52 protein-coding genes (2 of these 52 only partly in view) are annotated in these 56,331 nt (G+C 62.4%); 22 read left to right on the forward strand and 30 right to left on the reverse strand.

The genetic code is table 11. The annotated features are described in order from the left end of the window. From ACZ5BO_RS25535 to mtnA, 6 genes are all read right to left on the reverse strand, one after another. Positions 1–333: the start of a bifunctional prephenate dehydrogenase/3-phosphoshikimate 1-carboxyvinyltransferase gene (locus tag ACZ5BO_RS25535; RefSeq protein ID WP_464701375.1), read on the reverse strand. The gene continues 1,875 nt to the left of window position 1, outside the view; only the first 333 of its 2,208 coding nucleotides appear in the window; the start codon lies at positions 331–333; its stop codon lies beyond the left edge, outside the window. A gap of 28 nt (positions 334–361) precedes the next feature. Beyond that, positions 362–1,474 (reverse strand): histidinol-phosphate transaminase, encoded by a 1,113-nt coding sequence (gene hisC, locus ACZ5BO_RS25540; protein ID WP_025127126.1) that lies wholly within the window; start codon positions 1,472–1,474, stop codon positions 362–364. Between the two features lie 10 nt (positions 1,475–1,484). Beyond that, entirely contained in the window at positions 1,485–2,579 is a 1,095-nt protein-coding gene (gene pheA / locus ACZ5BO_RS25545; RefSeq protein ID WP_025127125.1) for a prephenate dehydratase, read from the reverse strand. Continuing rightward, positions 2,579–3,664: a 3-phosphoserine/phosphohydroxythreonine transaminase gene (gene serC, locus ACZ5BO_RS25550; RefSeq protein ID WP_025127124.1), complete on the reverse strand. Its 1,086-nt coding sequence runs from the start codon at positions 3,662–3,664 to the stop codon at positions 2,579–2,581. The genes pheA and serC overlap by 1 nt, the downstream gene beginning before the upstream one ends. 64 nt (positions 3,665–3,728) lie before the next feature. After that, positions 3,729–6,398 (reverse strand): DNA gyrase subunit A, encoded by a 2,670-nt coding sequence (gyrA, locus tag ACZ5BO_RS25555; protein WP_025127123.1) that lies wholly within the window; start codon positions 6,396–6,398, stop codon positions 3,729–3,731. 354 nt (positions 6,399–6,752) lie between these two features. After that, the gene (gene mtnA, locus ACZ5BO_RS25560; RefSeq protein ID WP_464696898.1) at positions 6,753–7,829 is read right to left on the reverse strand and encodes an S-methyl-5-thioribose-1-phosphate isomerase; all 1,077 of its coding nucleotides are present in this window, start codon (positions 7,827–7,829) and stop codon (positions 6,753–6,755) included. 108 nt (positions 7,830–7,937) lie between these two features. Here mtnA and ACZ5BO_RS25565 point away from each other — a divergent pair, with 108 nt between their 5' ends. From ACZ5BO_RS25565 to ACZ5BO_RS25585, 5 genes are all read left to right on the forward strand, one after another. Beyond that, positions 7,938–9,269, forward strand: a complete 1,332-nt coding sequence (locus ACZ5BO_RS25565; protein ID WP_464696899.1) for a TRZ/ATZ family hydrolase — start codon at positions 7,938–7,940, stop codon at positions 9,267–9,269. A 62-nt stretch (positions 9,270–9,331) separates the two neighbouring features. Next, on the forward strand, positions 9,332–10,030 hold the full coding sequence (gene ubiG / locus ACZ5BO_RS25570; protein WP_464696900.1) for a bifunctional 2-polyprenyl-6-hydroxyphenol methylase/3-demethylubiquinol 3-O-methyltransferase UbiG: 699 nt from the start codon (positions 9,332–9,334) through the stop codon (positions 10,028–10,030). A gap of 3 nt (positions 10,031–10,033) precedes the next feature. Further along, positions 10,034–10,705, forward strand: a complete 672-nt coding sequence (gene mupP / locus ACZ5BO_RS25575; protein WP_025127119.1) for an N-acetylmuramic acid 6-phosphate phosphatase MupP — start codon at positions 10,034–10,036, stop codon at positions 10,703–10,705. 56 nt (positions 10,706–10,761) lie between these two features. Further along, positions 10,762–11,502 (forward strand): YciK family oxidoreductase, encoded by a 741-nt coding sequence (locus ACZ5BO_RS25580; RefSeq protein WP_025127118.1) that lies wholly within the window; start codon positions 10,762–10,764, stop codon positions 11,500–11,502. A gap of 370 nt (positions 11,503–11,872) precedes the next feature. Further along, on the forward strand, positions 11,873–12,799 hold the full coding sequence (locus ACZ5BO_RS25585) for a GGDEF domain-containing protein (RefSeq protein ID WP_025127117.1): 927 nt from the start codon (positions 11,873–11,875) through the stop codon (positions 12,797–12,799). 94 nt (positions 12,800–12,893) lie between these two features. Here ACZ5BO_RS25585 and ACZ5BO_RS25590 read toward each other — a convergent pair whose 3' ends face one another. From ACZ5BO_RS25590 to ACZ5BO_RS25620, 7 genes are all read right to left on the reverse strand, one after another. After that, positions 12,894–13,646 (reverse strand): TenA family transcriptional regulator, encoded by a 753-nt coding sequence (locus ACZ5BO_RS25590; protein WP_371261283.1) that lies wholly within the window; start codon positions 13,644–13,646, stop codon positions 12,894–12,896. Between the two features lie 77 nt (positions 13,647–13,723). Then, positions 13,724–16,183, reverse strand: a complete 2,460-nt coding sequence (locus tag ACZ5BO_RS25595; RefSeq protein ID WP_025127115.1) for an EAL domain-containing protein — start codon at positions 16,181–16,183, stop codon at positions 13,724–13,726. A 207-nt stretch (positions 16,184–16,390) separates the two neighbouring features. Next, on the reverse strand, positions 16,391–18,256 hold the full coding sequence (locus tag ACZ5BO_RS25600; RefSeq protein WP_464696901.1) for an ABC transporter ATP-binding protein: 1,866 nt from the start codon (positions 18,254–18,256) through the stop codon (positions 16,391–16,393). Beyond that, on the reverse strand, positions 18,204–18,806 hold the full coding sequence (locus ACZ5BO_RS25605; RefSeq protein ID WP_177330238.1) for a DsbA family protein: 603 nt from the start codon (positions 18,804–18,806) through the stop codon (positions 18,204–18,206). The genes ACZ5BO_RS25600 and ACZ5BO_RS25605 overlap by 53 nt, the downstream gene beginning before the upstream one ends. Before the next feature lie 36 nt (positions 18,807–18,842). After that, positions 18,843–19,784 (reverse strand): oxygen-dependent tRNA uridine(34) hydroxylase TrhO, encoded by a 942-nt coding sequence (gene trhO, locus ACZ5BO_RS25610; RefSeq protein ID WP_464696902.1) that lies wholly within the window; start codon positions 19,782–19,784, stop codon positions 18,843–18,845. A gap of 165 nt (positions 19,785–19,949) precedes the next feature. Beyond that, a complete protein-coding gene (locus tag ACZ5BO_RS25615) occupies positions 19,950–20,246 on the reverse strand; it encodes a BolA family protein (RefSeq protein WP_025127111.1) in 297 nt (98 codons plus the stop codon). 12 nt (positions 20,247–20,258) lie between these two features. Next, a complete protein-coding gene (locus ACZ5BO_RS25620; RefSeq protein WP_025127110.1) occupies positions 20,259–20,774 on the reverse strand; it encodes a DUF2059 domain-containing protein in 516 nt (171 codons plus the stop codon). A gap of 193 nt (positions 20,775–20,967) precedes the next feature. On the opposite strand from ACZ5BO_RS25620, the gene ACZ5BO_RS25625 reads away from it, so the two are divergent. Next, positions 20,968–22,362 carry a class II fumarate hydratase gene (locus ACZ5BO_RS25625; protein ID WP_025127109.1) on the forward strand — a complete coding sequence of 465 codons (1,395 nt, stop codon included), beginning with the start codon at positions 20,968–20,970 and terminating at the stop codon, positions 22,360–22,362. A gap of 75 nt (positions 22,363–22,437) precedes the next feature. On the opposite strand, the gene ACZ5BO_RS25630 is transcribed toward ACZ5BO_RS25625, so the two are convergent. The 3 genes from ACZ5BO_RS25630 to pap form a co-directional block, all read right to left on the reverse strand. Then, entirely contained in the window at positions 22,438–23,397 is a 960-nt protein-coding gene (locus tag ACZ5BO_RS25630; protein ID WP_464696903.1) for a DMT family transporter, read from the reverse strand. A gap of 159 nt (positions 23,398–23,556) precedes the next feature. Continuing rightward, a complete protein-coding gene (locus ACZ5BO_RS25635; protein WP_464696904.1) occupies positions 23,557–24,741 on the reverse strand; it encodes a thiolase family protein in 1,185 nt (394 codons plus the stop codon). 102 nt (positions 24,742–24,843) lie between these two features. Continuing rightward, positions 24,844–26,358 carry a polyphosphate:AMP phosphotransferase gene (gene pap, locus ACZ5BO_RS25640; protein WP_025127106.1) on the reverse strand — a complete coding sequence of 505 codons (1,515 nt, stop codon included), beginning with the start codon at positions 26,356–26,358 and terminating at the stop codon, positions 24,844–24,846. Between the two features lie 148 nt (positions 26,359–26,506). Here pap and mnmC point away from each other — a divergent pair, with 148 nt between their 5' ends. From mnmC to ACZ5BO_RS25665, 5 genes are all read left to right on the forward strand, one after another. Continuing rightward, positions 26,507–28,483 carry a bifunctional tRNA (5-methylaminomethyl-2-thiouridine)(34)-methyltransferase MnmC2/FAD-dependent 5-carboxymethylaminomethyl-2-thiouridine(34) oxidoreductase MnmC1 gene (gene mnmC / locus ACZ5BO_RS25645; RefSeq protein WP_464696905.1) on the forward strand — a complete coding sequence of 659 codons (1,977 nt, stop codon included), beginning with the start codon at positions 26,507–26,509 and terminating at the stop codon, positions 28,481–28,483. A 204-nt stretch (positions 28,484–28,687) separates the two neighbouring features. Beyond that, on the forward strand, positions 28,688–30,460 hold the full coding sequence (locus tag ACZ5BO_RS25650; RefSeq protein WP_464696906.1) for an N-acetylglutaminylglutamine amidotransferase: 1,773 nt from the start codon (positions 28,688–28,690) through the stop codon (positions 30,458–30,460). A 3-nt stretch (positions 30,461–30,463) separates the two neighbouring features. Next, a complete protein-coding gene (ngg, locus tag ACZ5BO_RS25655; RefSeq protein WP_025127103.1) occupies positions 30,464–32,209 on the forward strand; it encodes an N-acetylglutaminylglutamine synthetase in 1,746 nt (581 codons plus the stop codon). A gap of 121 nt (positions 32,210–32,330) precedes the next feature. Then, positions 32,331–33,515, forward strand: a complete 1,185-nt coding sequence (locus ACZ5BO_RS25660) for an osmoprotectant NAGGN system M42 family peptidase (RefSeq protein ID WP_025127102.1) — start codon at positions 32,331–32,333, stop codon at positions 33,513–33,515. 86 nt (positions 33,516–33,601) lie between these two features. Further along, a complete protein-coding gene (locus ACZ5BO_RS25665) occupies positions 33,602–33,829 on the forward strand; it encodes a YheU family protein (RefSeq protein ID WP_025127101.1) in 228 nt (75 codons plus the stop codon). Positions 33,830–33,865: 36 nt separating this feature from the next. Here ACZ5BO_RS25665 and ACZ5BO_RS25670 read toward each other — a convergent pair whose 3' ends face one another. Together ACZ5BO_RS25670 and ACZ5BO_RS25675 are read right to left on the reverse strand one after the other, a co-directional pair. Further along, complete coding sequence (locus ACZ5BO_RS25670; protein ID WP_464696907.1) at positions 33,866–34,198, reverse strand: YnfA family protein; 333 nt, start codon at positions 34,196–34,198, stop codon at positions 33,866–33,868. Positions 34,199–34,262: 64 nt separating this feature from the next. Continuing rightward, entirely contained in the window at positions 34,263–35,078 is an 816-nt protein-coding gene (locus ACZ5BO_RS25675) for an SDR family oxidoreductase (protein WP_464696908.1), read from the reverse strand. Between the two features lie 307 nt (positions 35,079–35,385). Between ACZ5BO_RS25675 and ACZ5BO_RS25680 the strand changes: the two genes are divergently transcribed. Beyond that, complete coding sequence (locus ACZ5BO_RS25680; RefSeq protein ID WP_003226960.1) at positions 35,386–35,538, forward strand: DUF3309 family protein; 153 nt, start codon at positions 35,386–35,388, stop codon at positions 35,536–35,538. A 118-nt stretch (positions 35,539–35,656) separates the two neighbouring features. Here the strand turns inward: ACZ5BO_RS25680 and ACZ5BO_RS25685 are convergent, their stop codons facing one another. From ACZ5BO_RS25685 to ACZ5BO_RS25705, 5 genes are all read right to left on the reverse strand, one after another. Next, positions 35,657–37,744 carry an LTA synthase family protein gene (locus ACZ5BO_RS25685; RefSeq protein WP_025127098.1) on the reverse strand — a complete coding sequence of 696 codons (2,088 nt, stop codon included), beginning with the start codon at positions 37,742–37,744 and terminating at the stop codon, positions 35,657–35,659. Between the two features lie 468 nt (positions 37,745–38,212). Continuing rightward, positions 38,213–38,404, reverse strand: a complete 192-nt coding sequence (locus ACZ5BO_RS25690) for a PLDc N-terminal domain-containing protein (protein WP_025127097.1) — start codon at positions 38,402–38,404, stop codon at positions 38,213–38,215. Between the two features lie 79 nt (positions 38,405–38,483). Beyond that, positions 38,484–39,014, reverse strand: a complete 531-nt coding sequence (locus ACZ5BO_RS25695) for a hypothetical protein (protein ID WP_464696909.1) — start codon at positions 39,012–39,014, stop codon at positions 38,484–38,486. A gap of 115 nt (positions 39,015–39,129) precedes the next feature. After that, positions 39,130–39,648, reverse strand: coding sequence for an ankyrin repeat domain-containing protein (locus ACZ5BO_RS25700; RefSeq protein WP_025127095.1), 519 nt, complete (start codon positions 39,646–39,648; stop codon positions 39,130–39,132). 97 nt (positions 39,649–39,745) lie between these two features. Next, positions 39,746–41,584 carry a long-chain-acyl-CoA synthetase gene (locus ACZ5BO_RS25705; RefSeq protein WP_464696910.1) on the reverse strand — a complete coding sequence of 613 codons (1,839 nt, stop codon included), beginning with the start codon at positions 41,582–41,584 and terminating at the stop codon, positions 39,746–39,748. 681 nt (positions 41,585–42,265) lie between these two features. On the opposite strand from ACZ5BO_RS25705, the gene ACZ5BO_RS25710 reads away from it, so the two are divergent. Beyond that, the gene (locus ACZ5BO_RS25710; RefSeq protein ID WP_025127093.1) at positions 42,266–42,544 is read left to right on the forward strand and encodes a DUF3509 domain-containing protein; all 279 of its coding nucleotides are present in this window, start codon (positions 42,266–42,268) and stop codon (positions 42,542–42,544) included. 136 nt (positions 42,545–42,680) lie between these two features. Here ACZ5BO_RS25710 and ACZ5BO_RS25715 read toward each other — a convergent pair whose 3' ends face one another. The 3 genes from ACZ5BO_RS25715 to aroC form a co-directional block, all read right to left on the reverse strand. After that, positions 42,681–43,226, reverse strand: a complete 546-nt coding sequence (locus ACZ5BO_RS25715; RefSeq protein ID WP_464696911.1) for a 1,2-dihydroxy-3-keto-5-methylthiopentene dioxygenase — start codon at positions 43,224–43,226, stop codon at positions 42,681–42,683. A gap of 157 nt (positions 43,227–43,383) precedes the next feature. Beyond that, positions 43,384–44,538, reverse strand: coding sequence for an MFS transporter (locus tag ACZ5BO_RS25720; protein ID WP_464696912.1), 1,155 nt, complete (start codon positions 44,536–44,538; stop codon positions 43,384–43,386). A 28-nt stretch (positions 44,539–44,566) separates the two neighbouring features. Then, positions 44,567–45,658, reverse strand: coding sequence for a chorismate synthase (aroC, locus tag ACZ5BO_RS25725; RefSeq protein ID WP_464696913.1), 1,092 nt, complete (start codon positions 45,656–45,658; stop codon positions 44,567–44,569). 143 nt (positions 45,659–45,801) lie between these two features. Here aroC and ACZ5BO_RS25730 point away from each other — a divergent pair, with 143 nt between their 5' ends. Together ACZ5BO_RS25730 and ACZ5BO_RS25735 are read left to right on the forward strand one after the other, a co-directional pair. Beyond that, positions 45,802–46,755: an alpha/beta hydrolase gene (locus ACZ5BO_RS25730; protein ID WP_025127089.1), complete on the forward strand. Its 954-nt coding sequence runs from the start codon at positions 45,802–45,804 to the stop codon at positions 46,753–46,755. A 99-nt stretch (positions 46,756–46,854) separates the two neighbouring features. Then, positions 46,855–47,646 carry a hypothetical protein gene (locus ACZ5BO_RS25735; protein ID WP_464696914.1) on the forward strand — a complete coding sequence of 264 codons (792 nt, stop codon included), beginning with the start codon at positions 46,855–46,857 and terminating at the stop codon, positions 47,644–47,646. A gap of 50 nt (positions 47,647–47,696) precedes the next feature. Here the strand turns inward: ACZ5BO_RS25735 and prmB are convergent, their stop codons facing one another. Beyond that, on the reverse strand, positions 47,697–48,605 hold the full coding sequence (gene prmB, locus ACZ5BO_RS25740) for a 50S ribosomal protein L3 N(5)-glutamine methyltransferase (RefSeq protein WP_025127087.1): 909 nt from the start codon (positions 48,603–48,605) through the stop codon (positions 47,697–47,699). Positions 48,606–48,845: 240 nt separating this feature from the next. Between prmB and ACZ5BO_RS25745 the strand changes: the two genes are divergently transcribed. From ACZ5BO_RS25745 to ACZ5BO_RS25765, 5 genes are all read left to right on the forward strand, one after another. Next, a complete protein-coding gene (locus ACZ5BO_RS25745) occupies positions 48,846–49,436 on the forward strand; it encodes a cysteine hydrolase family protein (RefSeq protein WP_025127086.1) in 591 nt (196 codons plus the stop codon). A 129-nt stretch (positions 49,437–49,565) separates the two neighbouring features. Further along, positions 49,566–49,886, forward strand: coding sequence for a hypothetical protein (locus tag ACZ5BO_RS25750; RefSeq protein ID WP_464696915.1), 321 nt, complete (start codon positions 49,566–49,568; stop codon positions 49,884–49,886). Between the two features lie 74 nt (positions 49,887–49,960). Further along, on the forward strand, positions 49,961–50,518 hold the full coding sequence (locus tag ACZ5BO_RS25755; protein ID WP_025127084.1) for a Smr/MutS family protein: 558 nt from the start codon (positions 49,961–49,963) through the stop codon (positions 50,516–50,518). Between the two features lie 77 nt (positions 50,519–50,595). Then, the gene (gene folE / locus ACZ5BO_RS25760) at positions 50,596–51,141 is read left to right on the forward strand and encodes a GTP cyclohydrolase I FolE (protein ID WP_011062625.1); all 546 of its coding nucleotides are present in this window, start codon (positions 50,596–50,598) and stop codon (positions 51,139–51,141) included. Positions 51,142–51,243: 102 nt separating this feature from the next. Beyond that, positions 51,244–51,615: a glutathione S-transferase N-terminal domain-containing protein gene (locus tag ACZ5BO_RS25765; RefSeq protein WP_464696916.1), complete on the forward strand. Its 372-nt coding sequence runs from the start codon at positions 51,244–51,246 to the stop codon at positions 51,613–51,615. A gap of 296 nt (positions 51,616–51,911) precedes the next feature. On the opposite strand, the gene ACZ5BO_RS25770 is transcribed toward ACZ5BO_RS25765, so the two are convergent. Together ACZ5BO_RS25770 and ACZ5BO_RS25775 are read right to left on the reverse strand one after the other, a co-directional pair. Next, on the reverse strand, positions 51,912–52,514 hold the full coding sequence (locus ACZ5BO_RS25770; RefSeq protein WP_464696917.1) for a glutathione S-transferase family protein: 603 nt from the start codon (positions 52,512–52,514) through the stop codon (positions 51,912–51,914). A 10-nt stretch (positions 52,515–52,524) separates the two neighbouring features. Further along, positions 52,525–53,691 (reverse strand): aminotransferase-like domain-containing protein, encoded by a 1,167-nt coding sequence (locus ACZ5BO_RS25775; protein WP_464696918.1) that lies wholly within the window; start codon positions 53,689–53,691, stop codon positions 52,525–52,527. Positions 53,692–53,773: 82 nt separating this feature from the next. Here ACZ5BO_RS25775 and ACZ5BO_RS25780 point away from each other — a divergent pair, with 82 nt between their 5' ends. Then, on the forward strand, positions 53,774–54,217 hold the full coding sequence (locus ACZ5BO_RS25780) for a MarR family transcriptional regulator (protein WP_025127080.1): 444 nt from the start codon (positions 53,774–53,776) through the stop codon (positions 54,215–54,217). Between the two features lie 289 nt (positions 54,218–54,506). Further along, positions 54,507–55,856 carry an NCS2 family permease gene (locus tag ACZ5BO_RS25785; protein WP_025127079.1) on the forward strand — a complete coding sequence of 450 codons (1,350 nt, stop codon included), beginning with the start codon at positions 54,507–54,509 and terminating at the stop codon, positions 55,854–55,856. Positions 55,857–56,179: 323 nt separating this feature from the next. Here the strand turns inward: ACZ5BO_RS25785 and uraH are convergent, their stop codons facing one another. Then, positions 56,180–56,331 carry the 3' end of a hydroxyisourate hydrolase gene (gene uraH, locus ACZ5BO_RS25790; protein WP_011062635.1) on the reverse strand. It continues 202 nt past the right edge of the window, so only the last 152 of its 354 coding nucleotides appear in the window; its start codon lies off the right edge, out of view; the stop codon is at positions 56,180–56,182.

Genomic DNA, 56,331 nt, shown 5'->3' on the forward strand with positions numbered 1-56,331 from the left:
GCCAAAAGCCTCTTTAGCCGCCCGCACCACATTGCCCTTGGCGCTGCCAACATCCGTCAGCACCGCTCGCCCCAGATCCATCCCGGCCAACAACGCCAGCAATTTCTCCATGGCCAGAATAGGCACCGCCAGCTGAATCACATCCGCGCCCTGGCAGGCCAGGCGCAGATCCTCTTCACACCGATCCACTACCCCCAAATCAACGGCCAACTGACGCGACTGGGGATCCAGATCGACGCCCACCACTTCACCGCACACACCGCTTTCACGCAGCCCCTTGGCAAAGGAGCCACCAATCAATCCCAGGCCGATCACCACCAGGCGACCGATCATAGGCACAGCAGGTTGCATTGGAATGACATCAACCACGGGCCAGGACCTTGGCCAAAGCCTCAAGGAAACGAGTGTTTTCCGCCGGCAAGCCGATGGTGATGCGCAAATGGTTAGGCATGCCGTAATTCGCCACCGGACGCACGATCACCCCTTCACGCAACAACCCCTGGAACACCGGTGCAGCCTCGCGCCCCAGATCAACGGCAATGAAATTGCCCTTGGATGGAATCCAGCTCAGACCCAAATCGCGAAAACCTGCCTCCAACTGCTGCATGCCCGCCTCGTTCAAGCGACGGCTTTCAGCCAGGTAGTCAAGATCCTGTACAGCAGCGCAGGCGGCAGCCAGGGCCAGGCTGTTGACGTTAAAGGGCTGGCGCACCCTATTCAGCACATCCGCCACCACCGGAGTCGAAAGGCCGTAACCCACTCGCAAAGCGGCCAGGCCATAGGCCTTGGAGAAGGTCCGCGACACCAGCAGGTTCGGGTAGGCGGCAAGGAAATCCAGGCCGTCCGGCAGATCGCTGCCCTCGGCGTACTCGATATAGGCCTCGTCCAGCACCACCAGCACATGGGCCGGTACGTCCTGAAGAAACTCGTCCAACTCTTCGGCACCGAACCAGGTTCCGGTCGGATTGTTCGGGTTGGCGATGAACACTACGCGGGTTTGCCCATCAATGGCCTTGAGCATCGCCGGCAGATCGTGCCCCCAATTCTTGGCAGGAACCACACGCGCCTGAGCACCAACCGCCTGAGTGACGATAGGGTAGACGGCGAAAGCGTGCTCACTGAACACCGCATTCAAGCCGGGTGCCAGATAGGCACGCGCCACCAGCTCCAGGATATCGTTGGAGCCATTGCCCAGGGTTACCTGGCCGATCTCCACGCCACAGCGTTCGGCTAACAGGGTCTTGAGGGCAAAACCGTTGCCGTCGGGGTAACGGGTCAGCTCGGCCAGCTCATCGCGAATCGCCGCCAACGCCTTGGGGCTGGCGCCCAGCGGGTTTTCGTTGCTCGCCAGCTTGACGATGGTGGCCGGATCGAGGTCCAGCTCACGGGCCAGTTCGTCCACGGGCTTGCCCGGAACGTAAGGCGAAAGTTGTTGCACGCCTGGTTGCGCCAGTGCGAGGAAGTCGCCACTCATTGTTTAAGCCTCAGAGAACCGCTTTTGGGTAGGACCCCAGCACCTTGAGTGCTACGGCTTCCTGACTGATCTTTTCCAGCACACCCTTGACCAATGGATCACGGTGGTGGCCAACGAAGTCGATGAAGAACACATAGGTCCATTTGCCACTGCGCGAAGGCCGGGTTTCGATCCGCGTCAGGTCAATACCGTTATCGTGGAACGGCACCAGCAATTCGTGCAGCGCACCCGGCTTGTTGCTCATCGAGACGATGATCGAAGTCTTGTCGTCGCCGGTCGGCGGCACTTCCTGGCTGCCGATCATCAGGAAGCGCGTGGAGTTGTCCGGACGGTCTTCGATCTTCTCGGCCAGACGGGTCAGGCCATACAGGCCCGCAGCCATGTCGCCAGCGATCGCCGCCGAGTTCCATTCGCCCTTGACCCGCTTGGCCGCCTCCGCATTGCTGGACACCGCAACGCGCTCGACATTCGGATAATGCGCATCCAGCCACTTGCGGCACTGGGCCAGGGACTGGGCATGGGAATAGATCCGGCTGATGCTGTCGGTCTTGGTGTTCTCGCCCACCAGCAGGTGATGGTGAATGCGCAGCTCGACTTCGCCACAGATCACCATGTCGTGCTCGAGGAAACTGTCGAGGGTGTGGTTGACCGCACCCTCGGTGGAGTTTTCCACCGGCACCACACCGAAGTTCACGGCACCAGCCGCCACTTCGCGGAACACTTCGTCAATCGCCGCCATCGGCTTGCTGATCACGGCGTGGCCGAAGTGTTTCATGGCCGCGGCCTGGGTGAAGGTGCCTTCAGGACCGAGGTAGGCCACTTTCAGCGGTTGCTCCAGGGCCAGGCACGAAGACATGATTTCGCGGAACAGACGCGCCATCTCTTCATTGCCCAGCGGCCCCTGGTTACGCTCCATCACCCGCTTGAGCACCTGGGCTTCACGCTCGGGACGGTAGAACACCGGCACTTCGCCTTCGGCCAGGGAGCCCATCTTGACTCGGGCGACTTCCTGGGCACATCGCGCACGCTCACTGATCAGTTCCAGAACCTTCTCGTCCAGAGCGTCAATGCGCAGGCGCAGGGCCTTGAGTTCTTGCTCAGACATCAGCCGTGTTCCTTCTCGAACTCCGCCATGTAGGCCACCAGCGCATTGACTGCGTTGATGTCCACGGCGTTATAGATGGAGGCGCGCATGCCGCCCACCGAACGGTGGCCCTTGAGGTTCAACAGGCCGCGAGCCTCGGCGCCCACCAGGAACGGCTTGTCCAGACGATCATCGGCCAGACGGAACGGCACGTTCATCCAGGAGCGATCGGTCTTGTTGATCGGGTTGCTGTACAGGCCGCTGGCGTCGATGAAGTCATAGAGCGTGCGCTGCTTGGCGTCATTGAGCTTGGCGATGGCTTGCACCCCACCCTGCTCCTTGAGCCATTCGAACACCAGGCCGGACAGGTACCAGGCCAGGGTCGGCGGGGTGTTGTACATCGAGCCGTTGTCTGCCGCGACCTTGTAGTCGAGCATGGTCGGGCACAGTGAACGGGCGCGCCCCAGCAGGTCTTCACGAATGATGTTGACCAGGATGCCGCTAGGGCCGATGTTCTTCTGCGCACCGGCGTAGATCATGCCGAAACGGGAGATATCCACAGGGCGCGAGAGGATGTCGGAAGACATGTCGGCTACCAGGGGAACGTCGCCGGTTTCCGGGATCCAGCTGAATTCCAGGCCGCCGATGGTTTCGTTCGGCGCGTAGTGCACGTAGGCCGCGTCTTGCGACAGTTGCCATTCGTTCTGACCGGGAATTGCGAAATAGTCGTAAGGCTTGGCAGTTGCCGCCACATTCACCTGCCCATAGCGGGAGGCTTCTTCAATGGCCTTCTGCGACCAGATACCGGTGTCGATATAGTCGGCCTGGCCGCCTTCTGGCAGCAGGTTCAGTGGTATCTGGGCAAATTGCTGGCTGGCGCCGCCTTGCAGAAACAGCACTTTATAGTTCGAGGGGATATTCAGCAGATCACGCAGATCCTGCTCGGCCTTGGTGGCAATGGAGACGAACTCATCGCTGCGATGACTCATCTCCATGACCGACAGGCCCTTGCCATGCCAATCCAGCAATTCGGCCTGGGCACGCAACAGGACAGCTTCAGGTAGCGCAGCGGGACCTGCGCAGAAGTTATAGGCTCGTTTGCTCACATCCACTCTCGCTATGCATTCACGGTAGCGGACAGAGCAAACACTCTGCCCTGCTACGATTTATTTAGTCTTGCGACTCTTCTTCGCCTGCGGCGTCTGCCTGTTGGCCATCGGCTGCTTCATCCGGATCGGCGGCCGCATCCAGCACGGTGCCTTCGAACTCAGCGCCCTCTTCATCGTCGAACTCGTCGCCCTCGATTTCCGATGGTTCCTGCACCCGCTCCAGGCCCACCAGGGTTTCATCGCTGGCCAGCTTGATCAGGGTTACGCCCTGAGTGTTGCGGCCCAGGCTGGAAACCTCATCGACACGGGTACGAACCAGGGTGCCCTGGTCGGAAATCAGCATGATTTCCTCGCCATCCAGCACCTGAACCGCGCCGACCAGACGACCGTTACGCTCGTTGCTGACCATGGCGATAACGCCCTGACCGCCACGCTTGTACTCGGGGAATTCGCCGATAGCAGTACGCTTGCCGAAACCACGCTCGGAAGCGGTAAGGATCTGGCTGCCTTCTTCCGGAATCAGCATGGAGATCAGCTTCTGGCCTTCGGCCAGACGCATGCCGCGCACGCCGCGGGCGGTACGGCCCATGGCACGAACGTCGGACTCCTTGAAGCGAGTGACCTTGCCACCGTCAGAGAACAGCATGACTTCGCGCTCGCCATCGGTGATAGCAGCACTGATCAGCACGTCGCCTTCGTCCAGTTCCAGAGCGATCAAACCAACGCTGCGCTGACGGCTGAAGGATTCCAGCGGGGTCTTCTTCACGGTGCCGTTGGCGGTGGCCATGAAGATGTAGTGACCCTGAGTGTATTCCTCTACCGGCAGCATGGTGGTGATGTACTCGCCATCATCCAGCGGCAGCAGGTTGACCAGCGGACGACCGCGGGCAGCACGGGAAGCTTCCGGGATTTCGTAGGTTTTCAGCCAGTACACCTTGCCCTTGCTGGAGAACAGCAGCAGCGTGGTGTGGCTGTTGGCGACCAGCAAGTGAGCGATGTAGTCCTCATCCTTGACACCAGTGGCCGACTTGCCTTTACCGCCACGACGCTGGGCCTGGTACGCAGCCAGCGGTTGGGTCTTGGCATAGCCGCCGTGGGAAATGGTCACTACCCGCTCTTCTTCCGGGATCATGTCGCCCAGGGTCAGGTCGAGGCGGGCATCGAGAATCTCGGTGCGGCGCACGTCGCCGTATTCGGCACGGATCACTTCCAACTCTTCGCGGATCACTTCCATCAGGCGCGTGGCGCTGTTGAGGATGCGGATCAGCTCGCCGATCTGGTTGAGAATCTCCTGGTACTCGGCCAGCAGTTTTTCGTGTTCCAGGCCGGTCAGGCGGTGCAGGCGCAGCTCCAGAATGGCTTGTGCCTGCTCCGGCGACAGGAAGTACTTGCCTTCACGCAGGCCGTACTGCGGATCGAGGTTTTCCGGACGGCAGGAATCTGCACCGGCGCGCTCGACCATGGTCATCACCGCGCTGGACTCCCAAGGGGTGCTGATCAGCGCTTCCTTGGCTTCCGATGGCGTTGGCGAGGCCTTGATCAGGGCAATGACCGGATCGATGTTGGACAGGGCAACCGCCTGGCCTTCGAGGATATGGCCACGCTCACGCGCCTTGCGCAGCTCGAACACGGTACGCCGGGTAACGACTTCACGGCGGTGGCGAACGAAGGCTTCCAGCAGATCCTTGAGGTTGAGGATCCGCGGACGGCCGTCGATCAGCGCCACGATGTTGATGCCGAACACCGCCTGCAACTGGGTCTGGGCGTAGAGGTTGTTGAGGATCACCTCCGGCACTTCGCCACGGCGCAGCTCGATGACCACGCGCATGCCGTCCTTGTCGGACTCGTCGCGCAGCTCGGTGATGCCTTCGAGCTTCTTCTCTTTCACCAGCTCGGCGATCTTCTCGATCAGACGGGCCTTGTTCAGCTGATAAGGCAGCTCGGTGATGACGATCTGCTGGCGGCCACCGACCTTGTCGATGTCTTCGATGATCGAGCGGGCGCGCATATAGATGCGGCCACGGCCGGTGCGATAGGCCTCGATGATGCCTTCGCGACCGTTGATGATCGCCGCGGTCGGGAAGTCCGGGCCGGGGATGTACTGCATCAGCTCGTCGACAGTCAGCTCGGGATTGTCGATCAGCGCCAGGCAACCGTCGATGACTTCACCGAGGTTGTGCGGCGGAATGTTGGTCGCCATGCCCACGGCGATACCGCTGGAACCGTTGACCAGCAGGTTGGGGATCTTGGTCGGCATGACCGCCGGGATCATCTCGGTGCCGTCGTAGTTCGGCACCCAGTCCACGGTTTCCTTGTGCAGGTCGGCCAGCAGCTCGTGCGCCAGCTTGGTCATGCGCACTTCGGTGTATCGCATGGCCGCCGCGTTGTCGCCGTCGACCGAACCGAAGTTACCCTGGCCGTCTACCAGCAGGTAGCGCAGGGAGAATGGCTGGGCCATACGAACGATGGTGTCGTACACCGCGGTATCACCGTGGGGGTGATACTTACCGATCACGTCACCGACAACACGGGCAGATTTCTTGTACGGCTTGTTCCAGTCGTTACCGAGCTCGCTCATCGCGTACAGCACACGCCGGTGCACGGGCTTCAAGCCATCGCGCGCATCAGGCAGTGCCCGCCCGACAATCACGCTCATCGCGTAGTCGAGGTAGGACTGTTTCAGCTCGTCTTCGATATTGACCGGGAGGATTTCTTTGGCCAGTTCGCCCATGAGAAGCCTGATTCCTTTTTCTGGTGAAACTTCGTCACATCCATATGGGACGAACGAAGCTCGCCGCTGCAGGCCTAGTGCCATGCACCGACTTACGACAAATCAACAAGTTATGCCATGGATTTGCGCAGTAAAGGCAGCCGCATCGGACCGCCTTGGAAACCGCCGGATGTTATCACAATCGCCGCCACGCACCTATCCCCCTGATGGGCATGGAGCATAGTTAGTTGACCGGTGACAGCCTGATAAGGCACCTGAGAAGCTCAGAGGCCAAATTCGTACCCGTGCAGGTGGTTTTTACTGACTTGGCCGCCGCCCAGGGAAGCAATAATCGAGCGCTTCCCTGCCACCACATCAATGCAAGCGCTTGCGGCACATCAATTGCGCCATCTTGGCGCTGTCCGGACGCTCCACAATGCCCTTTTCCGTGACGATGGCATCGATCAGATCGGCCGGCGTGACATCGAACACCGGATTGAAGGCCTCGACCTGCGCCCCGACAGGCGTGCCGCCGAGCTCCAGCAGTTCGCTTGCCTCACGCTCTTCAAGGGTGATGTCCTCGCCACTGGCCAGGCTCATGTCGATGCTCGAGCTGGCGGCCACCACCATGAAGCGCACACCGTGGTGCATGGCATTGACCGCCAGCTGGTAGGTGCCGATCTTGCTCGCTATATCGCCATTGGCGGTGATTCGGTCGGCGCCGACGACCACCCAGGTCACGCCCTTGGTCTTCATGATGTGCGCGGCAGCGGCGTCGGCATTCAGGATCACCGGAATGCCTTCGTTGGCCAGCTCCCAGGCAGTCAGCCGCGAACCCTGCAACCAGGGCCGGGTTTCATCGACATACACACGCTCCACCATGCCTTCCAGCCAGGCGCCGCGAACCACTCCCAGCGCCGTGCCGAAACCGCCAGTGGCCAGGGCACCGGTATTGCAATGAGTCAACAGCGCCTGCGGATTGCCCTGATGCCGACGGATCAGGTCCACGCCCAGTTGCGCCATGGTCAGGTTGGCCTCGCGATCGCTCTCATGGATCGCCAGCGCCTCGGCTTCCAGGGCAGCCAGCGGATCGGCATGCTCCTTGACCCGCTCCAGGCGCTCGCGCATGCGATTCAGGGCCCAGAACAGATTGACCGCCGTAGGACGCGAGCCCACCAGCAAGGCAAAGTCCTCCTCCAGGGCTGCGACCCAGTCGCCACCAGCGGCGAAACGCATCCGCGCCGCCAGGACCACGGCATAGGCGGCGCTGATGCCAATGGCTGGGGCTCCGCGCACCACCATCGAACGAATGGCCTCGGCCACCTCGGCAGCACTGTGATGGGCGATCCAGGTTTCCTCGAAGGGCAGAGCCCGCTGATCGAGCAGATACAGAGCGCTATCTCGCCAATCAATGGCCTTGACCTTCTCCGCAGCCAACAGACGATCGCGCATCCCTCACCCCGCACTCATGAACAAAAGCCGCCGATTATAGCGATCCCCCTGCCAGGACGCTCGGGTATACTTCGCCATCCTTTATATAAAGCTCTGGACCGATATTCGATGCCGAACCATCACGCTGCGCTTGACCTGCTGCTGCTACCGACCTGGTTGGTACCGGTGGAGCCAGCCGGCGTTGTCCTCAAGGATCATGGCCTGGGGATCCGCGATGGCCGCATCGTCTTCATCGGCCCGCGGGCCGACGCCCTGAAGTACCCGGCCAGCGAAATCCGCGAGTTGCCCGACATGTTGCTGGGCCCGGGCCTGATCAACGCCCACGGGCATGCGGCCATGACCCTGTTTCGCGGGCTGGCCGATGACCTGCCGCTGATGACCTGGCTGGAGAACCACATCTGGCCCGCCGAAGCCAAGTGGGTGGACGAGGCCTTTGTCCGGGACGGCACGGACCTGGCCATCGCCGAACAGATCAAGGGCGGCATCACTTGCTTCTCCGACATGTATTTCTTCCCCAAGGTGGCCAGCGAGCGGGTCCACAACAGCGGCATCCGCGCGCAGATCGCCCTGCCGATCCTCGATTTCCCGATCCCCGGCGCCCACGACGCCGACGAGGCCATCCGCCAGGGCGTGGAGCTGTTCGGTGAACTCAAGCATCACCCACGGATCAAGATCACCTTCGGCCCTCATGCACCCTACACCGTCGGCGACGAGAACCTGGAAAAAATTCGGATGATCGCCGAAGAGCTCGACGCCTCGATCCATATGCATGTGCATGAAACAGCCTTCGAGGTGCAGCAGTCCCTGGAGCAGCGCGGCGAACGGCCGCTGGCTCGCCTGGCCAGGCTGGGCCTGCTGGGCCCGCGCTTCCAGGCCGTTCATATGACCCAAATCAGCGATGACGACCTGGCTTTACTGGTAGAAACCAACACCAGCGTCATTCACTGTCCGGAATCCAACCTGAAACTGGCCAGCGGCTTCTGTCCGGTGGAGCGACTTTGGCAGGCCGGGATCAATGTTGCCGTGGGCACCGATGGCGCGGCCAGCAACAACGATCTGGACCTGCTGGGCGAAACCCGCACCGCGGCCCTGCTGGCCAAGGCCGTGGCCGGCTCGGCAACCGCGCTGGACGCCCACCGCGCCTTGCGCATGGCCACCCTCAATGGCGCCAGGGCCATGGGCCTGGAGAATGAAGTGGGCTCCCTGGAAATCGGCAAGGCCGCGGACCTGGCGGCCTTCGACCTTTCCGGGTTGGCCCAGCAACCGATTTACGATCCAGTGTCGCAATTGATCTATGCCAGCGGCCGGGACTGTGTGAAGCACCTGTGGGTTGCCGGCAAGCAGTTGCTCGATGACCGCCGCCTGACCCGCATGGATGAACAGCAGCTTGGCGAAACCGCCCGCGGCTGGGGCCGGCGCATCAGCGGCCACACCCAATAACCCGGGCCTTGAGCAGCAGCTTGAGGCCCTACAGAGAATTCTTTAGCTTTGGAGCATTACCCATGAGCAACGTCGACCACGCTGAAATCGCCAAGTTCGAAGCCCTGGCCCACCGCTGGTGGGACCGCGAAAGCGAGTTCAAGCCCCTGCACGACATCAACCCGCTGCGGGTCAACTGGATCGACGAGCGCGTCGGCCTGGCAGGCAAGAAGGTACTCGACGTTGGCTGTGGCGGCGGCATCCTCAGCGAGGCCATGGCTCAACGTGGCGCCACCGTGACCGGCATCGACATGGGTGAAGCCCCCCTGGCCGTGGCGCAGTTGCACCAGCTGGAGTCGGGCGTCAACGTCGAGTACCGGCAGATCACCGCCGAGGCCCTGGCCGAGGAAATGCCCGAGCAGTTCGACGTCGTCACCTGCCTGGAAATGCTCGAGCACGTTCCGGATCCTTCGTCGGTGATTCGCGCCTGCTTCCGCATGGTCAAGCCCGGCGGCCAGGTGTTCTTCTCTACCATCAACCGCAACCCGAAGGCCTATCTGTTCGCCATCATCGGCGCGGAATACATCATGAAGCTGCTGCCTCGCGGCACCCATGACTTCAAGAAGTTCATCCGCCCTTCGGAGCTCGGCGCCTGGAGCCGTTCCGCCGGCCTGACCGTCAAGGACATCATCGGCCTGACCTACAACCCGCTGACCAAGCACTACAAGCTGGCATCGGACGTGGACGTCAACTACATGATCCAGACCATGCGAGAGGAGTGAGACATGGCCATCAGAGCCGTTCTTTTCGATATGGATGGCACCCTGCTCGACACCGCACCGGACTTTATCGCGGTCTGCCAGGGAATGCGCCGTGACCGCGGCCTGCCACCGATCGCCGACCAGCACATTCGCGACGAAATCTCCGGCGGTGCCCGAGCCATGGTGGCCGTGACCTTTTCCATGGACCCCGAGTCCCCGGGCTTCGAGGAATTGCGCCTGGAGTTTCTCGAGCGCTACCTGGCGCACTGCGCAGTGCACAGCCGGCTCTTCGACGGCATGGCCGAGTTGCTGGCCGATATCGAGAAAGCCAACCTGGTCTGGGGCGTGGTGACCAACAAGCCGCTGCGCTTCGCCGAGCCGATCATGCAGCAGTTGGGGCTGGCCGAGCGCTCGGCGCTGCTGATCTGCCCCGACCACGTGAAGCGCAGCAAGCCCGATCCCGAGCCGTTGATCCTGGCATGCAAGATGCTCGACCTGGATCCGTCCACCGTGCTGTTCGTCGGTGATGACCTGCGAGACATCGAATCCGGCCGCGATGCCGGCACCAAGACCGCCGCCGTGACCTATGGCTACATCCATCCGGATGACAACCCCCGCCATTGGGGCGCCGACGTAGTGGTCAGCCATCCGCTGGAACTGCGCCAAGTGCTGGATAACGCATTGTGCAGCTGCTGAGCCGCGGGATTTCCGGCTGACTGCCGGGAACGATCCAATTTCTGTTGAGGCCTTTTATGTTTGATTACTCCGCTCGCCCTGAATTGCTCAAGGACCGGGTCATCCTGGTCACCGGCGCTGGCCGCGGCATTGGTGCCGCCGCCGCCAAGACCTTCGCCGCCCATGGCGCCACCGTGCTCCTGCTGGGCAAGACCGAAGCCAACCTGAGCGAGGTGTACGACGCCATCGAGGCCGCCGGACACCCGCAGCCCGCAGTGATCCCGTTCAACCTGGAAACTGCCCTGCCGCACCAGTACGACGAGCTGGCAGCGATGATCGAAACCGAATTCGGCCACCTCGACGGCCTGCTGCACAATGCCTCGATCATTGGCCCCCGCACACCGCTGGAGCAGCTGTCCGGGGAAAACTTCATGCGGGTGATGCAAGTCAACGTCAACGCCATGTTCATGCTGACCAGCACCCTGCTGCCGCTGCTCAAACTGTCCCAGGACGCCTCGGTGGTCTTCACCTCCAGCAGCGTCGGACGCAAGGGCCGCGCCTATTGGGGGGCCTATGGCGTGTCCAAGTTCGCCACCGAAGGCCTGATGCAAACCCTGGCCGACGAACTGGACAGCGTGGCCCCGGTTCGCGCCAACAGCATCAACCCCGGCGCCACCCGCACCAGCATGCGAGCCCAGGCCTACCCGGGTGAGAACCCCAGCAACAACCCGGCACCGGAAGACATCATGCCGGTCTATCTGTACCTGATGGGCCCGGACAGTGCTGGAATCAACGGCCAGGCCTTCGACGCTCAATAAACAGCCTCCCGTTCGTCGCGACGGAATACCGTCGCGACACCTCCCCGCCCTTCGCCACTCCTGGATTTGCTGCCAAACAAATGTCATTGGTCGGCAGAAGAGTTTCTGTAAAAAATCCAACCAATTGAATTAGAACAACTTTTATCGTGATGAACCGAATGGCACGAGTTTCGCTCTAAGAACACTCAATACACAGTGCATTGACACTGTGAAAAACGGCATGCGCCGAGGGCTTTAAGGCCAAAGGCGAAGCGGCATAAAATAGGCGCGAAAGTCCTAAGGGGCTGATGGAACAGTACGACGCGCAGCTCTGAGCCGCTCTCACCCAGGCAGTAAGTCCGTACACAGTGCCCAGGGGGCTCACGCTCAGATGAAAACACCGACCCAGACCAACGCAATTGACTTTGACAGCGCCAAATTGCAACGCCTGGGCTTTGGCCAGCAGTCACCGCTGATCAGGCAGCCCGTCAGCCTCGGACAATTGCGTCAGCAACTGGGGCTGCAGTTGCAGACCAGCCTCGAGCCGCAACGTATCCTCGGCCTGTTCTTTCGTGAAGTGCAGCGCCTGGTCCCCCTCGACGCCCTGCATTACCGCCATGCCCCCAGCGACCTGCGCCTGGAATTCGGCCAGCGCGGCCATCACTCCATCAGCTACAGCCTCAGCCATGAAGGCGAACCCATGGGCGAGCTGATTTTCCGCCGCAACCAACGCTTCAGCGACACCGAACAGGGTTACCTGGAATCACTGCTGTCGACCTTGCTGTACCCGATGCGCAATGCCCTGCTGTACCGCGCCGCGACCCGCAGCGCCCTGCGGGACCCGCTGACCGATACTGGCAATCGCATTGCCATGGACCAGACCCTGCAGCGGGAAATCGAAATGGCTCGCCGCCACTTGTTGCCGTTGTCGCTGCTGATGCTGGACATCGATCACTTCAAGCGCATCAACGATAGCCACGGCCACAGCACCGGCGATGAAGTGCTCAAGGCCGTTGCTGCCGCGATCAAGGGGCAACTGCGCAATGTGGACATGGTGTTTCGCTATGGCGGGGAAGAGTTCCTGATCCTGCTCTCCAATACCGGACGCGACGCTGCGGCAATGGTGGGGGAGCGCCTGCGCCATGCTGCCCAGGCAAACGAGTACTGGGCCGATGGCGACCTGATCGAACTCACCGTAAGCCTGGGATGCTCGACCTTGTTGCCGGGAGAGTCGGCTGAGAGCCTGTTGCGGCGCGCTGACAGTGCGCTCTACGTGGCCAAGCGCGAAGGACGCAATCGTCTGGCAATGGCGGGCTGAGCACAGAACCGCGCCCACCATGCCCGTCACTCACGGGCCATCCCATCACCACAAGCGCTTGCCGCTTGTGGCAATCCCCCCGTACAACCCCGGCCTAGCCCTCTGCCAGCGCCAGGCGCTCGCGGGTAACCGTGGTTTTTTCCTGCTGCATGCAACGCTCAAGGAACAGGTACATGTAGTCATAGCTCTTGCAGATGGCCTGGCGCAGCTCAACCTGCAGGGCTTTGCTCGGGTTCAACCCCGCCAGGGTGACGATGATTTCCAGCGCTTCCCAGGGATGGGCATCATCGTACTGGGCGTGCATCTTCAGCCATTTCATGGCGCGCTTGCGGTCTTCCTCTGGGAACGCCGCAGCATAGATCCCGTTGGAGCAGACCAGGGCCGACCATTCGCCCGTCGCCCCTTCGATGGCGTAGTTGGTGGCAGCAATGGCCACGATCAGCGAATCCGCTGAACTGGTGTGCCAGCACCAGTGGCTCAGTGCATGCAGCTCGGGCGGCACTTGCTGGGCTTGCAGGTCCTCCAGGGTCACGCCGTGGGCCCGACTCCAATGCACCCAGTAATCGGCGTGATTGAGCTCGACGCGGATATTGCGCATCAGCCAACGGCGCGCCATGTCTTCGCCTGGGTGGCGGGCAAAACGGGTCTTGGTCAGGTTCTGTGCCATGTACAGGGCAAACTGCTCAACCACCGGCCAGCCGCCGATCAGGTACTGGCGCATGACTTTGGCGCTGAGCTTGTTATCACGCATGCGCTGGTACAGCTCATGCTCCACCACACGGCGCTTGCTCTCGCTGCAGTCCTGAATCAATTGCTGGGTCCAGGCGGGATAGCTGGCAGCTTCCATGAGCGGGCCGGTTCGGCTGAATGTGTCGATCACTGTCGGGCTCCTTTTGATTGTGATGTGCGGATCCAAAAGAGGTTTCAACGGAACGTGCCGGGCGCCTTGAACAGCAGGGGCTGTGGCCGTACAGGTCGACACTGCAAGCTGTCACAGGTGAACAATTGCGGGCGTTCAATTATGTAGCCTTGAGCATAATCCACGCCGATTTCGAGCAATGCCTGCTCGATCTGCGGTGTTTCAACAAACTCGGCAATCGTGCGCTTACCCATGACATGCCCGATGTGGTTGATGACCTCGACCATGGCGCGGTTAATCGGGTCGTCCAGCATATCCTTTACGAAACTTCCATCGATCTTGAGGAAGTCTACAGGCAAATGTTTGAGATAAGCGAACGACGACATTCCCGCGCAAAAGTCGTCCAGAGAGAAGTGACAACCTAAACCCTTGAGTTCATTTATAAAACGGATCGCGCTGCCCAAATTGGCAATTGCACTGGTTTCAGTAATTTCAAAACAGATCATCTTCGGCGGCACGCCATAGGCGACAAACTGCTCCCGCAGGAAGTCGAGAAACTCATCATCACCGATGGTGATGCCGGACAGGTTGATCGCGCACATGGCCATTGGCCCTTCGCGGCCTTCGGCGATGCACTGGGCAACGATCTTGAATACGTTCTGCACCACCCAGCGATCCAGGGAGGTCATCAGGCCATAACGCTCCGCCGCCGGAATGAAACTGTCCGGCAAGATCATCCGACCGGCCTCGTCATGCAGGCGCAGAAGGATCTCTACATGCCCGCCGTCACGCTCGACATGCCCCAGGGCGGTGATTTCCTGGGAATACAGGCAGAAACGATTCTCCTCCAGGGCCATGTGCAGGCGCTGGACCCAGGCCATTTCGCCGAAACGCAGGGAAAGCTCAGAGTCGTCGGCATGGTAGACCTGAACCCGGTTGCGCCCCTTCTCCTTGGCCATGTAGCAGGCCATATCCGCTGCCCGCAGCGACGCTTCGAGGGTGGTCGGGGTATGGGCTATGTGTACCAGGCCAATACTCACGGTGGTCACGAAGGGCCGCCCCTTCCAGACAAAATGCAGGTTCTGCACGGTCTGGCGCAGCCCCTCGGCAATCTTCTCCGCAGCCTCGGGCGAGCAGTTCTCCAGGAGAATGCCGAACTCGTCCCCGCCCAGTCGGGCCAGTGTGTCGCTTTCGCGCAGGCCCGATTGCAGCAGCGCACAGATATGGCGCAGCAATTCATCACCGGCAGCATGCCCGCAGGTGTCGTTGACCAGCTTGAACTGATCGAGATCGAGGAACATCAGTGCATGCCTGGCCGGCTGCCGAGCCAGCCCATTCAGGGCCTGCTCAAGGCGGAACTCGAATTCCCGACGGTTGGCCAGGCCGGTCAGCGCATCATGGGTCGCCTGCCAGGAAAGATTGGCGATGTACTGCCGCTCCTGGGTCATGTCATGCAGCACCAGTACCGTCCCGCTGACTTTCCCGGCATTGCGGATCGGTGCCCCCACCAGGGTCACCGAAACCGTACTGCCGTCCAGGCGCTGGATCAGCTTGGAATGCTCGCTGCCCCCGCTGAGCTCACCGTTGAGAATGTGCTCGATCAGGGTAAAGCCGTCGGCCTGGGCATTTTCATCCAGCAGGTTGAACAAGGCCGCCAGGGGCAACCCCACCGCCTGCTCGGCCTTCCAGCGGGTCAGCTCTTCCGCGGCCGGGTTCATGTAGGCAATGGCGCCTTCGACGTCCGTGGTGATCACCCCGTCGCCGATGGACTGCAAGGTGATCTGCGCCCGCTCCTTCTCCAGTTGCAGGGCATCGGCAAAGGCATGGCGCTGGGCGAGCAACTTGTGGGTGCGCAGCAACGCCAGGGCAATCAGGATCAGCGCGGTGGCGAGGTTGGTGATCAGCAGCAACCGCAGGATGACCCGCGAACCTTCGCCCAGGGCATCGCTGAACGCCTTGGCGGCTGGAGTGACACCGTCGTTGATGGCAAAGATCTCGCTCTTCCAGCGCTGCAGATCGGCCTCGCTGGCGCTGTTGCTGCTGATCCCCTGATGCATCTCCCGAGCCACGGTATCGAGCTGCAGCAAGTAGCTGTCACCCACGGTCCAGCGATCGATCGCCTTCTCCAGGTAGCTGAAGTGACGAAAATTGAGGTAGAGCCAGATCAGGCTGGAAACATCGTCGGGATGATTGCCACCCTTGAGGATGCCCAGGCGCGCAGCCTCCAGGTCCGGTGGCTGGCTGTCCAGGGCTACCCGCAGCTCATGCCCGCCCTGGGGCACTGCTATTGCGTTCTGATACTTGAGGAAAGTGCCTTCGTCGCGGCTGTCGGCATAGAGATTGAGGTAGTAGATGGCGTCTTTCTGGCCTTTGGACCACAGGCTTTCACCGGCAACATAACCACGCACCGCCGAGAGTACGTACAGGCTGAGGCCACCTAACAGCGCTTGAAATAACACCACGGCGATAAAGGGCCAGACGATGCCCAACAACCGCGGCGTTGTGAAAGTCCGCTTTTGCTTCATGAGGGTCCTTGCTTGCGCACTGCCAAATAAACACCCAGTAGTTCCGCCTCAGACAGCAGAGATTAGGCTAATTTCCACGGGTCGGGCGCCGAGCGAACAGCCGCCGGATCAGCCCTCCAGGAACAAACGGCCGCCCTCTCGCGCCAAAACGGTTTTTGTCCCAGGAAATTCAAGCACTAAGCACAGAAAGCCGGACAAAACTCAAGACTATCGAACCTGCTGCAAATGCCCGTAAAGCTTGGCGTAAAGCCCGCCATCAGCAATCAGCTGCTGGTGGTCGCCATCTTCGGCAATCTGCCCGCCATCGAACACCAAAACCCGGTCGGCCTGTTTTACCGCCGAGAGTCGATGAGCAATGATCAGCGTAGTGCGCCCCTGCAGGAAACGGGTCAGCGCCTGATGCAGGTTGTATTCGGTGGCGGCGTCCAGGGCGGACGTGGCCTCGTCGAGAATCACCACTTTGGGCTCGGCCAACACCATGCGCGCAATGGCCAGGCGCTGGCGCTGGCCGCCTGACAGACGTACGCCGGAACGACCGACCACACTGTCCAGCCCCTGGGGCAAGGCACGTACGGTCGCGTCCAGCTGGGCGATTTCCAGGGCCTGCCAGCAGGCAGTGTCGCTGCGTTCGCGCCCCATGGTCAGGTTGGCGCGGATGGTGTCATTGAACAACGCAGGGTGCTGCAGCACCACGGCGACGTTTTCCCGCACGGTCTCCAGGCCGATCTCCTGCTGGGTCGAGCCGCCAAACCGGATCGTGCCGGACTGCGGCGTGTACAACCCCAGCAACAACTGCACCAGAGTGCTCTTGCCGCCGCCGCTGGCCCCGACGATCGCCACCTTCTCGCCCGGGGCAATGGACAGGTTCATGTTGTCGAGCACCCGCTCGTCGCCATAGCCGAAGCTCAGGCCACGGACCTCGATACCGACGGTTTCCCGGCCGAGGAACGGGTCCACGCCGCCTTGGTATTGCGGTTCATCGGCACGCGCCAGCAACTCGTTGATCCGGGTCAGGGCCCCGCCCGCCGCGTAATAGGCGTATTGCAGGTTCAGCAGTTGCTCCACCGGGCCGATCATGAACCACAGGTAGCTGAACACTGCCAGCATCTGGCCGATGGACAGGTCGGAGAACAGCACCGTGAGCATCGCTGCGGCGCGAAAGATGTCGATGCCGAACTGGAACAGCAGGCCACTGGCCCGGCCCGAGGCGTCGCTTTTCCACTGCGAGGCCACCGCGTAGTCACGGACTTCCTCGGCGCGCCGGCCCAGGCGACCGAGGAAAAAACCCTGGCGATTGCCGGCACGAATTTCCTGGATAGCCTCCAGGGTTTCGGTCAGGGCCTGGGTAAAGCGCGAGGTGCTGTCATTTTCCAGCTTCTTCAGGTGCTTGACCCGCTTGCCCAGCTGCACCGTGGCAAAGATCACCAGAGGGTTGAACAGCAGGATCAGCAAGGCCAGCTTCCAGTGCATCCACATCAGGATCCCGGCCGTGCCCACCAGGGTCAGCATCGCCACCAGGAAACGACTGAGGGTTTCACCGACGAACTTGTCCAGGGTGTCCAGGTCGGTGACCAGGTGCGTGGTGACCGTGCCACCTCCCAGGCTTTCGTACTCGCCAAGGGAAATGCGCTTGAGCCGCTCGATCAGGCGCACACGGATGCGATAGACGATGTCCTTGGCCAGGCCGGCGAACAGCCGGGCCTGGACCACGTTGAACACCAGGGCCGAGCACCGCAGGATCAGGGTCACCAGGAGCATCAGCCCGATATAGCCGGCAGCGCTTTGCCAGCCTGCCGGAAGAAAGCGATTCATCACCTGCAGCGCCGCATCGCCATGCCCCAGCAACACTTCGTCCACCAGCAAGGGCAGCAACAGCGGAATCGGCACACTGCACAAGGTCGCCAGCACCGCTACGCCGTTGGCAATCCACAGGGCTTTCTTGTGATGAAGGGCCAGGCGGCGGATTTCCGCCCAGCTCAGGCGATCGACAATCTTGGCAGGCGCACCTGCATCGACCGGCTCAGGCACAGGCGGCGCGCTCCAGCCAGCGCCCCAGCAGTGGCGACAACTCATCCAACGGCTGGTAGCCGTTGGTCAACAACGCCAACTGGCCATTGCGTTCTGCCAGCAAGGTGGGGAACCCGGCAATCCCCAGGTCCTGGACCCAGGTGAAGTCCGCGGCCGTGGCCGCATGCTGCTCGGCACGGTCGAACGCCTCGGCGAATTCGATACGCGGCACCCCGGCCTGCTCTGCCAACTCCACCAGCACACTGGCCAGGGTGACGTCGCGACCTTCGACGTAGAACGCCCGCTGGATCAGCCCCAGCAGCTTCCACGCACAATCGGGCGCCAGGCCGCGGGCGGTGACAATCGCCCGGCAAGCCGGCTCGGTGTCATAGACAAAGCCATCGGGCAAGGCGCCTTCGAAATTGAACGGCTGGCCGGTGGCCTGATGCACCGCCTGCCAGTGCTCGAGAATATAGCGTCGGGTGTTGGGCTCCAGCGCCGCGCCACTGCCGGTGCGCAAGCCTCCCACCACCAGGTGCAGCTCGACCCCGGCGGCCTGGGCCTGCTCCGCCAGAGCCTGGGCCACGGGGGCGAACCCCCAGCACCATGAACACATCGGGTCCATCACATAGAGCAGGCGGGCAGACATGGCTCAAGCCTCGGAAGATGATTGCTTGTAGTTGAAACCAATCGGGTGCGGCATGTTGCGGGCCTTGGCCAACTCGATCTGCTTCTGGCGGTCGATGGCACTGCGACGGGTCTTTTCGCTCAATTTGTCCCAGCAATGGGGACAACTGATACCCGGCACGTAGTGCTCGGATGCACGATCCTCGACACTCACCGGAGTGCGGCAGGCATGACATTGATCGTAGTCGCCTTCGCTCAGGTCGTGGCGAACAGTGACGCGGTTATCGAACACAAAGCAGTCGCCCTGCCATTTGCTCTCTTGCTGCGGCACCTCTTCGAGGTACTTGAGGATGCCACCCTTGAGGTGAAACACCTCGTCGAAGCCTTCGCTGAGCATGTAGCTCGAAGCCTTCTCGCAACGGATGCCGCCGGTGCAGAACATCGCCACTTTCTTGTGCTTGCTCGGGTCGAAATGGGCCTTGATGTAGTCCGGGAACTCGCGAAAGCTGGTGGTTTTCGGGTCGATCGCACCTTCGAAGGTGCCGATGGACACCTCATAGTCGTTACGAGTATCGATCAACAGCACTTCCGGGTCGCTGATCAGGGCATTCCAGTCCTGGGGCTCGACGTAGGTCCCGACCTTCTTGTTGGGGTCGACGCCGGGCACGCCCAGGGTCACGATCTCTTTTTTCAGCTTGACCTTGGTGCGGTAGAAGGGCTGCTCGTCGCAGTACGACTCTTTATGGTCGATGTCGACCATGCGCGCATCGCTCTTCAACCAGGTCAGCAGGCCATCGATGCCTTCACGTGTGCCGGACACGGTGCCGTTGATGCCTTCTTCGGCGATCAGCAAGGTGCCCTTGATGCCGTTGTCGAGCATCGCCTGCAACAGGGGCTCGCGCAGGCTGACGTAATCTTCGAGGGTGACGAACTTATACAGTGCCGCCACGACAATGGGTTGTGTCATGGGTAATCTCCAGGTGGCTACCCTCGCAAAGGGTGAACCGGATGCAAAAAAAACGCGCCGGCATAAGCGGCGCGTTGCGATTGTAACAGGAAGGCAGCTTCCAGCTCCAAGCTTCAAGCGGCAAGCCGAACACCAAGGAGTGTTACGGCCAGCCACGGGCGACTACTAGTGCCCACCTCCGGCGCAGGTCGGCGAGGCCGGGGCCGCACCGATCTTCGACCACTCTTGCGGTGTATAGGTGTGCAGCGCCAAGGCATGGAACTGGCTCATCAGCTCACCCAGGGTGGCGTAGACCTTCTGATGACGCTTGACGCTGTTGAGGCCTTCGAACTGCTCGCTGACCAGCACCGCCTTGTAGTGGGTTTCCTGGCCACGGCTGTGCATGTGGCTTTCATCCAGCACTTGCAGGTGCTCGGGCTGCAACGCCCCCAGCGCCGATTCGATACGTTGTTGCATGGTCATTGCAGGCTCCGCTTACTTCTTCTTCGCAGGTGCTGCTTTAGGCTCGAGCTCGGCGGTCATGTCGGCCAGCAGCTTGTTCACCACAGGCACTGCACTTTCCAGCTTGCCCTGGGTCATCTGCGCCGATTGCTGGGTCAGCTGGGGCATTTTCTCCAGGACTTTCTTGCCCAGTGGCGACTGGTAGAAGGCGACCAGGTCCTTGAGCTCGGACTCGCTGAAATTGCTGGTGTAGAGCTTGACCATGTCCGGTTTCAGCTTGTTCCAGCCAATGGCCTGGTCCAGGGCGGCGTTGGCCTTGGCCTGGTAGGTTTCCAGCAGGGCACGCTTGGATTCCGGGGCCTTGGTCTGCTCGAAACGCTGGGCGAACATTTGCTGCACTTGCATGTACACCGGAGTACCGAGCTTGTCCGCATGGGCCAGGGTCAGGAAGGCCTCGGCACTGGCGTTGTGGCTGGCGGTATCGGCAAGAACCTGGCCGCTGGCACACACCAGAACAACCGCGGTACAGATGGCACGAAAACGGGTCATCGAGTTTCCTTTATCTAGCAGGCGAGGTAGAACCCCAAGGGCGCCCATTCTGCGCCTATTAATCCGCGTCCCTCAACCCCACCCCCGGACACCTCGCGGTTTTGCCCGCCCCCCCGGGGAAATATCCCCTTCAGGGAACCCCTGCCCCGGATCACGGCCTAAACTGGCCAGTCAGACTTGGAGGATTGCCACGATGAATCGAATCGAAACCGACAGCCTGGGCCAGGTTGAAGTCCCGGAAGAAGCCTATTGGGGTGCACAGACCCAACGCTCGCTGGTCAACTTCGCCATCGGCAACGAGCGCATGCCCCTGTCGGTGCTGCACGCCCTGGCACTGATCAAGAAAGCCGCCGCCCGGGTCAACGACCGTAATGGCGATGTGCCCGCCGATATCGCCCGGCTGATCGAACAAGCCGCCGATGAAGTCCTGGCAGGCGAACATGACGATCAGTTTCCCCTGGTGGTGTGGCAAACCGGCAGCGGCACCCAGAGCAACATGAACGTCAACGAAGTGCTTGCCGGGCGCGCCAATGAACTGGCGGGCAACCCCCGGGGCGGCAAGACCCCGGTGCACCCCAACGACCACGTCAACCGCTCGCAGAGCTCCAATGACTGTTTCCCCACCGCCATGCACATTGCTGCGGCCCAGGCCGTGCAATTCCAGCTGTTGCCGGCCATCACCGAACTGTCCGGCGGACTGGCGGAGCTGGCGGCTCGGCACATGAAGCTGGTGAAGACCGGGCGCACCCACATGATGGACGCCACCCCCATCACCTTCGGCCAGGAGGTCTCGGCCTTCATCACTCAGCTGGCGTACGCCGAGCGGGCCATTCGCAGCGCCTTGCCAGCGGTGTGTGAACTGGCCCAGGGCGGGACCGCGGTGGGGACCGGGCTGAACTCGCCCCACGGCTTCGGCGAGGCAATCGCCGCCGAACTGGCCGCCCTTTCCGGCCTGCCGTTCGTCACCGCGCCGAACAAGTTCGCCGCCCTGGCCGGTCATGAGCCCCTGACCACCCTGTCTGGTGCCCTGAAGACCCTCGCGGTGAGCCTGATGAAAATCGCCAACGACCTGCGCCTGCTGGGCTCGGGCCCAAGGGCCGGGCTGGCGGAGGTGCGCCTGCCGGCCAACGAACCTGGCAGTTCGATCATGCCCGGCAAGGTCAACCCGACCCAATGCGAAGCCTTGTCGATGCTTGCCTGCCAGGTCATGGGCAACGACGTGACCATAGGTTTCGCCGCCAGCCAGGGCCACCTGCAGTTGAACGTGTACAAGCCGGTGATCATTCACAACCTGCTGCAATCGATCCGCCTGTTGGCTGATGGCTGCAGCAACTTCCAGCAGCATTGCATTGCCGGACTGGAACCTGACCCGGTGCAGATGGCCGAGCACCTGGAGCGAGGCCTGATGCTGGTGACCGCGCTCAACACCCATATCGGCTACGACAAGGCCGCCGAGATCGCCAAGAAGGCCTACGCCGAGAACCTGACCCTGCGCGAGGCCGCGCTGGAATTGGGCTACCTGACCGACGAGCAGTTCGATGCCTGGGTCCGCCCGGAGAACATGCTGGAGGCCGGAAAGCAGAGTTGAGGCGACCGTGTCTCGCCGGCAGCCATTGCCTGCACAGTGACAGCGCTTGTGCAGGAGCCGGTTTGCCAGTGCCTCTCAACCCACCGCAATACGCTGGCGCCGGGCCTTGAGCCCGGCCATCAGCGAGGGCCCCAACGCGGTCAGCGCCGAGCCCAGCACCACCAGCAACGCCCCGCCATAGCCCAGGCCATTGATCTCTTCAGCCTGCACATATTCCGGCCACGCCCAGGCTGCCCAAGCCACCGCGGCAAAGGTCACCAGCGGCGTGATCGCCAGGGTCGCACTGACCCGCGACGCCTCCCAATGGGCCAGGGCCTCGGCAAAGGCGCCATAGGCAACCAGGGTATTGAGGCAGCAGGCGAGCAACAGCCAACCCTGCAATGGGCTCAACTGCAACGCTTCCATCGGATGCACCCAAGGAGTCAGCAGCAGTGCGCAGGACAGGTAGATCACCATCATCACCTGCAAGGAATTCCATGCGCTCAACAGCTGCTTCTGACCCAGGGCATAAAAGGTCCAGACCGCCGATGCGGCCAGGATGGTCAAGACTCCGGCGGTGTAGTCACTGAGGGATGTCAGCAGTTCGGTCAGGCGCTGATTGAAGAACAGCCCGAAGCCGATCAACAGCACCAGCAGCCCAAGCCCCTGCCCCAGGCTAAAGCGCTCCTTGAACACGAACACACTGGCGACCAGCAGCAGGATCGGCCCCATCTGCACCACCAGTTGCGCAGTGCCAGGGCTCAGCAGGTTAAGGCCCATCAGGTACAGCACATAGTTGCCCACCAGCCCGCAGACTGCGATCGGCACCAGCCAGATGCCTTTGGGGCCGAGCAGGCGCCAGCGGGGCAAGCGCCCCACTGCCGTCAGGTAGAGCAACAGGCAGCCGCCGGACACCATCAGGCGAAACCAGGTCACGGTGACCGGGTCCATCACCAGCAGTACTTGCTTGAGCTTGATCGGCAGGATGCCCCACAGCAACGCGGTCAGTAAGGCGAGAAACAGGCCATAAACCCAGCGACCGGATGAAACGTGCATGCGAACCCCACAATGCTTGACCTGCGAGGTGCGCATTCTATGCCTGCCGTCGGGGCCGACACAGGGACAGTTGGTGACAAAGCGCAATCAGGATTGTGCAGGTCGCAAACACCACCGCCGGTCCCGCGCAGGAACCGGCCATGGCGCCTGCCGATCAACCTAGCGCACGGCCTCGAACAACCCCGTCGCCCCCATGCCGCCGCCCACGCACATGGTGACGATGCCGTAGCGCAGATTGCGCCGTTGCAACTCACGCACCAGGTGCCCCACCTGGCGCGAACCGGTCATGCCGAACGGGTGGCCGATGGAGATCGAACCACCGTTGACGTTGTACCTGGCGTTGTCGATTTCCAGGCGATCGCGGGCATACAGGCACTGGGAAGCAAAAGCCTCGTTGAGCTCCCACAGGTCGATATCAGCGACGCGCAGGCCCTTGGCCTTGAGCAGCTTGGGCACCGAGAACACCGGGCCGATGCCCATCTCGTCAGGCTCGCAGCCGGCCACGGTAAAACCGCGGAAAAAAGCCTTGGGCTTGAGCCCCAGGGCCAGTGCCCGCTCCAGGCTCATCACCAGGGTCATGGAGGCGCCATCGGACAGCTGTGAAGAGTTGCCCGCCGTGACCGAACCGTCGTCGGCGAACACCGGCTTGAGGGCCGCGAGGTTCTCCAGGGTGGTGTCGGGGCGGTTGCAGTCATCACGATCCACCACGCCATCGAGTATCTGCACCTGCCCGGTGTTCTTGTCCTCGACCTTGTACTTGACCGTCATCGGCACGATTTCGTCATTGAACAGGCCGGCCGCCTGGGCCTGGGCAGTGCGTTGCTGGCTCTGCAGGGAATAGCGGTCCTGGGCCTCGCGACTGACGTTGTAACGGCGCGCCACCACCTCGGCGGTCTGGCCCATGGGAAAGTAGATGCCCGGCACCTGCTCCTTGAGCAACGGGTTGATCAGGTGGTCGGTATTGACGCTCTTCATGGTCAGGCTGATGGACTCGACGCCACCGGCAACGATGATGTCGCTGCAGCCGGAGGCAATCTGGTTGGCGGCGATGGCGATCGCCTGCAGCCCTGACGAACAGAAGCGGTTGAGGGTCATGCCCGCGGTCCCGGTGCCCAGTTGCGAGAGCACCGCCACGTTGCGACCGATATTGAAGCCCTGGGCGCCCTCATTGGAGCCGGCGCCGACGATGCAGTCCTCGACACTGGCCGGGTCGATGCCGTTGCGGCTCAGCAGCGCATTGACGCAGTGAGCGGCCATGTCATCCGGACGGGTCTGGTTGAACTTGCCGCGAAAGGACTTGGCCAGGCCAGTCCGTACGCTGTCGACGATCACCACTTCACGCATGACGCACCTCGTTGTTGTTGTCGGCTGGAAGAGCATCGAGCATAGATGCCTCCGCTCCCCGGCCGCGACAATCATTCACTGGGCGTATGCGCGACCATCGACCTACTTCTTGGCTTTCTTGTCGTGCTTGTCGGATCGCTCGAACGCGGCCTCCAGGGCCCGGTTGATGGTACGCAGGACCTTGACCCGGGCCCAGCGCTTGTCATTGGCCTCCACCAGGGTCCAGGGCGCCACTTCGGTGCTGGTGCGATCCACCATGTCGCCGACCGCGGCGCGGTAGTCGTCCCACTTGTCGCGGTTGCGCCAGTCGTCCTCGGTGATCTTGAAGCGCTTGAAGGGAATTTCCTCCCGAGCCTGGAAACGCTCCAGCTGCGTGTCCTTGTCGATGGCCAGCCAGAACTTCACCACGATCACCCGGGCATCGGCCAACTGCTCCTCGAAATCGTTGATCTCGCTGTAGGCTCGCAGCCAGTCGGCGGGGCTGCAGAACCCCTCGATCCGCTCCACCAGCACCCGCCCGTACCAGGAGCGATCGAAGATGGTGAACTTGCCGCGGGCCGGGATATGCCGCCAGAACCGCCAGAGATAAGGCTGCGCGCGCTCTTCTTCAGTGGGCGCGGCAATTGGCACGATGCTGTACTGGCGCGGGTCCAGCGCGGCCGCGACCCGGCGAATGGCACCGCCTTTGCCCGCCGCATCGTTGCCTTCGAAGACCGCCACCAGGGCATGCTTGCGCATGCGCTTGTCCCGCAGCAGGCCGGCCAGGCGCGCCTGCTCGGTGATCAACTGCTCCTCATAGTCGTCCTTGTCCAGGTGCTGGGTCATGTCCAGGCTGTCCAGCAGGCTGAGTTGGTCCACGGCCGTCGGCAGCGGCGCGGCGCTGACCTGGGCAGGCTTCAAGGGCTGGCGGTTGAGCGCGCTCTGCAAGCCTTCCAGCAGGATCCGCCCCACGGTGAGGCTGCGGTAATGCGGATCGACCCCTTCGATCACGTGCCAGGGGGCATAGTCACGGCTGGTCCGGCGCAGCACCCGCTCGCCGTATTTGACGAACTTGTCGTAGGTTTCCGATTGCTGCCAGTCCAGCGGGCTGATGCGCCAGCTGTGCAGGGGGTCGTCCTGCAAGGCCTTGAGCCGGGCCTTCATCTGTTTCTTGGACAGGTGAAACCAGAACTTGAAGATCAGCGCGCCTTCATCGCAAAGCATCTTCTCCAGGCGCTCGGCGCCATTGATCGCCTGGTCCAGCCGCGGGTCCTTGATCTCGCCATGTACTCGGCTCTGCAGCATCTGGCTGTACCAGTTGCCGAAGAACACCCCCATGCGGCCCTTGGCCGGGAGCATCCGCCAGTAGCGCCAGGCCGGTGGCCGCGACAGTTCTTCATCGGTCTGCTGGTCGAAGGTGCGCACCTCGATCAGCCGTGGGTCCATCCATTCGTTGAGCAGCTTGACCGTCTCGCCCTTGCCTGCGCCCTCGATCCCGTTGATCAGCACGATCACCGGAAAGCTGGCCTTCTGGCGCAGCTCGAACTGGGCTTCGAGCAAGGCCTCGCGCAGCGCCGGCACCTCGGCATCGTAGGTTTCTTTGTCGATGGCGTGACCGATTTCAGCGGATTCGAACATGGGTGGCTCCCTTCCAAGAATTTTCCAAGACTAGCGGATCGACCTCGGCCAGGGAAAACAAATCCCCGAACCTGCGGCGCCTTGCCATGGATCAAGCGCTGGCGGCGCGATCGGCTAGAATGGCCGCCTTGCGCAACAAGAGCCGAACATGACCCCTGAACTGCCCCACGCCCAGCTCGACTGGGACGACCAAGGACGCCCGCGCTCGCGGGTCTTCGATGACGTGTACTTCTCCAGCGAATCGGGCCTGGATGAAACCCGTCACGTGTTCATCGAACAGAACCGCCTGCGCGAACGCTTTGCCGCCCTGGGCGCCGGCGAACGCTTTGTCATCGGTGAAACCGGCTTCGGCACCGGGCTGAACTTTCTCTGCGCCTGGCAGTTGTTCCAGCAGCAGGCTGCGGCCGGCGCCCGGCTGCATTTCGTCAGTGTGGAAAAGTACCCCTTGAGCCCCGCCGACCTGCAACGGGCCCTGGCCCTGTGGCCGGAACTGGCGAGCCTCAGCGCACCGCTGCTGGCGCAATACGTGGCAGTGCACGACGGCTTCCAGCGCATCGTGCTGGAAGGCGGGCGGGTGACCCTGACCCTGCTGATCGGCGATGCCCTGGAGCAACTGCCGCAACTGGACGCCCAGGTCGATGCCTGGTTTCTCGACGGGTTTGCCCCGGCCAAGAACCCCGACATGTGGACCGCGGAGCTGTTCGCCGAACTGGCGCGCCTTGCCGCGCCGGGCTCCACCCTCAGCACCTTCACCAGCACTGGCTGGGTGCGCCGGCTGCTGAACGCTGCCGGCTTCAAGATGAAGCGCACCCCGGGCATCGGCCATAAATGGGAAGTGCTGCGGGGCGAATTCCTCGGTTGGCCGGAGGACGCGCCGGTGCCGGCCAGGGCCAAACCCTGGTTCGCCCGCCCCGCGGCCCGAGAGAAAACCGCCCTGGTGATCGGCGGCGGGCTGGCCGGGTGTGCCAGTGCCGCCAGCCTGGCCGCCCGCGGCTGGCAGGTGCAGTTGCTGGAGCGTCATGCAGAGCTGGCCCAGGAAGCCTCGGGCAATCCCCAGGGCGTGCTCTACCTCAAGCTCTCGGCCCACGGCACCGCGCTGTCGCAGATGATCCTCAGTGGCTTCGGCTACACCCGGCGCCAGCTGGAGCACCTGCAGCGCGGCCTGGATTGGGATGGCTGCGGCGTGCTGCAACTGGCCTTCAATGCCAAGGAAGCCGAGCGCCAGGCGCAACTGGCCGCGGCCTTTCCCGCCGACCTGCTGCACCTGCTGGATCAGCCCCAAGCCCAGGCTCGCGCCGGTATCGGCCTGGAGCACGGCGGCCTGTTCTACCCCGAAGGTGGCTGGGTGCATCCACCGGCCCTGTGCCAATGGCAGGCCGGCCACCCGCGAATTCGGGTCCTGGCGCACCAGGAAGTCCTGGATCTGCGCCAGGTCGATGAGCAATGGCAGGCCTGGGACGGCGAACGGATGCTGGCCAGCGCGGCGGTGGTGATCCTCGCCGGTGCGGCCGAGATCAAACGCTTCCCGGCCAGCGCCGATTTGCCCCTCAAACGCATTCGCGGGCAGATCACCCGCCTGCCGCAGACCGCGCAAAGCCAGAGCCTGGCCACCGTGGTCTGCGCTGAAGGTTATGTCGCCCCGCCGCGACTGGGGGAACACACCCTGGGCGCCAGTTTCGACTTCAAGAGCCAGGACCTGACGCCCACCAGCACCGAGCACGCCGGCAACCTGGAGATGCTGCGGGAAATCTCCAGCGACCTGCTGCACCGCCTGAACGCCGAGCAACTGCCCCTGGACAGCCTGCAAGGTCGTGCGGCCTTTCGCTGCACCAGCCCGGACTACCTGCCCATCGTCGGCCCCCTGGCGGACCCGGCCACCTTCGCCGACACCTACGCCGCCCTGGGCAAGGACGCGCGCCAGGTGCCGGACCTGCCCTGCCCCTGGCTCGATGGCCTGTACATCAACAGTGGCCATGGTTCCCGCGGGCTGATCACCGCGCCGTTGTCCGGAGAGCTGCTGGCCGCCTGGCTGGAAAACGAACCCCTGCCACTGCCCCGAAGCGTGGCCGAGGCCTGCCATCCGAACCGTTTTGCCCTGCGTCGTTTGATTCGCGGCAAGGCTTGAAGCAGAGCGGCGGCGCCGACTTTTCAGCGCCGCCCATGGCAGTTGGCCAGTTACCCTGACTCCATCCAACTGTCCGGCCCCGCTGCACTACTTATAACCGATCGATCTAAAACTCCGGAGTTATGCACAGGTCAGTTTCCAGGTAGCCGCCCTTTTGGCGGCTACGGATTGACCCCTCCCCAACGGAAAAACCGGTAAGGACTTATGTGCGGACTAGCTGGCGAATTACGCTTTGATCATCAACCTGCCGACCTGGCAGCGGTTGAACGAATCACCCACCACCTGGCCCCTCGCGGCCCCGACGCCTGGGGCTTTCACAGCCAGGGCCCGATTGCCCTCGGCCATCGACGGCTAAAAATCATGGACCTGTCGGACGGCTCGGCGCAGCCCATGGTCGACAGCCAGCTGGGCCTGTCCCTGGCCTTCAATGGCGCGATCTACAACTTCCCCGAACTGCGCGCCGAACTGGAAGCCAAGGGTTATGCCTTCTATTCCGGCGGCGACACCGAAGTGCTGCTCAAGGGCTACCACGCCTGGGGCGCCGACCTGCTGCCCAAGCTCAACGGCATGTTCGCCTTCGCCATCTGGGAACGGGACGCCCAGCGCCTGTTCATCGCTCGCGACCGCCTCGGGGTCAAGCCCCTGTACCTGTCGCGCACCGGCCAGCGCCTGCGCTTCGCCTCGGCCCTGCCGGCCCTGCTCAAGGGCGGCGACATCAACCCGCTGCTCGATCCGGTAGCGCTCAACCACTACCTGAACTTCCATGCCGTGGTGCCAGCGCCGCGGACCCTGCTGGCAGGCATCGAAAAACTGCCGCCGGCCACCTGGATGCGCATCGAGGCCGATGGCCGCACCGAACAGCAGACCTGGTGGACCCTGCCCTACGGCCCTCGCGCCGATGAAGCCAACCTGACCCTGGAAGACTGGCGCGACCGGGTGCTCGATAGCACTCGCGAAGCAGTAGCCATTCGCCAACGAGCGGCGGTGGATGTCGGCGTGCTGCTGTCCGGCGGTGTCGACTCCAGCCTGCTGGTGGGCCTGCTGCGGGAGGTCGGGGTGGACAACCTGTCGACCTTCTCCATCGGCTTCCAGGATGCCGGTGGCGAACGCGGTGACGAATTCCAGTACTCGGACCTGATCGCCAAGCACTACCACACCCAGCACCATCAGTTGCGCATCGATGAGCGCGAGATCATCGAACAGCTGCCGGCGGCCTTTCGCGCCATGAGCGAGCCGATGGTCAGCCACGACTGCATCGCCTTCTACCTGCTGTCCCGGGAAGTGGCCAAGCACTGCAAGGTGGTGCAAAGCGGCCAGGGCGCCGACGAACTCTTTGCCGGCTACCACTGGTACCCGCAGGTGGACGGCGCCAGCGACCCTTACGCCGCCTACCGCGCGGCCTTCTTCGACCGCAGCTACGACGATTACGCGGCCACCGTGCAACCGCAATGGCTGACCGCCAACGATGCCGCCGGGGACTTTGTCCGCGAGCATTTCGCCCAGCCCGGCGCCGACGCGCCTGTGGATAAGGCCCTGCGCCTGGACAGCACGGTGATGCTGGTGGATGACCCGGTCAAGCGTGTGGATAACATGACCATGGCCTGGGGCCTGGAGGCGCGCACGCCGTTCCTCGACTACCGCCTGGTGGAACTCTCGGCCCGGGTGCCGGCGCGCTTCAAGTTACCCGACGGCGGCAAGCAGGTGCTCAAGGAAGCCGCGCGGCTGGTGATCCCCAGCGAAGTGATCGACCGCAAGAAAGGCTACTTCCCGGTGCCGGGCCTCAAGCACTTGCAGGGCGCTACCCTGGACTGGGTCCGCGAACTGCTGCTGGACCCGAGCCAGGATCGCGGCCTGTTCAACCCGGCCATGCTCGACCGCCTGCTGACCGATCCCCAGGGCCAGCTCACGCCTCTGCGCGGTTCCAAGCTGTGGCAACTGGCAGCCTTGAACCTGTGGCTCAGCGAACAAGGAATCTGACCGATGAAAGCTCATGCCACGGCTTACAGCCAACGCCTGCTGCGCGGCCAGGCACCCTCCTATGAACGCCTGCAGGCGCGCTTCGCCGAGGACGGCAGCGAGCCCGGCGGCGAACCGATCGCCGTGCATTGCGGTTGGGGCCGGCTGCTGATCGGCCATACCTTTCCCAGCCCCACTCGCCTTGCCGAGGAGTTGCTCAACGAATGCCCCGGCGAGCGTGATATCGCCCTGTACGTGGCGGCGCCACAACAGGTACTGGGCCTGGAGCCGGCGCAGTTGTTCCTCGACCCTTCCGACACCCTGCGCCTGTGGTTCAGCGACTATCGCCAAGCCACCCGGGTGTTTCGCGGCTTTCGCATCCGCCGGGCCCAGAGCGAGGCCGACTGGCAGGCCATCAATGCCCTGTACCAGGCCCGCGCAATGCTGCCGATCGACCCGCAGCGCCTGACTCCTCGCCACCAGGGTGGGCCGGTGTACTGGCTGGCCGAAGACGAGGACAGCGGCGCGGTGATCGGCAGCGTCATGGGCCTCAACCACCACAAGGCCTATCAGGACCCGGAACATGGCAGCAGCCTGTGGTGCCTGGCCGTGGACCCGGATTGCAGCCGCCCAGGAGTGGGCGAGGTGCTGGTGCGCCACTTGATCGAGCACTTCATGAGCCGTGGCCTGAGCTATCTCGACCTGTCGGTGCTGCATGACAACCGCCAGGCCAAGAACCTCTACGCCAAGCTTGGTTTTCGCACCCTGTCGACCTTCGCCATCAAGCGCAAGAACGGGATCAACCAGCCGCTGTTCCTTGGCCCCGGGCCCCAGGCCGAATTCAACCCCTACGCCCGGATCATTGTCGAGGAAGCCCATCGCCGGGGCATCGACGTGCAGGTGGACGACGCCGACGCCGGCCTGTTCACCCTCAGCCATGGTGGCCGCCGGGTGCGTTGCCGGGAATCCCTGAGCGACCTGACCAGCGCCATCAGCATGAGCCTGTGCCAGGACAAGAGCCTGACCCACAAGGTGCTCAAGAATGCCGGGCTGAACCTGCCGGCCCAGCAACGGGCGGGCAATGCCGACGACAACCTGGAATTTCTCGACGAACACCAGCAGGTGGTGGTCAAGCCCCTGGACGGTGAACAGGGCCAGGGGGTGGCCGTGGACCTGCGCAGCATCGAAGAAGTGCAGCAGGCGATCGACAATGCCCGTCGCTTCGACAGCCGGGTGCTGCTGGAGAGCTTCCATGAGGGCCTGGACCTGCGCATCCTGGTGATCGGCTTCGAGGTGGTGGCGGCGGCCATCCGCCGTCCCGCCGAAATCATCGGCGACGGCCAGCACTCCATCGGCGCCTTGATCGAGGCCCGCAGTCGCCGGCGCCAGGCGGCCACCGGCGGCGAAAGCAAGATCCCCCTGGACCAGGAGACCCAGCGCACCCTGCACGCTGCCGGCTACGACTACAACACCGTGCTGCCGCCCGGCCAGCGGCTGTTCGTGCGGCGTACCGCCAACCTGCACACCGGCGGCACCCTGGAGGACGTCACCGGCATTCTCCATCCGACCCTGGCCGACGCCGCCATCCGCGCAGCCCGGGCCCTGGACATTCCCATGGTCGGCCTGGACCTGATGGTCCCTGCGGCCGACCAGCCCGAGTACGTGTTCATCGAAGCCAACGAGCGCGCCGGGCTGGCCAACCACGAACCACAACCCACTGCCGAACGCTTTGTCGACCTGCTGTTTCCCCACAGCCAACCGGCGCCGTGAGCCTTCGCCGGCAAGCCGGCTCCTACCGTCTTGTAGGAGCTGGCTTGCCAGCGAAAGCCCTCTTCAGGCCCCTCACTCTTTCATCGAAACCATCGATGGCCGTTTCTCATCAGGAGTTTCCATGACCCGCAAGATTCCCGAACCGGACCTCGCCTACCTGCAGAAGGTCCTCCTGGAAATGCTCGCCATTCCCAGCCCCACCGGCTTCACCGACACCATAGTGCGCTACGTTGCCGAGCGTCTTGAGGAGCTGGGCATTCCCTTTGAACTGACCCGTCGCGGCACCATCCGCGCCACCCTCAAGGGCCAGAAGAACAGCCCGGACCGGGCCGTCTCGGCGCACCTGGACACCATCGGTGCCAGCGTGCGCGCGGTGAAGGACAACGGCCGCCTGACCCTGGCCCCGGTGGGTTGCTGGTCCAGCCGCTTTGCCGAGGGCAGCCGGGTCAGCCTGTTCACCGACAACGGCGTATTGCGCGGCAGCGTGCTGCCGCTGATGGCCTCCGGGCACGCCTTCAACACCGCGGTGGACGAACTGCCCATCAGCTGGGACCACATCGAACTGCGCCTGGACGCCTACTGCACCACCCGTGCCGACTGCGAATCCCTGGGAGTTGGGGTGGGCGACTTCGTCGCCTTCGATCCACTCCCCGAATTCACCGAGAGCGGCCACATCAGCGCCCGGCACCTGGATGACAAGGCCGGGGTCGCGGCCCTGCTGGCAGCCCTCAAGGCGATTGTCGACAGTGACGCCCCCCTGATGATCGACTGCCACCCTCTGTTCACCATCACCGAAGAGACCGGCAGCGGCGCGGCGGCGGCCCTGCCCTGGGACGTCAGCGAATTTGTCGGCATCGACATCGCGCCGGTCGCCCCGGGCCAGCACTCCAGCGAACACGCGGTCAGCGTAGCCATGCAGGACTCCGCCGGCCCCTACGACTACCACCTGTCCCGGCATCTGCTGCGCCTGGCCGGCGAGCACGAGCTGCCGGTACGCCGCGACCTGTTCCGCTATTACTTCAGCGACGCCCACTCCGCGGTAACCGCCGGCCATGACATCCGCACCGCGCTGCTGGCCTTCGGCTGCGATGCCACCCACGGCTACGAGCGCACCCATATCGATAGCCTCGCGGCCCTCAGTCGCCTGTTGGGGGCCTACATACTCAGCCCACCGGTATTCGCCAGCGACGCGCAACCGGCCCAAGGCTCCCTGGACAGTTTCAGCCATCAACTCGAACATGACGCGCAGATGGAAAGCGACACCCGGGTACCCTCGGTGGACAGCCTGGTGGGCCAGAAATCCTGAACATCGACCCGGGGCTTTGTGCACGCCGCGGCTGGCGGCACAGCCCCGGGCACAGTAGCATCCGGGATTGTTTGCCGGAGGCCCCCATGCTGATTCCCCACGACCAACTTGAAGTCGACACCCTGACTCGCCTGATCGAAGACTTCGTCACCCGCGAAGGCACCGACAACGGCGACGAAACACCGCTGGAAACCCGAGTCCTGCGGGTGCGTCAAGCCCTGAGCAAGGGCCAGGCGGTGATCGTCTTCGATCCCGACAGCGAACAGTGCCAGCTGATGCTCAAGCACGACGTGCCCAAGGAACTGTTCGACTGATCCTGCCACCCGGCCCGGGTCACCAGGCCGGGGTACTCAGCTGTTGGCGAAGTGCGGGCCAAACAGGATCACACTGGCGCCGATCACGCACAGCCCCAGTCCCAGCCAGTCCGAACCCAGCGGACGGACCCGCTCGACCACGGCCAGCCAGCCAATCGAGGCAATGATGTAGATGCCGCCATAGGCCGCGTAGGCGCGCCCGGCGTAAGTCGCCTCGACCTTGGTCAACAGCAGTGCGAACAGGGTCAGGCTGATCAACGCGGGAAGGATCCACAGGGCGCTCTTGCCCTGGCGCAACCACATCCAGAAGGCGTAGCAGCCAAATATCTCGAACAGCGCGGCGAGGAAAAACCACAGGTAGTTGAGCATGCAAGGTCTCGTCAGGATTGCCAGTTGCCGGCAATCCTGACGAGGCAGCCGCCCCGGGGCAAGCTCAATTGGCGCTTTGCTTGGCCTTGGCGCGCATCTTATCGGCCATCAGGGTCATTTCGTTGTACAGCGCCTGGGGGTTCTGCTGCTTGAGGGCCCAGGCCATGCGCCCCTGCTCATGGGGCAGGATCATGAACTGGCCGGCATTGACCTGGGTATGGATATAGTCGGCAATGTCGGCGGCACTGATCGGCGAGCTTTCCAGCAACTTGCCCACCTGGGCCTTCATGGCCGGGGTCGGCCCACGGAAAGAGTCCAGCAGGTTGGTCTGGAAGAACGACGGGCAAACCACATGCACGCCGATTTCCTGCTGCGCCAGCTCGATCAGCAAGCTCTCGGACAACGCCACCACCCCGGCCTTGGCCACGTTGTAGTTGCTCATCGCCGGGCCCTGCATCAACGCCGCCATGGAGGCGATGTTGATGATCTTGCCCTTGCTCTGTTCCAGCAGCGGCAGGAAGGCCTTGCAGCCCTTGACCACTCCCATCAGGTTGATCGCGATCTGCCAGTCCCAATCTTCCAGGGACAGCTCGCTGAAGAACCCGCCCGAGGCCACCCCGGCGTTGTTGACGATGATGTCGACGCCACCGAACTGGGTCTCACAGGCCTGGGCAAAAGCCGTCAGCTGGCTGTAGTCGCGCACATCGCAACGCTGCACGAAACCCTCGCCACCTGCTGCGCGTACCTGTTTCAGGGTTTCCTGCAGCCCCGCCTCACTGACATCGGACAAGGCCAGCCGCCAGCCTTCACGGGCCCAGCGCAGAGCGATTTCGCGACCCAGGCCGGAGCCGGCACCAGTGATCATCATGCGATTTTGCATAGGAGAGTTGCCTTGTTGTTCCGGGGAAGATGAGCCGCAGTGTAGCGAAGGCCCCCGCAGCACCCACGCACCATCAGGGTGCTGAATGCCCGAGGCAAACCCCTGGCCCGGTCACCCTCTACAGGGTATTGGAGCAGCCACTTCCCCGCGGCAAACGAAATAAGCCCGGAAGCGGAAAACTTTAAAAAAACTTGGAATTTTCCCTCGCGCCGTCGAGTCGGAATCATTAAGCGGTTCGTTCTTCCCATAAAACGAACCAGTCCTTGAACAACGGCGTTGTTCAACCTATTCCAACAAGGAAACAGCCATGGGCACTATTCTGATCATCATCCTGATTCTGCTGCTGATTGGCGGCCTGCCAGTCTTTCCTCACTCCAGAAGCTGGGGCTACGGACCCTCAGGGATTATTGGCGTGGTCTTGGTCGTGCTGCTGGTATTGCTGTTGCTCGGCAGGATCTAGACCGTCCCGCGCTGTGTTCCAACAGAAACAAAAACACCCCTCATGGAGGGGTGTTCTGTTGTAGTGCGAATCATCGCTCCCGCCAGCCCGTTGAACAGGGCTGGAGGGAAGGCCGGAATCAATCCGGCTTGCCGTTGACCACGCCGGCGGTGTTATCGATCAGGCTCTTGGTGGCGGTCTGCAGGAAGGCTTCCAGCTTCTGCTTGAGCTCGGCCTCATCGGCAGCCTCGGGAATCAGCTCACCACCCGGTGTCGCGCCCAGTTCGTACTTGTACAACCTGGCCGGCATCTCCTTGGGCAATACCAACACCCGGTCGGCCGTCAACAGCGCCACGGTCTGATCGCTGCCCGAAGGCTTGATCACGCCGAAACCCTTGTCGCCTTCCGGCAGGTTGAGCAGGTCGCGGCCCCAGCACTGGTGCAGCACATCGCCGCCGAGACGGCCCATGATGGTCGGCACGATGTCGATCTGAGTGCCCACGGTGTGATCACGCTGGCCGAATTTTTCCTGGATGCCCGGCCCGATCAGCAGCAGCGGCACGTTGAAACGCCCCAGGTCCATTTCGGTGATTTGCTGTTCATTGCCGAAACCATGGTCACCAACCACGACAAACAGCGTCTCCTTGAAATACGGCTCCTTGCGTGCCTTCTCGAAGAACTGGCCCAGGGCCCAGTCGGAGTAGCGCATGGCCGTCAAGTGTTCATTGAGGCTGCCGCGATCGGTCACCTTGTCCACCGGCAATGGCGTCGGCAGGGCATACGGCGTGTGGTTGGACAGGGTCTGCAGCAGAGCATAGAACGGCTCTTTGCCTTCCCGCGCCTTCAACTCTTCCAGCCCGCGGTTGAACATGTCCTGGTCGGACACGCCCCAGGTCGGGTCGGAGAACACCGGATTGACGAAGTCATTGCGGCCGATGAAGTTGGTCATGCCCTGGTTGCTGAAGAACCCAGACTGGTTGTCCCAGGCGAAATCGCCGTTATAGACATACACGTCGTCATATTTGCGAGCACTGAGCAACTGCGGCAGGCCGGACAGCTTGTGGCTGCCTTCCGGGGTCTGCATCAGGTATTCGAAGCCCGGCAGGTTGGGGAAGCAGGCCATGGTGGCAAACATGCCCTGGTGGGTATGGGTGCCATTGGAGAAGAAACGGTCGAACAACAGGCCTTCCTTCGACAGCTTGTCGAAGTACGGTGTGACATTGCCCGGACGCTCCAGGGCGCCGACCGAATGCCCGGCGAAGCTCTCCATCAGGATCACCACGACGTTCTTGATCGGCAGGGTCTTGTCCGCATCCGGCGTGTAGTTGCGACGCACTGCTGCAATGTCCGCATCCACCAGTTTGTCGCTGGGCACCAGCAGCATGTCGCGTACGGTCTGCTGCGCCAGGGGCTGGGGCAAGGTCGCCTTCCAGATATTGGTGCGATCTTCGGACAGGCGATCCTTGGCAGCCGCGATCAATTGCAGGGTGCCATTGAGGCCCAACTGGTTGGCGAAGTTCGATTCGGTGGTGTAGACGTCACCCCAACGCATCGGCGGGCCCTGACGCAGGGTGCCGCGAGCGGCCACTACGCAGATCAGCAGGCAGACCACGAATACCGCGATGCGCGCATACCAGGGAGCAATCTGCCGGGTCCCGACGTTGCCACCGCTGAACGGGCCACGGGGCCGGGTCGCACGATCGGCGCCCTTGAACGCCAGGCTGAGGATCCAGGTGCCCACGGCCCAGGCCAGCAGGTAGCGGACCACCGGGAAACCGTACCAGAGCATGCTCATCACGGTTTTCGGGTCTTCCTTTACATACTGGAAGACCAGGCCGTTGAGGCGCTGGTGGAACTCGCGGTAGAAGTCCATTTCCATCAGGCCAAGGAACAGCGCAATGCTGGACGTCACCGTCAGCCAGAAGCGCAGCAGCCCGCGAGCCGCCATGGCCCGGGCGCTGAACAGCGCCAGCAACAGGGGTACGCTGAGATAGACCACCAGCCGCAGGTCAAACCGCAGCCCGTTGGCAAATGCCTCGAGGAAGGTCGAGGCCGGGGTGTCGAGGATCATCTCGCGGTTGTAGATCAGCAGCGCGACGCGCAACAGGGAGAGCATCACCATCATGACCAGCGCGCATAGCAGCGTGTAGGCCAGATGGGATTTAACGGTCGGTTGCAGCAGGCGATTCGAGGATCGCTGCTGACTCAGGGCATCCGAGTTTGCCATGTCGTTTTAGGACCCATTGGAAGTTTAAGTTGCAAAGATACAGCTGCGTTCTGCCCTCTTGTTGCCACCAGGGCGGCTGGGGAATACGCGGTGCGCAAATGTTGCACGATCACTGGAGGCATTGCCATTGATTAGTAGGTTGTGTTGTCAAACCCACCACCGACGGCTCTGGACCAAGAGATTGCAGGGATTTACACCGAGGAGAAAAGCGCCGGCGAATTGTCTTAGAGACTTTGTGAAAATTTCGTTCAACGCATGTTTAGTCACACAAAAAAGGACCTTGAGGTCCTCGTTCATGATGCGTGGGTCAATCACTGCCCGGCGGGATATTCACCCGACACCGGAGTGAACCCTGAGCCGCCTGGCGCCTGCCCGGCTCCAAACCCGGGCAGTACCGGGCAGTACCGGGCAATGCGCCCCGATCACTACTGGCCAGAACTGCTCAGGCGAGCTTCGCCCCCAGAGCGTTCAGAGCCGCACATTGCCGCGAGGGCCGGCGATGGCCCAGATGATCAGCCCCAGTACAGGCAGGAAGATGATCAGCAGCACCCAGAGGATCTTCATCCCGGTTTCGGCGCCGCTTTTCAGCACATTGATGATGGCCCAGATATCCAGGGCAAGAATGATCAGGCCAACCAGGCCATTGAAAGTGGAACCCATGATGTCGCTCCCAAATGATGGCGTGCCTCTTTAGGATAGTCGCGCTGCACCAGGGTTCCGCTTTATTGCAACGCAAGCCTCAGACATGCACCGCGATCTTCAGCGCCTCCAGCGCCGGTGCTGCGGCAATGCCGACTTCGGCACACAGCTCCAGCACCCGTGGTACATCGTTGCCATAGACCAGCACCATCTGCAGTTCGTCATCGAGCAACTGGCTGAAATTCATCAGCACATAACCGCCGTTTTCCGGGTTCATGCTGCCCATCTGGATCTGGATGCGATTGAGCGCGGTCAGAGCCTCGATCTTGGCCAACTGCTTGGGCTTGAAGTTGAAGGCTACATCCTTGCCAAAGGAGGCAACGATCTGCGCAAACAGGTCGACGTAGGTGTCGGCCTGAAACAGCACGGTCTCCGGCAGGCTGCCAACCACCACCCACTCCCCCAGGGCAATGGGGAAGCTGTCGTCGTAGTTGATGTCCGGATTGGCCGCGAGGAATGCCTGGGGATCGGCATAGGCCTGGGATGCCTCATCGGCGATCTGCTGGATCTCGGCTTCGCCCATGCACCCGGAGCTGATTTTGCTGATGAGTTCGATAAGGGCGTTTTTCATGGGCGCATCCTGAAGGCGAGGAAATTTCGAGGGCGCGAAGGATAGCCTAAAGTCCACGCCCGAACCTATTGCCGTGACGAGGGGCCTGGCCCTCGCCCGCTCGGATCTTGGCGCTTTAGGCCAGGAGTTTTTCCAGCTGCGCGGTGGTGTCCATCGCGCCCATGGTCTTGGCTGCGTCCAAGGCGCTGACACCATTGGCGTCGAGGGCCTTCGGATCGGCCCCCTGGCTGATCAGGTACGTGACGATTTCAGTACGGTTGAACATCGCCGCCATCATCAGCGCCGTGCGCCCGTCAAAGGATGAACCCTCCACCTGCGCGCCGCCCTCCACCAGCGCCTTGACCACCGCCAGATCGCCCTTGAAGGCAGCACCGGCAATCGGGCTCTGGCCATTGTCGTTGCGGATCTCGGGGTCGGCCTTGTGCTTGAGCAGCACCTGCACGGCGTCCACATGCCCGTGATAGGCGGCCAGCATCAGCAGGGTATCGCCCTTGTGGTTGCGCAGGTTGATCGGCAGGCCACTGCCCGCCAGCTTGTCGAGCATCTGAGCGTCGCCCTGGCGGGCCACGTTGAACACCTGTTCGACAAACTGGGCGGCCTCGTCTTCGGTCATCTGGCGGCTTTTGTCGGTCATCGGAAACTCCAGGTTCGGCAAATCGGAAAGCCGCTAGTGTCCCCAAGCCGACGGCGGGCTGTCATCCCTTTTTTCCCAAGAGCCACCATAGGCAGAATCAATAACGCAGTTGCCCGGCCTGGATCTGCGCGAGAATCTGCGGGGTCAGTTGCACATAGGTATCGGCCCCGGGAAGCCAGGCGTAGACCGGATCGTCACCCATCAGCCCAAGGTCGAATGCCTGCTCCTTGAGGCGGCTCTTCTGATATTTGAACGTCCCGGTGGTGTCCATCTTCACCTTGATCCGCAGGAACAGCGGCACCGCATAGGCCGGCAATTGCTGACGGGCAAACTGCAACAGCTCGCAGAAATCCAGGGTCGCCAGGGATTCGGCCGGGGTAATGGCCACCATCCCCGCCCGGCCATTGGTGTTGTGGATTTCCACCCCATAGGCCACCACCTCGGCAATCTGTGGATGGCCCAGGAGAATGTTCTCCACCTCGGTGGTGGAAACGTTCTCGCCCTTCCAGCGATAGGTATCGCCCAGACGATCCACGAACTGCGCGTGACCGAAACCGATGTCGCGCAGCAAATCTCCAGTATTGAAATAGCAGTCGCCCTTCTCGAACACGTCCTTGAGGATCACCTTGAGGTTCTTTTCCGGGTCGGTGTAGCCATCCAGCGGCGCCTTCTCATCGATCTTCGCCAGCAACAGGCCTTGTCCGCCCTTGGCCACTTTCTGCATGAAGCCCTGGCTGTTGCGCAGCGGTGCACCGCTGTCGTGGGCGTACTCCACCAACGCCCAGGGAATCAGCGAGAAGCCCACAGTGTTGTCGAAGTTGAGGATATTGCTGAAGCCGATATTGCCGTCGCTGGCCGCATACAGTTCACAGACATGAGCGACACCGAAACGCTGCTTGAACTCGCTCCAGACACCCGGCCGCAAGCCGTTGCCAATCATCTTGGTGACACCATGCTCGGTGTCCACGGAGCTGGCAGGCTGATCGATCAGGTAGCGGCACAGCTCGCCGACATACCCCATGGTGGTCGCCTTGAACTTCCGTGCGTCATCCCAGAACTGACTGGCGCTGAACTTGCGGCGAATGGCGAACCCCGAGGCGCCGGTAATGGCCGAGCCCCAGCACACGCACAGGCCGGTCGCGTGGTACAGCGGCAAGGTGCAATACACCACGTCCTCGGGCTGCATATCCAGGGCGATGGTGCCGAAGCCTGCGCTGGTTCGCATCCAGCGCCCGTGCTTGAAGATTCCGGCCTTGGGCAAGCCCGTGGTGCCGGAGGTATAGATGTAGAAGCAGGGGTCATCCAGGAAGATTCGCTGGGTCTGCGCCAGGTTGTGCCCCGGGTAACCGGCGCTCTCGGCCATCAGGTTGAGCCACCCATCCGGGGTCGCTCCGGGGTCGATATAAGTGTCCTGGTCGGCGACGAACCAGGTACGCCCGGGGTCGATGCCCGCCTGATCGCGCACCGCCGAATAGGCTGCCAGCAATTCTCCACCAACCATGATCGCCACCGGCTTGACCAACTCCAGGCTATGCACCAGCACGCCCTGGGTCTGCGCGGTGTTGAGCATCGCGCAGATCCCGCCAAGCTTGGCCACCGCCAATACCGTGACCAGCAGCTCCGGACGATTCTCGATGAAGATCGCCACCACGTCGCCCTTGCCGATGCCCTGTTGCTGCAGGTAGGCGGCGATGCGGTTGGCCCACTGGTTGACCTGGGCATAGCTCAGTGTCCGATCGCCATAGAGCAGGGCTGGTCCTTCGGGATTACGCAGGGTCGCCTGCTCGAAGCTCCAGCCCAGCCCGCAAGGCTGGTCCGGCTTGTCGATGTTCCCGGCTTTCATGCCCCGCACCACCCGCGGCAATGCCTTGGCGATGGAGGGCACCTTACGCAGCATCATGCCCCAGGTGATCATGTCGCTCTTGTGCTTGTTCATGGTTGCTCCGGTGTAAAGACGAGGGTCTTTGCCCGGGCCAGGCTGGCCGGGCATTGGCAACAGATGGCACAAGGCTCAACCGGGAGTGGCGACCCTGGGTTCGGCACCGGCAGGACAAGGATGGCGACGACGCCCCAGGACGGAGCAACGGCAGGAAAGACGCAACACTGCTGAGAGCAGCGGCTGTAGTGCGCAGGGATCGTTCATGGAGGGCGTCCTATGTTCTTATTATCCGTCGGGCAGGATCGCAAGATCACGCCACAACACATTCCATGTCGCCGAGACACCGCTTCAAGCGCTCCGGACAAGGCTGCCCGGGCCGGGTTGGTACGGTGTGACTGGCTGGAAAATACGTCAGCCGTTACTGGGCTGTACACGGAGTTTTTGCAAACTTTTGTATCTCCTGCCCGCTGCCTTGAAGAGCGCCTTCACTGCACTAACAGTGATTGAATTTTCCCCCTGCACCCGCGGTCAGAACAGCATCCCCCCGCCAAACTCGCCCCCAGCAACCTGCAAAATGCAGGATGCACGATGGCCATTCATGCATTTTGCACGAAGCAGTGATTTTGATAATTTTATAACTTATTGATTTATAACGATTTTATAAAAAAACAATACTGGCACAATCGCTGCAACTGTCTCTCCACGCTTGCCCTTCAAGAGCTAACGGAGCTGATAGACATGAGCCTGATCCAAGAAAAGTTTTCATCCCTGTTCTCCAACTTCGAAGTGATCACCCAAGCCCGTCCCGATGGCGGCATCCTGCTCACGCTGCGCAACAGCGAGGGCAAACAGTTCAAGCGTTCGATTTCCTACGCCCAACTGCATGCTGCAGACCAGTTGTCCTGGGTCATCAGCGCAATTCGTCGTGACTTGGCGGAACAGGCCAGTGAATTGCCCCAGATCTCCATGCTGCAAAGCCAGAACCGCTTTGCCCTGCCGACCTATCACAGCGCATAAGGCGCTCCGAGGTCAGCTGTCCGGGCCGGACCAACCTTGCGTTGGTCCGGCCCGACTGCGTTAGGGGCCGCTGAATTCCCGCCAAGCCCCCGCACTCATCGCCCCTAGCGCCAGCCCTCAGGCGGTCGGCGGTTGCTCAGTCATCCAGTCGTGGAAACTGGCTGGCAATATCGTCGCCGGTGGGGCTGGCGACCCAGTCCTGGGGATTATTGAACAGGCGGATGGCGACCAGATACGGGTTCTCTCCGCTGTCGAACCAGTGAGCGGTGCCTGCAGGCAGGGAAATCAGGTCATTTCTCTCACACAGCACTGCGTACACATAATCATCGATATGCAGGGAGAACAGGCCACGACCGGCGACGAAGAGCCGTACCTCGTCCTGCGCGTGGCGGTGTTCATCGAGAAACCGGGCGCGCAGCTCATCCTTGTCCGGATGGTTGCCATCGAGGCTGACCACGTCGACCGAGACATAGCCGCGCTCGGTCATCAGCCGGTCGATCTGCTCCTGATAGGCACCGATCACCTCTTGCTCACTGGCGCCGGGCTCGACCCGGGTAGTGGCTTGCCAGCGATCAAAGTGGATGCCCTGTTCAGCCAGGGTCGCGGCAATATCCTCGAAATGGGTCAAGACCTTGTTCGGCAGGTCGGGGCTGGATACGTGGTAGACAGACAGGCTGCTCATAACGGCAACTCCTCGGTTCAGCGTCGCCCCGGGGCTTTTGGCCCCCTCAGGCAATGGCTGCTTCAAGCGAAGCAAGCCGTGAAAGTGGTTGGGGGGACGCTAGGCCGTACCAGGCGCAGCGACGCTGAGCGGCGCGGCAAGCGGTTGATGCCCTGACTCATGGCCTCGTCTCCCCCATGCGAGTGGCAATGATAACGGCTGCTGCCAGCGCTGCGACGCTGGCAATACTAAAGGTCAATGTGGCGCCTAGGGCATTCCAGCTGTAACCGGCGTACAACGCCCCCAAGGCGCCGCCGGTGCCGGCCAGGGCCGCATACAGCGCCTGGCCCTGGCCCTGCTGGCGAGCGCCAAAGCTGCGCTGTACGAAATGAATGGCGGCAGCGTGAAAACTGCCAAAGGTTGCCGCGTGCAGCACCTGGGCCAACAGTAACACCCAGAGCAACTCCGCCAGGCTGCCCAGCAGCAACCAGCGCAACGCCGCCAGCAGGAAACTCGCCAGCAACACCCGGCGCACGGAAAACCGCGCGAGGATCCGGCTCATGGCCAGGAACATCAGCACCTCGGCCACCACCCCCAGGGCCCAGAGCATGCCGATCAGGCCGCGGGTATAACCCAGGCGTTCCAGGTGCAGGGTCAGGAAGGTGTAATACGGACCGTGGCTCATCTGCATCAGCGCCACGCACAGGTAGAACGCCAGTACGCCGGGCGCACGCAATTGTTCGAGGAATCCCTCTGCGGACAGTCGCGCGCCCTGGGTCGAAGGCTGGGCATTGGGCACCCACAGGCTGCTGACCACGATGCCGCCCATGATCACCACCAGCGCCACCGGATAGATATCCAGGCTCAGCCATTCGAACAGGCGCCCCAGGGCCACCACCGTCAGAATGAAGCCGATGGATCCCCAGAGACGGATCTGACTGTAGCGCGAGGTTTGCCCCTGCAAGTGTGCCAGGGTGATGACCTCGAACTGCGGCAGCACCGCGTGCCAGAAAAACGCATGCAGGGCCATGACCATGGCCAGCCAGGCGTAGCTCTTGCTGACAAAGATCAGGGAGAAGCAGAGTAGCGTGCAGACCGCGCCAAAGCGCACGATGGCCAGACGCCGGCCGCTGTAGTCACCGAGCCAGCCCCAGAGGTTGGGCGCCACGCACCGCATGAGCATGGGAATCGCCACCAGCTCGCCAATCCGCGCGCTGGAAAACCCCAGGTGATCGAAATACAGCGCCAGAAACGGCGCGGTCGACCCCAGCAGCGCGAAATAGAACAGATAGAAACTCGAGAGCCGCCAATAAGGAAGCGCCGCCACGGCCATCAGACCGTGGCGACTGGCAGGACCGCCATTACAACTGGCCCAGCACCGGCGTGCTGACGCGCACGTCGGCGTTCTGGCCGCGATGACGCAGCAGGTGATCCATCAGCACGATGGCCATCATGGCTTCGGCGATCGGAGTAGCACGAATGCCCACGCACGGGTCGTGGCGGCCCTTGGTGATCAGGTCCACCGGGTTGCCGTCGATGTCGATGGAGCGACCCGGGGTGGTGATGCTGGAGGTCGGTTTGAGTGCCAGGTGGGCGACAATCGGCTGCCCCGAGGAAATGCCACCCAGGATGCCGCCGGCATTGTTGCTGAGGAAGCCTTGCGGGGTCAGCTCGTCACGGTGCTCGGTGCCGCGCTGAGCGACACTGGCGAAACCGGCGCCGATCTCCACGCCCTTGACCGCGTTGATACTCATCAATGCATGGGCCAGCTCGGCATCCAGGCGGTCGAAGATCGGCTCGCCCAGGCCTGGCATCACGCCTTCGGCAACCACGGTGATCTTCGCGCCCACCGAATCCTGATCCCGGCGCAACTGGTCCATGTAGGCTTCCAGCTCCGGCACCTTGTCCGGATCGGGGCTGAAGAAGGCGTTGTCTTCCACCGAGTCCCAGGTCTTGAAGGGAATCTCGATCGGCCCCAACTGGCTCATGTAGCCACGAACCACGATGCCCTGGCTGGCCAGGTATTTCTTGGCGATGGCCCCGGCCGCCACGCGCATGGCAGTCTCCCGCGCCGAGCTGCGACCGCCACCGCGGTAATCACGAATGCCGTACTTGTGGTGGTAGGTGTAATCGGCGTGGGCCGGGCGAAACAGGTCCTTGATCGCCGAGTAGTCCTTGGACTTCTGGTCGGTATTGCGAATCAGCAGGCCGATGGAGCAGCCCGTGGTCTTGCCCTCGAACACCCCGGAAAGGATCTCGACTTCATCGGGCTCCTGGCGCTGGGTGGTGTGACGGCTGGTGCCGGGCTTGCGCCGGTCCAGGTCACGCTGCAGATCTTCCAGGGACAGCTCGAGGCCCGGCGGGCAGCCGTCGACAATGGCGACCAACGCCGGCCCATGGCTTTCGCCCGCGGTGGTGACAGTGAACAGCTTGCCGTAGGTATTGCCGGACATGCAGGGTGCTCCGTGAAATCAGCCGAAATAACTCTATCTGGATTAACGCGTGCGCCAGTATACGCAGGCTACCCAACTAGTTCATCCTCGAACCTTCTGCCCCTGCCTGAGTCCAACCGGCACCTTTTATTCATGATGGCGTGATGATGCTGCGAGTTCTTCTCTTGAGCCTTTCCCTGTTCACCGGCCTGGTCCATGCGACCGTCCTGCAACGTCCCGTGAGCCTGGATACCGGCCACGGTGAACTGTACGGCTCGATGCTGCTGCCCAAATCCGAGCAGCCCGTGCCGGTGGTACTGATCATTTCCGGTTCCGGCCCCACCGATCGCGACGGCAACAATCCCGACGGCGGGCGCAATGACAGCCTCAAGCGCCTGGCCTGGGTGCTGGCCAGGCACAATATCGCCAGCGTGCGCTATGACAAGCGCGGCGTGGCGGCCAGCCTCGCGGCAACCCCGGATGAACGCAACCTGACCCTGGACGCCTATGTCGCCGACGCGGTGGCCTGGGGCAAAAAGCTCAAGGACGACCCGCGCCTGGGCCGGTTGATCGTACTGGGTCACAGTGAGGGCGCGCTGATCGCCAGCCTCGCCGCACCGCAACTGGATGCCGCCGGGGTGATCTCCATCTCCGGCACCGCCCGCCCGGTGGACCAGGTGCTGCGCCAGCAACTGAGTTACCGCCTGCCTCCAGCGCTGATGGTGCGCAGCAACGAGCTGCTGGACAGCCTGAAGGCCGGCCAGGTCGATACCGACGTGCCGCCGGCGCTGCAGGTGATCTTCCGCCCCAGCGTGCAACCCTACCTGATCACCCTGTTCCGTGAAGACCCGGCGGCAGCCTTTGCCCGCTTGAAAATGCCCGCGCTGATCATCCAGGGCAGCAATGACATCCAGGTCAGCGTGGACGATGCCAAGGTGCTCAAGGCCGCCAAGCCGGACGCCCGGCTGACCCTGATCGACGGCATGAACCATGTGATGCGCATCGTGCCCAACGACCTCAAGCGCCAACTGGCGTCCTACAAGGACCCGCAATTGCCCCTGGCGGCGGAACTGGGCAGCGCGATCATCAGTTTTATTGACGGACTTCACACCCGTTAGGCTGTTTTCACCCTCCAGTCCTGAAAAAAACGGCCGATAAGCCTTTGCCGGCCGTTCGATTGCTGTCGGCGCGCAGCGATTGGACAGGATCTCGCCGTTATGACTGATACCCCGAATTCACCCGCTACAGAGCAGGACGCCGCCACCCCGGAAGCGGCCGTACTGCCTTGGGCGGACGTCCAGGCCGAACACCACAAGATGCTCCGCCTGGCGCCCCTGCAGACTGATCGCGCCACCGGCGGACGCCCCCTGCGCTTTGTCGAATTCGGCTATGCCGAACGCAGCAACAAGGAGCACAGCCTGCTGCGCCTGACCATCAGCCTGCCTGGCCAGCGGGTACGCAAAGAGCAGAACCACCTGGATGTGTGGGTCGAGCACGACACTCGCCGGGTGCATTTCACTCCCGAAAGCGGCCTGCAGGTCGAACCCCTGAACCGTGGCATCGGCCGTTTCCTGCTGGCCCAGGCCGCACAGTGGGCGCAAAGAAAATGGCCCCACTACCGGGTGGACGGCTTCGAGCTCGCCAACAAGGATGCCCTCAACGAAGACACCCGCCTGCGCCGTGATCACGTGCTGCGCACCCAGGGTTTTGACGTTGTCTACGCTGACGCACAGCACCTCAAAGGCAGTGTCAAGGAGGTCCAGGTAGGCGACCTGCTGAGCCAGTGGAACACCGAGAAGCTGCAGTTCGTGGAGATACTGGAAGCAGCGCAGATGCTCCAGCAGGCCGAACAGAACCTCGAAGAACTGGAAGTCAAACTGCGCAAGCAGGAAGAGAAAGTAACCAAGTACAAGCGTGAAGACACCGGCTTGCGCTTCACCATCACCTGCCTGGTGGCCTTTGCCGTGTTCCAGGCCGGGCTGCTGATCTGGATTGCCACTCACCGCTAAGGCATACGCCCTGGCGGTTCAAGGCCCGCATTGCGCGGGCCCGTAGCTCTTCAGACGCGCGAGGCAAACAACGCCTGATGCTCGCGGCACTGCTCTGCGGTCAGCATGAACACTCCGTGGCCGCCACGCTCGAAATCCAGCCAGGCAAAGTCGACTTCCGGGTACAAGGCCTCGACATGCACCTGGCTGTTGCCCACTTCGACAATCATCAAGCCCTTCTCGGTCAGGTGATCGGCAGCTTCGGCCAGCATCCGCCGCACCAGGTTCAGGCCATCGTCGCCACAGGCCAGGCCCAGCTCCGGCTCGTGCTGGTATTCGTCCGGCATGTCGGCAAAATCTTCGGCATCGACATAGGGCGGATTGGACACGATCAAGTCGAAGCGTTGCCCTGGCAAACCTTCGAAGCCGTCACCCTGCACGGTGAACACTCGCTCATCGACCCCGTGGCGCTCGATGTTCTGGTTGGCTACTTCCAGGGCCTCGAAGGACAGGTCCGCCAGCACCACTTCGGCATCGCGGAACTCATAGGCGCAGGCAATGCCGATGCAGCCGGAGCCGGTGCACAGATCAAGAATCCGCGCCGGTTCGTTGGCCAACCACGGTTCGAAGCGTTTCTCGATCAGCTCGCCAATCGGCGAACGGGGAATCAGCACCCGCTCATCGACAATGAACGACATACCGCAGAACCACGCCTCGCCCAACAGGTAGGCGGTGGGCACACGCTCCTTGATGCGACGCTTGAGCAGATGCTGCAGATGGACCAGCTCGTCGTCTTCCAACGCGCAATCCAGGTAGCTGTCGGCAATTTCCCAAGGCAGGTGCAGGGCACCGAGCACCAGTTGGCGGGCCTCGTCCCAGGCATTGTCGGTACCATGGCCGAAGAACAGATCCTCCCCATGAAAGCGGCTGACGGCCCAGCGGATATGGTCACGCAAGGTGCGAAGGCGGGAAGTGATCACGGGACAGACTCCTGACAAAACGACCGGCAATTCTAACAGCCAAAACGCCTGCCGACGACGAATGAAACCCCCGCACCACGCAATCGTCCTGCTGACTGGCTTTTAGCTTTCAACTCCCCTACCTTGCCCCACTTGACAAGCCTGTAGGCCAATAACGGCGCACCTTACGTTAGTAGCGATTCACAGAACCGCTCGGCCAGAGGACAATGTCGCAAAAGCCCCACTCACAGGAGCCCCAGAATGTCCGTTCCAAAGACGATGTTTCAACTCAGCGGTCGTGGTTACGCAGCGGCCAATTTGAGCCACGCGACCCTTGTGATCATCGACGCCCAGAAAGAGTACCTCAGCGGTCCACTGGCCCTGTCCGGCATGGACGCGGCAGTGGCCAACATCCAGCGCCTGCTGGCCGCGGCCCGGGCAGCCGGGCGGCCCATCGTGCATGTGCGCCACCTCGGCACCGTCGGCGGCCTGTTCGACCCCCAGGGCGAACGCGGTGAGTTCATCCCCGGGGTCGAGCCCCAGGGTGACGAAACCATCATTGGCAAGTTGCTGCCCAGCGCCTTCCACGGCACCGAGCTGGAAAAACGCCTGCAGGACCTGGGTTCCCTGGACCTGATCGTGGCCGGTTTCATGAGCCACTCCAGTGTCAGCACCACCGTTCGCGCCGCGAAGAACCTGGGCTTTCGCTGCACCCTGGTGGAAGACGCCTGCGCCACCCGCGACCTGCCCTACAAGGGCGGCATTCTCAGTGCCGAGCATGTCCAGCAAACCGAAATGGCGATCATGGCCGACAACTTCGCCACCCTCGCCCAGACCGCAAGCCTGATCTGATCAGCCCAGGTGAGCGGCTGGCGGGCCGCTCATCCATAAACCCCTCGCCTGTACAGCAATTGCCTTAGCCTCAGGAACCACCCGGTCAACTTCCGGTCGAAGGGCCGATACCCATTGAGGAAGGTCGGAATGAAGATATCCGATGGTTTTGACGCACGCCGATTGCGGCCCAAAAGCCCGCGAAACTGGCGGTTGCGCCTGGGGGCGGCATTTTCCGCACTGCTCGCGGCCTTCGGTGTGCTGCTGACAATGGCCGGGGCCGCGAGCCTGTTGGGGCGAGCCCCAGCGCTGGGAGAAATCAACGCCAGTGCCCCAGGCTCAGCGGTGATCCTGCTGATTGGCCTGGTCCTGCTGTATGTCGGGGTGCGCCTGTGGCGTCGCTGTCGGCGGCGCATGCGTGAACCCCTGGCTCTGAACATGGCCCCGCACCTGATGAAAAAGCACGACTGATCGCCACCGGCGCGATTTGCGCGCCTGAAGCCCTTCCGAGTTCGGTAAACTAGCCGCCCTTCGCGGAGGCTGACATGCAAGACGACGATTTTTCCCTGTTCAAGAACGAGATCCGCGGCGTCAAGCCGATCAAGCACGATCGCGCCGAGACAGGCAAACCCAAGACCGACCGGGCGCAGATCGCCAAACTGCGCCAGGTCGCCACTGTGCGCACTGAAACCACCACCGTGGATGGACTGTCCGACCAGTTCGTCATCGACGTGGGGCCCGAAGACGACCTGATGTGGGCCCGCGACGGGGTCCAGGAAAGCCAGATGCGCAAGCTCAAGGTCGGACAGATCCCCTTCGAGGGCAGCCTCGACCTGCACGGCATGACCGTGGAGAAGGCCCGGGAAACCCTCTGGGCGTTCCTCGCCGAGGCCACCCGGTTCGAGATCCGCTGCGTGCGTGTCACCCACGGCAAGGCAGTACGCCTGGACGGCAAGCGCCCCATGATCAAGAGCCATGTCAACACCTGGCTGCGCCAGCATCCCCAGGTCCTGGGCTTCACCTCCTGCCAGGCCAGGCATGGCGGCACCGGGGCGCTGTACGTGATGCTCAAACGCACCATGATGGAAGGGCGCGACGAATAAAGCCGCAGCATCACGCTTGCAGCGCCGTGTCCGCCACCGTACCCTTGCCCTTTGCGTAAAATCCCACAGGTAGTTTCATGTCCCTGGAACAGAATTACACCGCGATCCTCGGCCAATTGGGCGAGGACGTCTCCCGCGAGGGCCTGCTCGACACGCCCAAGCGCGCCGCCAAAGCCATGCAGTACCTTTGCCGCGGTTATGCCCAAACCCTGGAAGAAGTCACCAACGGTGCCTTGTTCAGCTCTGACAACAGCGAAATGGTGCTGGTCAAGGACATCGAGCTCTACTCGCTGTGCGAACACCACCTGCTGCCATTTATCGGCAAGGCCCATGTCGCCTACATTCCCAGCGGCAAGGTCCTGGGGTTGTCGAAAGTCGCGCGCATCGTTGACATGTATGCCCGCCGCCTGCAGATCCAGGAAAATCTCAGTCGGCAGATCGCCGATGCGGTCCAGCAAGTGACCGGCGCCCTCGGCGTGGCCGTGGTGATCGAGGCCAAGCACATGTGCATGATGATGCGCGGTGTGGAGAAGCAGAACTCGTCGATGATCACTTCGGTGATGCTCGGTGAGTTCCGCGAGAACGCCGCGACCCGCAGCGAGTTCCTCAGCCTGATCAAGTAACGGGCTGCACCTGAAAAAACCGGCGTTGATCGCCGGTTTTTTTTCGTCCGGCAAAAATCAGGTAAGCTGCCGCCCCTTCATTCATGGGCAAGAGGCAATACCGTGATCGTCAAAGCACTGCGAGTCGGCCTGGGCCAACTCATCGTTTTCATCGACTTCATCACCCGCCCGGGCAAACAGAAGCGCCCCGCTGCCGCTCAGGCCCAAGTCGAGCAGGACGCCAAGGCCCTGACCCTGTACCAGTTCCACGCCTGTCCTTTCTGCGTGAAGACCCGCCGCGCCCTGCATCGCCTGAACGTGCCGGTAGCCCTGCGTGATGCCAAGAACAACGAGCAGGATCGCCAGACCCTGCTGGAGCAGGGCGGCAAGATCAAGGTGCCGTGCCTGCGCATCGAAGAAAATGGCCAGACCACCTGGATGTACGAATCCAAGGTGATCATCGACTACCTGAACCAGCGGTTCTCGGCGGCCTGAAGCCCCCATCGGACGGGCGGCCGCGGATCAGTTGCAGGCCCCCGAGGCACAGGGCCTGGGCACCCAGCACCCGTGAGCGGGTCAGGTCGTCATGCAGGACACCCCGGCCAAGCCCCATTCAAGGCCCGAGCATTGACCGCTGCGTCATGCCCCATCGGCGCCCGGCTCCCAGGCAAAGCTGCAGGTATCACCCTTGAACAGCTGCCGAAGAGAGTCGACACCCCGTCCAGCAGGCAACGATGCGCAAAAGCACTGAACCGGCACAAAGCCGGTTCAGCGAGCGTCAACCACCTTGCTCAGTCAAACATCGCCACATGCCGCGGATGGCTTTGGACCCGCTGAATCCACGCCTGGATGCCCGGGTAGCGGGCCAGGTCAAAACCACCTTCATGGGCCACATGGGTGTAGGCAAACAGTGCGATGTCAGCAATGGAATAGTGCTCGCCCACCAGGTAAGGCGTGCGGCTCAGTTGCTTTTCCATCACCTCCAATGCCTTGTAGCCGCGCTTGTGCAACTTCAGGTATTCCTCGCGACGCTCCTCGGGCAAGCCCTCGTACTGCTGGATGAAGCGCGCCACGGCAATATAGGGCTCATGGCTGTACTGCTCGAAGAACTGCCATTGCAAGACCTGGGTGCGCAGGCGCGGCTCGCTGGGCAGGAACTCGCTGCCATCGGCAAGGAAGTTGAGAATCGCATTGGACTCCCACAGGCATGTACCGTCCTCAAGCTCCAGCACCGGGATCTTGCCGTTGGGGTTCTTCGCCAGGAAGGCTTCGGTCTGGGTATCGCCCCCGAGAATATCCACCGCCTGCCATTGGTAGGGCAGCCCCAGAAGATTGAGCATCAGTTTGATCTTGTAGCAATTGCCCGAACGGTAATCACCGTAAACCTTATACATGGCCTTCCCCTCAGGCTGCCTGTGCAGCCTGTGCTTGACGTATCACGGTGGCCAGCCGCTTGAGGCCTTCGTCCAACCGGGCTGGATCGATATGGCTGAAATTCAGCCGCAAATGGCCGAGGTTGCGCTCAGGCTCGCTAAAGAAGGGCTCACCGGGCATGAACGTCACGTCCTGTGCCAACGCTGAATCAAGCAAGGTGCGGGTGTCCAGCGGTTGTTTCAAGCTCAACCAGAAAAACAGCCCGCCCTGGGGCACCTGCCATTGCGCCAGATCACTGAAATGGGTTTCCAGGGCCGCCTGGAAGGCATCGCGGCGCTGGCGATAGAAGCCGCGCAGCTCATGCAGATGCTGCTGGTATTGCGCGGTGCCGATCCACTGCATGGCCTGCCACTGGCCGACGCGGTTGGTGTGCAGGTCCGCGGACTGTTTCAGTCGCAGCAGATGCGGGAACAGGTCCTGGCTGGCGATCAGGTAGCCAACCCGCAGTCCGGGCAGCAGGGTTTTCGACACGGTACCGGTGTAGATCCAACTGGCCTTCTGCAAACGACTGACGATAGGCGTGGCGCTGCCGCCATCGAAGGACAGTTCGCGGTACGGCTCATCTTCGATCAGGGTCACGCCGAACTCGTCCAGCAAGGACGCCACGGCATCACGCTTGGCTTCGCTGTAGCGCACTGCCGAGGGATTCTGAAAGGTCGGGATCAGGTAGATGAAGGCCGGCCGATGCTGCTCCAGGCGTGCACGCAGCCGGGTCAGGTCCGGACCGTCGGCCTCCAGCGGCACGCTCAGGCAGGCGGCGCCGAACAACTGGAAGATCTGCAGGGCGGCCAGATAGGTCGGTGCCTCCAGCAGCACCTCGGTACCGGGGTCGATGAACAGCTTGGCCGCCAGATCCAGGGTCTGCTGCGAGCCGCTGACCACCAGCACCTGGCTGGCGCTGCAGGGCACACCCAGCTGGCGAGCCTGTTCTGCCAGGGCTTCACGCAGTTGCGGCTCTCCTTCGCTCATGCCGTACTGCCCCATGGACAGGGGCATGTCCTGCCACTGCACCGGAGGCAGCATCACTTCGGCAGGCAGCCCCCCGGCGAACGACATCACTTCCGGGCGCTGGGCCGCGGCGAGAATTTCACGGATCAGGGAGCTTTTAAGGCGCGATACACGTTCGGAGAAAGCCATGGGGACCACCGCTAGCGAAGGCTGAGGGAAATACGTCAAACTACTTGACCGAAATTACGCCGCCCCGAGCAGATACGTCAATATGCTTGACCTTAAAAACCAGAACTCGCAACAAGCCGCCATGGAAGCCTTCTTCTTCGGCTACCAGGCGTTTACCGCCAAGGCCGACGAGATGCTCGAGCGCCGCGGCTTGAGCCGGGTGCATCAGCGCATCGTGTTTTTCATCGCCCGCTATCCCGGGCTCAGCGTCAAGGAGCTGCTGAACCTGCTGGGGGTGAGCAAGCAGGCGCTGAACACACCCTTGCGCCAGTTGCTGGAGATGCACCTGGTGGAAAGCCTCGCGCCAGAGAGTGACAAGCGCAAACGCCTGCTGGAACTGACGGCCGATGGCGTGCGCTTCGAACAGTCCCTGCGCCGGGAGCAGGTCAAGCTGCTGCAACGGGCCTTCGCCGACGCAGGTGAGGACGCGGTCAATGGCTGGCTCGCGGTGAATCAAGCCCTCGCGGGGAAAAACGCCGACCAGTAGCGTGTGGCAGCTGCAATTCGGTGCCCTGATCCACCCCGCCTCCTTTGCTCCCTCCCTATGGCACGTCTGACCTCAGCGCGAACGCCGATATAGCCACGCCAGCAGATTTTTCGCACACAGCACTAAAAACATTATTTGCTTTCTTTGTATACAAAAGCATAATCGCCCGTGTGATTTCTTGACCTATAGGTCAACAAAGCCGCAAGCCTTACCTGCCTCAAAGAGCCGCTGCCCACCCTCGCGTGTCCGGTTCTGGAAAAAACAATAAAACTCTTGAGGAGTACTCGCTGTGGAAAGCCGAAAATCCGAAGCCTCGTCGCTAGACCTCTCGCCCTCGCTGAACAGCGGCTGGCTGGAGCGCATCTTCAAACTCAGGTTACATGGCACCACGGTGAAAACCGAATTGATTGCCGGTCTGACCACATTCATCACCATGGCCTACATCATCTTCGTCAATCCCAACATCATGGCTGATGCCGGTATCGACCATGGCGCAGCCTTTGTCGCCACATGCATCGCCGCCGCCTTGGGTTGCCTGCTGATGGGCCTGTATGCCAACTGGCCGGTGGGGCTGGCGCCGGGCATGGGGCTCAACGCGTTCTTCACCTACACCGTGGTCGGCACCATGGGCTACAGCTGGGAAACCGCTCTCGGCGCGGTGTTCGTCTCCGGCGTGTTGTTCATGTTCCTGACTCTGTCGCGGGTGCGGGAATGGCTGCTCAACAGCATCCCGGTAAGCCTGCGTTTCGCCATGGGGGCCGGGGTCGGGCTGTTTCTCGGCCTGATCGGCCTGAAAACCGCCGGCATCGTCGTCGACAGCCCGGCCACCCTGATCAAGCTCGGTTCCCTGCGTGAACCCGGCCCGCTGCTGGCGGCGATCTGTTTTCTGATGATTGCCGTGCTCAGCTACCACCGGGTGTTCGGCGCAATCCTGATCAGCATCATTGCCGTGACCCTAGCCGGCTGGGGCCTGGACCTGGTGCATTACAACGGCATCCTGTCGACCCCGCCGAGCCTGGCGCCGACCTGGATGGCCATGGACCTTGCCGGAGTGTTCAACGTCAGCATGATCAGCGTGGTGCTGGCCTTCCTCTTCGTGCACATGTTCGACACGGCCGGCACCCTGATGGGCGTGGCCCAGCGCGCCGGCCTGGTCAACGCCGACGGCAAGATCGAGAACCTGTCACGGGCGCTCAAGGCCGACAGTGCCTCCAGCGTGTTCGGCGCGGTGGTGGGCGTGCCACCGGTGACCAGCTACGTGGAAAGCGCCGCGGGCGTCGCCGCAGGTGGTCGCACCGGGCTGACCGCCGTCACCGTGGGTGTGCTGTTCATTGCCGCGATGTTCTTCGCCCCGCTGGCTGGCATGATTCCCGCCTATGCCACCGCCGGCGCACTGATCTACGTGGCCATGCTGATGATGGGCGGCATGGCCCATATCAACTGGGACGAAGCCACCGACAGCATTCCGGCCATCGTCACGGCAATCATGATGCCGCTGACCTTTTCCGTTGCCGACGGCATTGCCCTGGGCTTCATCACCTACGTGGTGCTCAAGGCCGGTACGGGCAAGTACAAGGAAATCTCCATCAGCCTGTATGTGCTGTGCGCGATCTTCATCGCCAAGTTCATCTTCCTGTAAGCCTCTTCGCAGCAAACGCCCCATCCCTCGCGGATGGGGCTTTTTCCTGCAACGCTGCAGATAGCCCCGGCCGCGTCTTCCTTCTTGAGCAGCCTGGCTCCAGCCACTCGCCCTCCCCCCACGCAAGCCGCACCGATAACGCCCCGGCCCGCACTGCCCGGGTGCATACCCCTCAACACTCGAGCCACTGTCGCAGCCCAGGCTCGCGCCGCCAGGGACAGTTGGTGCCAGGTGGCGGGCTTTTCTCCAGGCATAAAAAAGCCCGCAGTGTGAGCGGGCAAAGACCAAAGAAGCTATTTGCGCAGGATTCTTGGGGGAACGTCCTAGCTTCCTCTGTAGGTCGAATAGCTGTAGGGCGAAATCAACAGCGGCACGTGGTAATGATCCTGCTCGGCGCTGATGCCGAAACGCAGCACCACCACATCGAGGAAGGCCGGCTGCGGCAGCTGCACGCCACGGGCACGGTAGTAGTCAC

The organism is Pseudomonas sp. FFPRI_1 (assembly GCF_055384485.1).

What these genes read in the sequence shown, in the direction of transcription:
- hisC (WP_025127126.1), bottom strand. Translation starts at nt 1,474, where the DNA reads ATGAGTGGCGACTTCCTCGCACTGGCGCAACCAGGCGTGCAACAACTT.
- pheA (WP_025127125.1), bottom strand. Translation starts at nt 2,579, where the DNA reads ATGTCTGAGCAAGAACTCAAGGCCCTGCGCCTGCGCATTGACGCTCTG.
- gyrA (WP_025127123.1), bottom strand. Translation starts at nt 6,398, where the DNA reads ATGGGCGAACTGGCCAAAGAAATCCTCCCGGTCAATATCGAAGACGAG.
- mtnA (WP_464696898.1), bottom strand. Translation starts at nt 7,829, where the DNA reads ATGCGCGATCGTCTGTTGGCTGCGGAGAAGGTCAAGGCCATTGATTGG.
- ACZ5BO_RS25565 (WP_464696899.1), top strand. Translation starts at nt 7,938, where the DNA reads ATGCCGAACCATCACGCTGCGCTTGACCTGCTGCTGCTACCGACCTGG.
- ubiG (WP_464696900.1), top strand. Translation starts at nt 9,332, where the DNA reads ATGAGCAACGTCGACCACGCTGAAATCGCCAAGTTCGAAGCCCTGGCC.
- mupP (WP_025127119.1), top strand. Translation starts at nt 10,034, where the DNA reads ATGGCCATCAGAGCCGTTCTTTTCGATATGGATGGCACCCTGCTCGAC.
- ACZ5BO_RS25580 (WP_025127118.1), top strand. Translation starts at nt 10,762, where the DNA reads ATGTTTGATTACTCCGCTCGCCCTGAATTGCTCAAGGACCGGGTCATC.
- ACZ5BO_RS25585 (WP_025127117.1), top strand. Translation starts at nt 11,873, where the DNA reads ATGAAAACACCGACCCAGACCAACGCAATTGACTTTGACAGCGCCAAA.
- ACZ5BO_RS25590 (WP_371261283.1), bottom strand. Translation starts at nt 13,646, where the DNA reads ATGGAAGCTGCCAGCTATCCCGCCTGGACCCAGCAATTGATTCAGGAC.
- ACZ5BO_RS25595 (WP_025127115.1), bottom strand. Translation starts at nt 16,183, where the DNA reads ATGAAGCAAAAGCGGACTTTCACAACGCCGCGGTTGTTGGGCATCGTC.
- ACZ5BO_RS25600 (WP_464696901.1), bottom strand. Translation starts at nt 18,256, where the DNA reads ATGAGTTGTCGCCACTGCTGGGGCGCTGGCTGGAGCGCGCCGCCTGTG.
- ACZ5BO_RS25605 (WP_177330238.1), bottom strand. Translation starts at nt 18,806, where the DNA reads ATGTGTTCATGGTGCTGGGGGTTCGCCCCCGTGGCCCAGGCTCTGGCG.
- trhO (WP_464696902.1), bottom strand. Translation starts at nt 19,784, where the DNA reads ATGACACAACCCATTGTCGTGGCGGCACTGTATAAGTTCGTCACCCTC.
- ACZ5BO_RS25615 (WP_025127111.1), bottom strand. Translation starts at nt 20,246, where the DNA reads ATGACCATGCAACAACGTATCGAATCGGCGCTGGGGGCGTTGCAGCCC.
- ACZ5BO_RS25620 (WP_025127110.1), bottom strand. Translation starts at nt 20,774, where the DNA reads ATGACCCGTTTTCGTGCCATCTGTACCGCGGTTGTTCTGGTGTGTGCC.
- ACZ5BO_RS25625 (WP_025127109.1), top strand. Translation starts at nt 20,968, where the DNA reads ATGAATCGAATCGAAACCGACAGCCTGGGCCAGGTTGAAGTCCCGGAA.
- ACZ5BO_RS25630 (WP_464696903.1), bottom strand. Translation starts at nt 23,397, where the DNA reads ATGCACGTTTCATCCGGTCGCTGGGTTTATGGCCTGTTTCTCGCCTTA.
- ACZ5BO_RS25635 (WP_464696904.1), bottom strand. Translation starts at nt 24,741, where the DNA reads ATGCGTGAAGTGGTGATCGTCGACAGCGTACGGACTGGCCTGGCCAAG.
- pap (WP_025127106.1), bottom strand. Translation starts at nt 26,358, where the DNA reads ATGTTCGAATCCGCTGAAATCGGTCACGCCATCGACAAAGAAACCTAC.
- mnmC (WP_464696905.1), top strand. Translation starts at nt 26,507, where the DNA reads ATGACCCCTGAACTGCCCCACGCCCAGCTCGACTGGGACGACCAAGGA.
- ACZ5BO_RS25650 (WP_464696906.1), top strand. Translation starts at nt 28,688, where the DNA reads ATGTGCGGACTAGCTGGCGAATTACGCTTTGATCATCAACCTGCCGAC.
- ngg (WP_025127103.1), top strand. Translation starts at nt 30,464, where the DNA reads ATGAAAGCTCATGCCACGGCTTACAGCCAACGCCTGCTGCGCGGCCAG.
- ACZ5BO_RS25660 (WP_025127102.1), top strand. Translation starts at nt 32,331, where the DNA reads ATGACCCGCAAGATTCCCGAACCGGACCTCGCCTACCTGCAGAAGGTC.
- ACZ5BO_RS25665 (WP_025127101.1), top strand. Translation starts at nt 33,602, where the DNA reads ATGCTGATTCCCCACGACCAACTTGAAGTCGACACCCTGACTCGCCTG.
- ACZ5BO_RS25670 (WP_464696907.1), bottom strand. Translation starts at nt 34,198, where the DNA reads ATGCTCAACTACCTGTGGTTTTTCCTCGCCGCGCTGTTCGAGATATTT.
- ACZ5BO_RS25675 (WP_464696908.1), bottom strand. Translation starts at nt 35,078, where the DNA reads ATGCAAAATCGCATGATGATCACTGGTGCCGGCTCCGGCCTGGGTCGC.
- ACZ5BO_RS25680 (WP_003226960.1), top strand. Translation starts at nt 35,386, where the DNA reads ATGGGCACTATTCTGATCATCATCCTGATTCTGCTGCTGATTGGCGGC.
- ACZ5BO_RS25685 (WP_025127098.1), bottom strand. Translation starts at nt 37,744, where the DNA reads ATGGCAAACTCGGATGCCCTGAGTCAGCAGCGATCCTCGAATCGCCTG.
- ACZ5BO_RS25690 (WP_025127097.1), bottom strand. Translation starts at nt 38,404, where the DNA reads ATGGGTTCCACTTTCAATGGCCTGGTTGGCCTGATCATTCTTGCCCTG.
- ACZ5BO_RS25695 (WP_464696909.1), bottom strand. Translation starts at nt 39,014, where the DNA reads ATGAAAAACGCCCTTATCGAACTCATCAGCAAAATCAGCTCCGGGTGC.
- ACZ5BO_RS25700 (WP_025127095.1), bottom strand. Translation starts at nt 39,648, where the DNA reads ATGACCGACAAAAGCCGCCAGATGACCGAAGACGAGGCCGCCCAGTTT.
- ACZ5BO_RS25705 (WP_464696910.1), bottom strand. Translation starts at nt 41,584, where the DNA reads ATGAACAAGCACAAGAGCGACATGATCACCTGGGGCATGATGCTGCGT.
- ACZ5BO_RS25710 (WP_025127093.1), top strand. Translation starts at nt 42,266, where the DNA reads ATGAGCCTGATCCAAGAAAAGTTTTCATCCCTGTTCTCCAACTTCGAA.
- ACZ5BO_RS25715 (WP_464696911.1), bottom strand. Translation starts at nt 43,226, where the DNA reads ATGAGCAGCCTGTCTGTCTACCACGTATCCAGCCCCGACCTGCCGAAC.
- ACZ5BO_RS25720 (WP_464696912.1), bottom strand. Translation starts at nt 44,538, where the DNA reads ATGGCCGTGGCGGCGCTTCCTTATTGGCGGCTCTCGAGTTTCTATCTG.
- aroC (WP_464696913.1), bottom strand. Translation starts at nt 45,658, where the DNA reads ATGTCCGGCAATACCTACGGCAAGCTGTTCACTGTCACCACCGCGGGC.
- ACZ5BO_RS25730 (WP_025127089.1), top strand. Translation starts at nt 45,802, where the DNA reads ATGATGCTGCGAGTTCTTCTCTTGAGCCTTTCCCTGTTCACCGGCCTG.
- ACZ5BO_RS25735 (WP_464696914.1), top strand. Translation starts at nt 46,855, where the DNA reads ATGACTGATACCCCGAATTCACCCGCTACAGAGCAGGACGCCGCCACC.
- ACZ5BO_RS25745 (WP_025127086.1), top strand. Translation starts at nt 48,846, where the DNA reads ATGTCCGTTCCAAAGACGATGTTTCAACTCAGCGGTCGTGGTTACGCA.
- ACZ5BO_RS25750 (WP_464696915.1), top strand. Translation starts at nt 49,566, where the DNA reads ATGAAGATATCCGATGGTTTTGACGCACGCCGATTGCGGCCCAAAAGC.
- ACZ5BO_RS25755 (WP_025127084.1), top strand. Translation starts at nt 49,961, where the DNA reads ATGCAAGACGACGATTTTTCCCTGTTCAAGAACGAGATCCGCGGCGTC.
- folE (WP_011062625.1), top strand. Translation starts at nt 50,596, where the DNA reads ATGTCCCTGGAACAGAATTACACCGCGATCCTCGGCCAATTGGGCGAG.
- ACZ5BO_RS25770 (WP_464696917.1), bottom strand. Translation starts at nt 52,514, where the DNA reads ATGTATAAGGTTTACGGTGATTACCGTTCGGGCAATTGCTACAAGATC.
- ACZ5BO_RS25775 (WP_464696918.1), bottom strand. Translation starts at nt 53,691, where the DNA reads ATGGCTTTCTCCGAACGTGTATCGCGCCTTAAAAGCTCCCTGATCCGT.
- ACZ5BO_RS25780 (WP_025127080.1), top strand. Translation starts at nt 53,774, where the DNA reads ATGCTTGACCTTAAAAACCAGAACTCGCAACAAGCCGCCATGGAAGCC.